The sequence below is a fragment of the Ruegeria sp. AB6 genome (assembly GCF_056542685.1).
This window is the reverse complement of sequence record NZ_JBQGAD010000001.1, coordinates 169137-224494: the sequence shown is the minus strand read 5'-3', so window position 1 is coordinate 224494 and position 55358 is coordinate 169137. Positions and strand designations below refer to the sequence as shown.

At 59.4% G+C, this 55358-nt stretch carries 56 protein-coding genes, 1 tRNA gene and 1 pseudogene (2 of these 58 cut by a window edge); 27 read left to right on the top strand and 31 right to left on the bottom strand.

The window, feature by feature from the left end; genetic code table 11:
* The 3 genes from prfB to ACR0DB_RS01105 all read left to right on the top strand — a co-directional run.
* Positions 1-855: the 3' portion of a peptide chain release factor 2 gene (prfB, locus tag ACR0DB_RS01115; protein WP_170774573.1), read on the top strand. Its footprint begins 270 nt before the window's first position; the window shows 855 of its 1125 coding nt (coding positions 271-1125); its start codon lies off the left edge, out of view; it ends in the stop codon at positions 853-855.
* 186 nt (positions 856-1041) lie between these two features.
* Positions 1042-2436, top strand: a complete 1395-nt coding sequence (locus ACR0DB_RS01110; protein WP_480548314.1) for an amidase — start codon at positions 1042-1044, stop codon at positions 2434-2436.
* Positions 2437-2466: 30 nt separating this feature from the next.
* A complete protein-coding gene (locus ACR0DB_RS01105) occupies positions 2467-3243 on the top strand; it encodes a DUF2189 domain-containing protein (protein ID WP_480548312.1) in 777 nt (258 codons plus the stop codon).
* Here ACR0DB_RS01105 and ACR0DB_RS01100 read toward each other — a convergent pair.
* The 3 genes from ACR0DB_RS01100 to ACR0DB_RS01090 form a co-directional block, all read right to left on the bottom strand.
* The gene (locus tag ACR0DB_RS01100) at positions 3240-3977 is read right to left on the bottom strand and encodes a helix-turn-helix domain-containing protein (protein WP_480548310.1); all 738 of its coding nucleotides are present in this window, start codon (positions 3975-3977) and stop codon (positions 3240-3242) included. The genes ACR0DB_RS01105 and ACR0DB_RS01100 overlap by 4 nt on opposite strands.
* Before the next feature lie 293 nt (positions 3978-4270).
* Positions 4271-4831 carry an acetolactate synthase small subunit gene (gene ilvN, locus ACR0DB_RS01095; RefSeq protein ID WP_170774568.1) on the bottom strand — a complete coding sequence of 187 codons (561 nt, stop codon included), beginning with the start codon at positions 4829-4831 and terminating at the stop codon, positions 4271-4273.
* 67 nt (positions 4832-4898) lie between these two features.
* On the bottom strand, positions 4899-6650 hold the full coding sequence (locus tag ACR0DB_RS01090) for an acetolactate synthase 3 large subunit (RefSeq protein ID WP_480548308.1): 1752 nt from the start codon (positions 6648-6650) through the stop codon (positions 4899-4901).
* 426 nt (positions 6651-7076) lie between these two features.
* Here ACR0DB_RS01090 and ACR0DB_RS01085 point away from each other — a divergent pair, with 426 nt between their 5' ends.
* Positions 7077-7919, top strand: a complete 843-nt coding sequence (locus ACR0DB_RS01085; RefSeq protein WP_480548306.1) for a HalD/BesD family halogenase — start codon at positions 7077-7079, stop codon at positions 7917-7919.
* Positions 7920-8002: 83 nt separating this feature from the next.
* On the opposite strand, the gene ACR0DB_RS01080 is transcribed toward ACR0DB_RS01085, so the two are convergent.
* Together ACR0DB_RS01080 and ACR0DB_RS01075 are read right to left on the bottom strand one after the other, a co-directional pair.
* Positions 8003-8650, bottom strand: a complete 648-nt coding sequence (locus ACR0DB_RS01080; protein ID WP_170774562.1) for a response regulator transcription factor — start codon at positions 8648-8650, stop codon at positions 8003-8005.
* On the bottom strand, positions 8647-10080 hold the full coding sequence (locus ACR0DB_RS01075; protein WP_480548304.1) for a cache domain-containing protein: 1434 nt from the start codon (positions 10078-10080) through the stop codon (positions 8647-8649). Before ACR0DB_RS01075 ends, ACR0DB_RS01080 begins: the two co-directional genes overlap by 4 nt.
* 247 nt (positions 10081-10327) lie before the next feature.
* Between ACR0DB_RS01075 and ACR0DB_RS01070 the strand changes: the two genes are divergently transcribed.
* The 3 genes from ACR0DB_RS01070 to ACR0DB_RS01060 all read left to right on the top strand — a co-directional run bounded on the left by ACR0DB_RS01070 (position 10328) and on the right by ACR0DB_RS01060 (position 14831).
* Positions 10328-11410 carry a TRAP transporter substrate-binding protein gene (locus ACR0DB_RS01070; RefSeq protein WP_170774558.1) on the top strand — a complete coding sequence of 361 codons (1083 nt, stop codon included), beginning with the start codon at positions 10328-10330 and terminating at the stop codon, positions 11408-11410.
* 122 nt (positions 11411-11532) lie between these two features.
* Entirely contained in the window at positions 11533-12459 is a 927-nt protein-coding gene (locus tag ACR0DB_RS01065; protein ID WP_480548302.1) for a TRAP transporter small permease subunit, read from the top strand.
* Between the two features lie 17 nt (positions 12460-12476).
* Positions 12477-14831, top strand: a complete 2355-nt coding sequence (locus ACR0DB_RS01060; protein WP_480548300.1) for a TRAP transporter large permease — start codon at positions 12477-12479, stop codon at positions 14829-14831.
* A 56-nt stretch (positions 14832-14887) separates the two neighbouring features.
* Here ACR0DB_RS01060 and ACR0DB_RS01055 read toward each other — a convergent pair whose 3' ends face one another.
* The 5 genes and pseudogenes from ACR0DB_RS01055 to ACR0DB_RS01035 form a co-directional block, all read right to left on the bottom strand.
* A complete protein-coding gene (locus ACR0DB_RS01055; RefSeq protein ID WP_480548297.1) occupies positions 14888-16246 on the bottom strand; it encodes a dicarboxylate/amino acid:cation symporter in 1359 nt (452 codons plus the stop codon).
* Between the two features lie 243 nt (positions 16247-16489).
* A pseudogene (locus ACR0DB_RS01050) lies at positions 16490-16879 on the bottom strand (VOC family protein).
* A 6-nt stretch (positions 16880-16885) separates the two neighbouring features.
* Entirely contained in the window at positions 16886-17710 is an 825-nt protein-coding gene (locus ACR0DB_RS01045; RefSeq protein WP_170788758.1) for an arginyltransferase, read from the bottom strand.
* A 78-nt stretch (positions 17711-17788) separates the two neighbouring features.
* The gene (locus ACR0DB_RS01040; protein WP_170774546.1) at positions 17789-18220 is read right to left on the bottom strand and encodes an RDD family protein; all 432 of its coding nucleotides are present in this window, start codon (positions 18218-18220) and stop codon (positions 17789-17791) included.
* A 66-nt stretch (positions 18221-18286) separates the two neighbouring features.
* Positions 18287-18709 carry a DUF2852 domain-containing protein gene (locus tag ACR0DB_RS01035; protein WP_170774544.1) on the bottom strand — a complete coding sequence of 141 codons (423 nt, stop codon included), beginning with the start codon at positions 18707-18709 and terminating at the stop codon, positions 18287-18289.
* A 186-nt stretch (positions 18710-18895) separates the two neighbouring features.
* On the opposite strand from ACR0DB_RS01035, the gene ACR0DB_RS01030 reads away from it, so the two are divergent.
* Genes ACR0DB_RS01030 through ACR0DB_RS01015 form a run of 4 tightly spaced genes read left to right on the top strand, consistent with a single transcriptional unit; the run spans position 18896 to position 23722 of the window.
* Positions 18896-21685, top strand: a complete 2790-nt coding sequence (locus ACR0DB_RS01030) for a [protein-PII] uridylyltransferase family protein (protein ID WP_480548295.1) — start codon at positions 18896-18898, stop codon at positions 21683-21685.
* The gene (locus ACR0DB_RS01025; protein WP_480548293.1) at positions 21672-21941 is read left to right on the top strand and encodes a hypothetical protein; all 270 of its coding nucleotides are present in this window, start codon (positions 21672-21674) and stop codon (positions 21939-21941) included. The genes ACR0DB_RS01030 and ACR0DB_RS01025 overlap by 14 nt, the downstream gene beginning before the upstream one ends.
* Before the next feature lie 39 nt (positions 21942-21980).
* On the top strand, positions 21981-23183 hold the full coding sequence (locus tag ACR0DB_RS01020) for an RSP_2647 family RNA methyltransferase (RefSeq protein WP_480548291.1): 1203 nt from the start codon (positions 21981-21983) through the stop codon (positions 23181-23183).
* The gene (locus tag ACR0DB_RS01015; RefSeq protein WP_480548289.1) at positions 23180-23722 is read left to right on the top strand and encodes an RSP_2648 family PIN domain-containing protein; all 543 of its coding nucleotides are present in this window, start codon (positions 23180-23182) and stop codon (positions 23720-23722) included. The genes ACR0DB_RS01020 and ACR0DB_RS01015 overlap by 4 nt, the downstream gene beginning before the upstream one ends.
* 71 nt (positions 23723-23793) lie before the next feature.
* Here ACR0DB_RS01015 and ACR0DB_RS01010 read toward each other — a convergent pair whose 3' ends face one another.
* The gene (locus ACR0DB_RS01010) at positions 23794-24483 is read right to left on the bottom strand and encodes a M48 family metallopeptidase (RefSeq protein WP_480548287.1); all 690 of its coding nucleotides are present in this window, start codon (positions 24481-24483) and stop codon (positions 23794-23796) included.
* Positions 24484-24642: 159 nt separating this feature from the next.
* Here ACR0DB_RS01010 and trhA point away from each other — a divergent pair, with 159 nt between their 5' ends.
* Entirely contained in the window at positions 24643-25326 is a 684-nt protein-coding gene (trhA, locus tag ACR0DB_RS01005) for a PAQR family membrane homeostasis protein TrhA (RefSeq protein ID WP_480548285.1), read from the top strand.
* Here trhA and ACR0DB_RS01000 read toward each other — a convergent pair.
* From ACR0DB_RS01000 to ACR0DB_RS00980, 5 genes are all read right to left on the bottom strand, one after another.
* Positions 25315-26499: a vWA domain-containing protein gene (locus ACR0DB_RS01000; protein ID WP_480548283.1), complete on the bottom strand. Its 1185-nt coding sequence runs from the start codon at positions 26497-26499 to the stop codon at positions 25315-25317. The two genes, trhA and ACR0DB_RS01000, sit on opposite strands and share 12 nt — an antisense overlap.
* A gap of 4 nt (positions 26500-26503) precedes the next feature.
* On the bottom strand, positions 26504-26674 hold the full coding sequence (locus tag ACR0DB_RS00995; RefSeq protein WP_170774529.1) for a hypothetical protein: 171 nt from the start codon (positions 26672-26674) through the stop codon (positions 26504-26506).
* A gap of 3 nt (positions 26675-26677) precedes the next feature.
* On the bottom strand, positions 26678-28042 hold the full coding sequence (locus ACR0DB_RS00990; protein ID WP_480548281.1) for a DUF2927 domain-containing protein: 1365 nt from the start codon (positions 28040-28042) through the stop codon (positions 26678-26680).
* Positions 28039-28488: an N-acetyltransferase family protein gene (locus tag ACR0DB_RS00985; protein WP_480502518.1), complete on the bottom strand. Its 450-nt coding sequence runs from the start codon at positions 28486-28488 to the stop codon at positions 28039-28041. The genes ACR0DB_RS00990 and ACR0DB_RS00985 overlap by 4 nt, the downstream gene beginning before the upstream one ends.
* A gap of 97 nt (positions 28489-28585) precedes the next feature.
* Positions 28586-29431, bottom strand: a complete 846-nt coding sequence (locus ACR0DB_RS00980; RefSeq protein WP_170782567.1) for an AAA family ATPase — start codon at positions 29429-29431, stop codon at positions 28586-28588.
* 372 nt (positions 29432-29803) lie between these two features.
* Here ACR0DB_RS00980 and dksA point away from each other — a divergent pair, with 372 nt between their 5' ends.
* Both dksA and ACR0DB_RS00970 read left to right on the top strand, forming a co-directional pair.
* Positions 29804-30226 carry an RNA polymerase-binding protein DksA gene (dksA, locus tag ACR0DB_RS00975; RefSeq protein WP_170774521.1) on the top strand — a complete coding sequence of 141 codons (423 nt, stop codon included), beginning with the start codon at positions 29804-29806 and terminating at the stop codon, positions 30224-30226.
* Positions 30227-30296: 70 nt separating this feature from the next.
* Positions 30297-31448: an FAD-dependent monooxygenase gene (locus ACR0DB_RS00970; RefSeq protein ID WP_480548279.1), complete on the top strand. Its 1152-nt coding sequence runs from the start codon at positions 30297-30299 to the stop codon at positions 31446-31448.
* Positions 31449-31452: 4 nt separating this feature from the next.
* Here ACR0DB_RS00970 and xth read toward each other — a convergent pair whose 3' ends face one another.
* Together xth and ACR0DB_RS00960 are read right to left on the bottom strand one after the other, a co-directional pair.
* On the bottom strand, positions 31453-32232 hold the full coding sequence (gene xth, locus ACR0DB_RS00965; RefSeq protein ID WP_480548277.1) for an exodeoxyribonuclease III: 780 nt from the start codon (positions 32230-32232) through the stop codon (positions 31453-31455).
* A 284-nt stretch (positions 32233-32516) separates the two neighbouring features.
* Positions 32517-32840, bottom strand: coding sequence for a HesB/IscA family protein (locus ACR0DB_RS00960; RefSeq protein WP_170774515.1), 324 nt, complete (start codon positions 32838-32840; stop codon positions 32517-32519).
* Positions 32841-32916: 76 nt separating this feature from the next.
* Here ACR0DB_RS00960 and ACR0DB_RS00955 point away from each other — a divergent pair, with 76 nt between their 5' ends.
* Positions 32917-34089 (top strand): deoxyguanosinetriphosphate triphosphohydrolase, encoded by a 1173-nt coding sequence (locus tag ACR0DB_RS00955; RefSeq protein WP_480548275.1) that lies wholly within the window; start codon positions 32917-32919, stop codon positions 34087-34089.
* Here ACR0DB_RS00955 and ACR0DB_RS00950 read toward each other — a convergent pair.
* Positions 34071-34622, bottom strand: a complete 552-nt coding sequence (locus ACR0DB_RS00950; protein WP_480548273.1) for a putative pterin-binding protein — start codon at positions 34620-34622, stop codon at positions 34071-34073. The genes ACR0DB_RS00955 and ACR0DB_RS00950 overlap by 19 nt on opposite strands.
* A 133-nt stretch (positions 34623-34755) precedes the next feature.
* Between ACR0DB_RS00950 and argS the strand changes: the two genes are divergently transcribed.
* From argS to ACR0DB_RS00920, 6 genes are all read left to right on the top strand, one after another.
* Positions 34756-36501 (top strand): arginine--tRNA ligase, encoded by a 1746-nt coding sequence (argS, locus tag ACR0DB_RS00945; RefSeq protein ID WP_480548271.1) that lies wholly within the window; start codon positions 34756-34758, stop codon positions 36499-36501.
* A gap of 88 nt (positions 36502-36589) precedes the next feature.
* Positions 36590-37642, top strand: a complete 1053-nt coding sequence (locus ACR0DB_RS00940; protein WP_480548269.1) for an SPOR domain-containing protein — start codon at positions 36590-36592, stop codon at positions 37640-37642.
* Entirely contained in the window at positions 37639-38646 is a 1008-nt protein-coding gene (gene nagZ / locus ACR0DB_RS00935) for a beta-N-acetylhexosaminidase (protein WP_480548267.1), read from the top strand. Before ACR0DB_RS00940 ends, nagZ begins: the two co-directional genes overlap by 4 nt.
* Positions 38636-39430, top strand: a complete 795-nt coding sequence (locus ACR0DB_RS00930) for a segregation and condensation protein A (protein WP_480548265.1) — start codon at positions 38636-38638, stop codon at positions 39428-39430. The genes nagZ and ACR0DB_RS00930 overlap by 11 nt, the downstream gene beginning before the upstream one ends.
* A complete protein-coding gene (scpB, locus tag ACR0DB_RS00925) occupies positions 39423-40073 on the top strand; it encodes an SMC-Scp complex subunit ScpB (RefSeq protein WP_480548263.1) in 651 nt (216 codons plus the stop codon). Before ACR0DB_RS00930 ends, scpB begins: the two co-directional genes overlap by 8 nt.
* 64 nt (positions 40074-40137) lie before the next feature.
* The gene (locus ACR0DB_RS00920; RefSeq protein ID WP_480548261.1) at positions 40138-40362 is read left to right on the top strand and encodes a hypothetical protein; all 225 of its coding nucleotides are present in this window, start codon (positions 40138-40140) and stop codon (positions 40360-40362) included.
* Here ACR0DB_RS00920 and ACR0DB_RS00915 read toward each other — a convergent pair.
* From ACR0DB_RS00915 to ACR0DB_RS00880, 8 genes are all read right to left on the bottom strand, one after another.
* The gene (locus ACR0DB_RS00915) at positions 40359-41438 is read right to left on the bottom strand and encodes a 2'-deoxycytidine 5'-triphosphate deaminase (RefSeq protein ID WP_480548259.1); all 1080 of its coding nucleotides are present in this window, start codon (positions 41436-41438) and stop codon (positions 40359-40361) included. The two genes, ACR0DB_RS00920 and ACR0DB_RS00915, sit on opposite strands and share 4 nt — an antisense overlap.
* Before the next feature lie 61 nt (positions 41439-41499).
* Positions 41500-41576: transfer RNA gene (locus ACR0DB_RS00910), tRNA-Pro, on the bottom strand.
* 60 nt (positions 41577-41636) lie between these two features.
* The gene (locus tag ACR0DB_RS00905) at positions 41637-42209 is read right to left on the bottom strand and encodes a MerR family transcriptional regulator (RefSeq protein ID WP_170782554.1); all 573 of its coding nucleotides are present in this window, start codon (positions 42207-42209) and stop codon (positions 41637-41639) included.
* A gap of 18 nt (positions 42210-42227) precedes the next feature.
* The gene (gene ihfA, locus ACR0DB_RS00900) at positions 42228-42530 is read right to left on the bottom strand and encodes an integration host factor subunit alpha (RefSeq protein WP_120633007.1); all 303 of its coding nucleotides are present in this window, start codon (positions 42528-42530) and stop codon (positions 42228-42230) included.
* A 96-nt stretch (positions 42531-42626) separates the two neighbouring features.
* Positions 42627-43598, bottom strand: coding sequence for a beta-ketoacyl-ACP synthase III (locus tag ACR0DB_RS00895; RefSeq protein WP_480548256.1), 972 nt, complete (start codon positions 43596-43598; stop codon positions 42627-42629).
* A 21-nt stretch (positions 43599-43619) separates the two neighbouring features.
* On the bottom strand, positions 43620-44708 hold the full coding sequence (gene plsX, locus ACR0DB_RS00890) for a phosphate acyltransferase PlsX (protein WP_170774492.1): 1089 nt from the start codon (positions 44706-44708) through the stop codon (positions 43620-43622).
* Between the two features lie 24 nt (positions 44709-44732).
* Positions 44733-44939, bottom strand: a complete 207-nt coding sequence (gene rpmF, locus ACR0DB_RS00885) for a 50S ribosomal protein L32 (RefSeq protein WP_037316137.1) — start codon at positions 44937-44939, stop codon at positions 44733-44735.
* A 206-nt stretch (positions 44940-45145) separates the two neighbouring features.
* On the bottom strand, positions 45146-45682 hold the full coding sequence (locus ACR0DB_RS00880; protein ID WP_170788735.1) for a YceD family protein: 537 nt from the start codon (positions 45680-45682) through the stop codon (positions 45146-45148).
* Positions 45683-45767: 85 nt separating this feature from the next.
* On the opposite strand from ACR0DB_RS00880, the gene ACR0DB_RS00875 reads away from it, so the two are divergent.
* The 3 genes from ACR0DB_RS00875 to ACR0DB_RS00865 all read left to right on the top strand — a co-directional run bounded on the left by ACR0DB_RS00875 (position 45768) and on the right by ACR0DB_RS00865 (position 48959).
* Positions 45768-46244 carry an outer membrane protein assembly factor BamE gene (locus ACR0DB_RS00875; RefSeq protein ID WP_170774488.1) on the top strand — a complete coding sequence of 159 codons (477 nt, stop codon included), beginning with the start codon at positions 45768-45770 and terminating at the stop codon, positions 46242-46244.
* 102 nt (positions 46245-46346) lie between these two features.
* Entirely contained in the window at positions 46347-47081 is a 735-nt protein-coding gene (locus ACR0DB_RS00870) for a GNAT family N-acetyltransferase (RefSeq protein ID WP_170788734.1), read from the top strand.
* A 69-nt stretch (positions 47082-47150) separates the two neighbouring features.
* On the top strand, positions 47151-48959 hold the full coding sequence (locus ACR0DB_RS00865; RefSeq protein WP_480548254.1) for an ABC-F family ATP-binding cassette domain-containing protein: 1809 nt from the start codon (positions 47151-47153) through the stop codon (positions 48957-48959).
* Here the strand turns inward: ACR0DB_RS00865 and ACR0DB_RS00860 are convergent.
* On the bottom strand, positions 48956-49504 hold the full coding sequence (locus tag ACR0DB_RS00860; protein WP_480548252.1) for a sugar O-acetyltransferase: 549 nt from the start codon (positions 49502-49504) through the stop codon (positions 48956-48958). The two genes, ACR0DB_RS00865 and ACR0DB_RS00860, sit on opposite strands and share 4 nt — an antisense overlap.
* Before the next feature lie 9 nt (positions 49505-49513).
* On the bottom strand, positions 49514-50269 hold the full coding sequence (locus ACR0DB_RS00855) for a 3-hydroxyacyl-CoA dehydrogenase (RefSeq protein ID WP_170782550.1): 756 nt from the start codon (positions 50267-50269) through the stop codon (positions 49514-49516).
* A gap of 206 nt (positions 50270-50475) precedes the next feature.
* On the opposite strand from ACR0DB_RS00855, the gene ACR0DB_RS00850 reads away from it, so the two are divergent.
* Positions 50476-51480 (top strand): hypothetical protein, encoded by a 1005-nt coding sequence (locus ACR0DB_RS00850; protein WP_480548250.1) that lies wholly within the window; start codon positions 50476-50478, stop codon positions 51478-51480.
* Between the two features lie 69 nt (positions 51481-51549).
* On the opposite strand, the gene tyrS is transcribed toward ACR0DB_RS00850, so the two are convergent.
* Positions 51550-52794: a tyrosine--tRNA ligase gene (gene tyrS / locus ACR0DB_RS00845; protein ID WP_480548248.1), complete on the bottom strand. Its 1245-nt coding sequence runs from the start codon at positions 52792-52794 to the stop codon at positions 51550-51552.
* Positions 52795-52975: 181 nt separating this feature from the next.
* On the opposite strand from tyrS, the gene ACR0DB_RS00840 reads away from it, so the two are divergent.
* Both ACR0DB_RS00840 and ACR0DB_RS00835 read left to right on the top strand, forming a co-directional pair.
* Positions 52976-54109, top strand: coding sequence for an anhydro-N-acetylmuramic acid kinase (locus ACR0DB_RS00840; protein ID WP_480549080.1), 1134 nt, complete (start codon positions 52976-52978; stop codon positions 54107-54109).
* A gap of 197 nt (positions 54110-54306) precedes the next feature.
* Positions 54307-55281, top strand: a complete 975-nt coding sequence (locus ACR0DB_RS00835) for a leishmanolysin-related zinc metalloendopeptidase (RefSeq protein ID WP_170752718.1) — start codon at positions 54307-54309, stop codon at positions 55279-55281.
* Positions 55282-55346: 65 nt separating this feature from the next.
* Here the strand turns inward: ACR0DB_RS00835 and ACR0DB_RS00830 are convergent, their stop codons facing one another.
* Positions 55347-55358, bottom strand: the 3' portion of a protein-coding gene (locus ACR0DB_RS00830) for a fatty acid desaturase (RefSeq protein WP_480548246.1). Its footprint extends 879 nt past the window's final position; the window shows 12 of its 891 coding nt (coding positions 880-891); the start codon falls outside the window, past its right edge — the gene reads right to left on this strand; its stop codon occupies positions 55347-55349.

Genomic DNA, 55358 nt, shown 5'->3' with positions numbered 1-55358 from the left:
GAAGAGGTCGTTACCGACGCCGAGGGCGCGATCAAGGCGCTGCAGGCCAAGGCCGCCAAGAAAGAACTAGAAGCCCTGCTGGACGGCGAAGCCGACAGCAACGATACCTTCCTTGAGATCAACTCGGGCGCGGGCGGGACGGAAAGCTGCGACTGGGCCTCAATGCTGGCGCGAATGTATGTGCGGTGGGCCGAGAAGAAGGGTTACACCGTCGAGCTGCAATCCGAGACCGCGGGCGAAGAGGCAGGGATCAAATCTGCGGCCTATAAGATTTCGGGTCACAACGCGTATGGCTGGTTGAAGTCGGAAAGCGGCGTACACCGGCTGGTTCGGATTTCGCCTTATGACTCGGCGGCCAAGCGACACACGTCCTTTAGCTCTGTCTGGGTCTATCCGGTGGTCGATGACAATATCGAGATCGAGGTGAACCCGGCGGATATTCGGATTGATACCTATCGGTCATCCGGCGCGGGTGGTCAGCACGTGAACACCACGGACTCGGCGGTGCGGATCACGCACATCCCGACCGGAATCGTTGTGACCAGTTCCGAGAAATCGCAGCACCAGAACCGGGACATCGCCATGAAGGCGCTGAAATCGCGCCTCTACCAGCAAGAGCTGGACCGCCGGAACGCGGATATCAACGCCGCGCATGAGGCCAAGGGCGATGCGGGTTGGGGCAACCAGATCCGGTCTTACGTGTTGCAACCGTATCAAATGGTGAAGGATTTGCGGACCAACCATGAGACCTCGGACACAAAGGGCGTGTTGGATGGGGATCTGGACGGGTTCATGGCGGCGACTTTGGCGCTGGATGTGGCTGGCAAGTCCCGGTCCGAGGCGCAAGGCGAGTAAGTCTGGCAGGGGGCTCTGCCCCCGCCGCGCGTGCGCGCGACTCCCCCGGGATATTTTGGGACAGATGAAGGGGATCCTTGCGCGGCGGTGGACCAGAAAAGATACATTTAAACAGTGGGTTTAAATGGTGCGGCGGGGTCGTTAGGCTGATCGTATCGACGCAATATGACTGCCGATGGGACCGGGATGGAACTGAGCCAAATCACCGCAACTGAACTTTTGGGCGCAATGGCATCGGGGCAGGTCTCGGCTGCGGATGTCATGCGGTTGACGCTGGAGCGGATCGGGGCGGTCAATGGCCGATTGAACGCCATCGTGGCGCTGCGGGATGAGGCCGAATTGATGGCCGAGGCGCGGGCGATGGATGAAGGTCCGCGACGGGGCCCGCTGCATGGGTTGCCGATGGCGGTCAAGGATCTGGTCAATGTGGCCGGGATGGCCTCGACCCAAGGCTCGCCGCTGTTTGCAGGGCATGTACCGGAGGCTGACGATCTGATCGCGGCACGGTTGCGGGCGGCGGGGGCCATTCTGATCGGCAAGACCAATACACCGGAATTCGGTTTGGGGTCGCACACGTTCAACCCGGTCTATGGGGCGACGCGCAACCCATATGATGCTGAGCGTAGCTGCGGAGGTTCCTCTGGCGGAGCCGCAGTGGCATTGGCTTCGGGGATGCTGGCGCTGGCGGATGGGTCAGACATGATGGGCAGCTTGCGCAACCCAGCGGCCTGGAACAATGTTTATGGGTTTCGACCTAGCTGGGGACGCGTTCCGTCTCAACCCGAAGGGGACGGGTATTTGCATCAGTTGTCGACTCTGGGGCCTATGGCGCGCAGCCCTGAGGACTTGGGCGTGTTGCTGGACGTGATCTCAGGGCCGGATGCGGGACAACCTTTAACTGCGGCTTGCACGCCGGTCTCACCGATCAGACCCGCCGATATGCGCGGCCTGCGGATCGGCTGGTTGGCGGACTGGGGCGGTGCCTTTCCGTTTGAAGACGGAATTTTGGATCAATGCGCGCAGGCCCTTGCGGTGTTTTCGGATCTGGGCGCGGAGGTGGAACCACTTGCGCCGCCATTCGAAGCGGAATTGATGTGGGACAGTTGGGTGACGCTACGCGCCTGGAGCGTGGCCGCCGGGTTGAGCCCTTTGACTGAACACCGCTCAAAGCTGAAAGACACTGCGCAGTGGGAGCTGGATCGTGGCTTGGCCTTGACGGCGATGCAGGTGCATCGCGCCAGCGTCATTCGCTCGGACTGTTATCGCAAGGCCGCAGAGGTGTTCGTTGAGTATGACATGTTGGTGCTGCCATCTGCGCAAGTCTGGCCGTTTGAGCTGGACACGCCGTTCCCAACAGAAATCGCAGGGGTGAAGATGGACACCTATCATCGCTGGATGCAAGTCATGGTGCCTGTCAGTCTGATTGGTCTGCCTGCCTTGTCCGTGCCCGTCGGGTTCGGGGCCGAGGGGCTGCCGATGGGGATGCAGCTTTTTGGACCCAAAGGGGCCGATGGGCAGGTTCTGTCCATTGGGGCGGCGTATCATGAGGTCACGCGTTGGCCGCAGAAAAGACCGGCCTGATAGAAGGACGGATGAAGGGAGGAGGATGTGATGGAGAAACCCTTTGGCGTTCCGAAAATGGGGCCGGTCAGCCGTGAGATGCTGCGCGAATCCCTGCGCCGTGCCTGGGCCGATTTTCGCCGGGCGCCGGTTTTTGGGCTGCTGTTTGCTGGGTTCTATGTGCTGGCCGGCTGGGCGATTTCCTGGGTAACAATACAGACTCAGACTTCGTACTGGCTGGTGCTGGCGGCGATCGGGTTTCCGCTGTTGGGCCCCTTCGCGGCGGTGGGGCTGTATGAGGTCTCTCACCGGTTGGAACTGGGGGAGCCTTTGGATTATGGCGCGATCTTTGGTGTCGTGGCGCAGCAGGGGCGGCGTCAGTTGCCGTCGATCTGCGCAATCATCGTGGTCATGTTCCTGTTCTGGTTCTTTCTGGGTCACATGATCTTTGCTTTGTTCATGGGGTTTTCGACCATGACCAACGTATCCACTTCAGTCGAGGTGTATCTGACGGCCAATGGGCTGACCATGTTGGCGGTGGGCACGGCGGTGGGCGCAGTTTTCGCGACCGTGCTTTACATGATCACCGTCTTGTCCATCCCGATGCTGCTGGACCGCGAACTGGATTTCGTTACGGCGATGATTGCAAGCTATAGCTATGTCAGTGCAAACCTGCCGGTCATGTTGGGTTGGGGGGTACTGATCGCCGTTCTGACCTTTGTCGCCATGATCCCCTGGTTTCTTGGCTTGCTGATCGTATTGCCGCTATTGGGGCATGCAAGCTGGCATCTTTACCGTCAGATTACAGAGGCCGAAGGACTTACCTAAAGCGGCTTTTCCAACCTGCGCGCGGTGCGGGCGGCGGGCAATGCCTCGGTCGGTTTGGTGCCCAGATGGCGCAGCTGGAGTTTGCGCATGGTGGTCGCATTTGCATTCGTCTTGGACAGGCAGATTGCGACGCCGCGCCAATACTCTTCTTGCGAGTCCGAATTGCGAGTCATCAGGTAGATGCGGCTGTTCTGGGCGGCGCGGCAGGACATCAGGATATAGATTTGATGACCGGCACAAGCGGCGATCCCCTGAACTTCGCGCGCTTTGGCTGAACTGTCTTTGCCATCCGAGGGGGGCTCGAAGCTGCGAATCAGGGTGCATTGGGGCAGGCGGCGGGCATGCAGCAGCCGGTGCCGGGACGGGAAGGGGTTTTCAAGATCCGTCTCTGACACAGAATAGAATCCGGCGGGCAGCAGCGTCTCGGTCAACGTCGTGGGCCCCGAGCCCAGAAACTCGGTCAGGGCCGAAGCGGCGGGGTGTAGAGGGGCATTGTCCAATGCCTCAAGAGGGTGCAGCAGAATACGGGCGTCGACATCGAAGAACCGGCAAATGCGGTCCAGAACATCGGGGCGGGGAAAGCTCTCTCCGCCCAAATACCGGTTGAATTGAGTCCGGTTGATGCCAAGCTGACGGCAGAGTTCGGAAACAGAGGGGTATTGCTGCGCGAGCTGCCTGAGGTTTGCGCCGAACATCCTGCGCAAGTCAGCAGGGTTGCGGGTGTCGTTGGTCATTTCTGTCCCGGTATTCAAGTGTTTTTGTGAAACCGTACCATGTCTGACCAAACGGTCGCGCATGTTCTGAAATCGTACTTAGGACCCCAACAGGCGCATAGAAACGCCACGTTACGTGTCGAAGCTAACGCGCTAAACCACAAAGGCAATAGGCTTTATTTTTATTTGTATAATCTTTTATTCGATTATTTTCTGTTATGTAATAAATAAACAGACATAACTGCATATTGTCTGCAGTTTTGTGAATGTTTAGCCCCGTCCGATGCTTACATGCAATGGGCGGGGCAATTCATTCAGTCACCACGCAGCAAGGCCGCGACACCGGTACGGGCGATTTCAACCAGGCCCAGCGGGCGCATCAGGTCGGCAAAGGCGTCGATCTTGTCCGGGGCCCCAGTGATTTCGAAAATGAACGAATTCAGGGTGCTGTCTACTACATTGGCGCGGAAGATATCGGCCAGACGCAGAGCTTCGACCCGTTTGTCGCCTTCGCCCACGACCTTGATGATGGCCAGCTCACGCTCGACCGATGAGCCCTCGACCGTCAGATCGTGCACATCCCGGACCGATACGATGCGACCAAGCTGGGCCTTGATCTGCTCGATCACCTGCGGCGTGCCGGTGGTGACGATGGTAATGCGGCTCAGGTGGCCGGTGTGATCGACCTCGGCCACGGTGAGGCTTTCGATGTTATATCCACGGCCAGAGAACAACCCGATCACGCGAGCCAGAACACCCGGTTCGTTTTCGACCAAAACCGCAATCGTGTGCCGTTCCTGCACGTCCGAGAATGTGGGCCTTAGGTTATAGGCCGAATGGCGGGTGGAGCCTTGTTTGATATGTAGGGCAGACATTTAAGTCCCTTTCATCATCCTGCGAAGGTCGGGTACTGAAGCGCCCGACAAAATTCGACGAATTTTGTTAAACCAAAACCGAACCTTTGGAGTCGATCACGCCCTGCGTTTCGGCCTCGCCCAGCAGCATTTCGTTATGGGCCTTGCCCGACGGGATCATGGGGAAGCAGTTTTCGTGCTTTTCAACCAGACAGTCAAAGATGACAGGGCCGTCATAGTTGATCATCTCCATGATCGCGTCATCCAAATCGGCGGGGTTGGAACACAGTATGCCCTTGGCCCCGAAGGCCTCGGCGAGTTTGACGAAGTCGGGCAGGGCTTCGGACCACGAATGCGAGTATCGCTCGCCATGCAGCAATTCCTGCCACTGGCGTACCATGCCCAGACGTTCGTTGTTCAGGATGAACTGTTTCACGGGCAGGCGGTACTGAACGGCGGTGCCCATTTCCTGCATGTTCATCAGCCAAGAGGCTTCACCCGCGACATTGATTACCAGCGCGTCGGGATGCGCCATCTGCACACCGATCGAGGCCGGAGTGCCATAGCCCATGGTGCCCAGACCACCGGATGTCATCCAGCGGTTGGGGTCTTCGAACCCAAGATATTGTGCCGCCCACATCTGGTGCTGGCCGACCTCGGTGGTGATATAGCGGTCGTGGTTTTTGGTCAGCTCTTCAAGACGTTGCAGCGCGTATTGCGGTTTGATCGTCTTTTCGCTGTTGGTATAGGCCAGGCAGTTGACCTTGCGCCAATCCGCGATCAGCGACTGCCATTGTTTAACCGCCGCTGCGTCGGTTTTACGCCCACGTGCTTTCCAGACCTTGAGGATATCTTCCAGCACATGTGCCACGTCCCCGACAATCGGGATATCGACGCGGATCACCTTGTTGATGGACGAGGGATCAATGTCGATATGCGCCTTTTTCGAGTTCGGCGAGAACGCATCAATGCGCCCGGTGATCCGGTCATCGAAACGTGCGCCGATGTTGATCATCAGGTCGCAGTCATGCATCGCCAGATTGGCCTCATAAAGACCATGCATTCCCAGCATGCCCAACCAGTTCTCGCCCGACGCCGGATAGGCCCCCAGTCCCATCAGGGTCGAGGTGATCGGAAAGCCGGTTGCATCCACCAGCTCGCGCAGCAACTGGCTGGCCGCGGGGCCCGAGTTGATCACGCCACCACCCGTGTAGAAGACAGGTTTTTTCGCCGTCTCAATCGCGGCAACCAGTTCGGTGATCTCTTCGAGATCGCCTTTCAAAACTGGCTGGTAATGTGAGGTCGAAGGTTTCGGGCCGGTATAGTCGCCCGAGGCGAACTGCACGTCCTTAGGAATGTCGATCAGCACAGGACCAGGGCGGCCAGAGGTGGCGACGTGGAAAGCCTCGTGCATGGTCTCAGAAAGCGAATCCGTATCCTTCACCAGCCAGTTGTGCTTGGTGCAGGGGCGGGTGATGCCAACGGTGTCAGCCTCTTGAAACGCGTCCGAGCCGATCATGAAGGTCGGGACCTGACCGGTCAGAACCACGATCGGGATCGAATCCAGCAGCGCATCGGTCAGGCCGGTCACCGCGTTTGTGGCACCGGGGCCCGAGGTCACAAGCGCAACGCCGGGCTTGCCGGTCGAGCGCGCGTACCCTTCGGCGGCGTGCACAGCCCCTTGTTCGTGACGCACCAGAATGTGGCGAATGTCGTTTTGCAGAAAAATCTCATCATAGATCGGTAGCACGGCGCCGCCGGGGTATCCGAATACCGTGTCCACGCCCTGATCCTTGAGGGCCTGAACCACCATCTTTGCGCCGGTCATCTCACGTGTCATCTGCTTTGCTCCGTTCGCGACATGTGTCTTGCGTGTTGCCAAAAAAAAGCCCCCGAGATTTTCGGAGGCGCATGGGTTGAATTATGGTTTACCGTCACCGGCCCATGCGCGTGATTCCTACGATTACGACTAGCGCTTTCATCGCCAGAGGCTCCTTTTTTGCGTGCAGGGACATTATGAGCGGCGCGACGGGGCGTCAACAGGCAATCGCACCAATTTTCTATCTCAGGCAGTGAATTTTGCGACATTTTATTGCGCAGATTGCCGCATGCTGGGAATTTTCGGGAAAATCTGGAGGGAAATCCGCGCGACTCTGTGATTTGACCGTGTCGGAAAGTGTCAAAGTGATGTCCGAAACGAGCATGATAGCGGCAACATGCTGGGGCAACGTGGACCCGAGCATATAGGCGATGGAGGCGGGATATCATGCACGATCTTATTGACCTTGGACGGTATCCGATAGATTGCCCCGACTCTCGAGCATATGAGCGGTTGATCAGCGATCTGAGGCGTGAGCTGGATCAGGATGGTTGCGCGGTCTTGCCGGGGTTTGTGCATTCCGACGGAGTCGCGCATTTGCGACAAGAGGCCGATATGGTGGCCGAACACGCCCATCGTTCATTCAGCCGAACCAATGCCTATTTTACCCGTGATGAACCCTCGCTGGATCGAAATCACCCGGTTCGGCAGTTTTTTGACCGCTCAAACGCCTTTGTGCCAGCGGATAATTTCGCAAAAACGGGGCCGTTGCGACGAATTTACGAATGCGCAGACTTCCTGCCGTTTATTCGCGCAGCGTTGGATGAGCCCGACGACTGCTTCTTTCGCTATGACGATCCTTTGGCGGATGTGATCATCAATGTGGTGGAGGAAGGGCAGGGCTTTCCCTGGCACTTCGATACTAACAATTTCACCGTGACTTTGGCCATCCAAAACGGCGAAGGGGGTGGCGCGTTCGAATATGTACCGAACCTGCGCAGCCCAACGGACGAGAATTTTCCAGCCGTCTCAGCCGTGCTTGGCGGGGAAAGGGCGCGGGTCCGGCAATTGGAGTTGCAACCCGGCGATCTTCAGATCTTCAAGGGCCGTTACGCGTTGCATCGGGTCGCAGCGGTGACCGGGACGCAACGTCGCTACGTGGGTATTTTTTCATTCGTTGAGGCCGAGGGGATGTGCGGCAGCGTCGAACGAACCCGGCAGCTTTATGGGCGGGTGCTGCAACATCATCAAGATCGGGAAGGGCTGCGGCAGGACCGTTTGCTCGACTGAAGCGGGCAGCGCTCCCGCCCGTTGTCGATGCGCTTGCGGCCTATCTTCGCCGGTTGGGCCGGGCAGCGCGTGCCGCGCTGCGGTCAGAACCCTGGGCTGGTGCCCTGCAAGACGCCGTGTTCCAGCGCATAGCGGGTAAGACCGGCGGTCGAGGATATCCCCAGCTTGCGTTTGATGTTCTTGCGATGTGTCTCGACCGTGCGGACCGAGATGTCCAGTGTCTGAGCGACCTCTTTGTTGGACTTGCCCTGTGCGAGTTCCAGCAGGATCGTTTGTTCGCGCCCGGTCAGGGCCTCACGCGTGTTGTCGCCCTTGGGCTCAAGAGAGCCGCTGGCACCGGTGCACAGATATTGCTCGCCACGCATGACAGCGTCGATGGCCTGCTTGATTTCATCCGTGGGGACATCTTTGAGGACATAGCCTTTGGCCCCGTGGCTGAGCGCCGTCGAGATATATTCCGGGCTATCATGCATCGACAGGATCAGGATGCGCGTTTCTGGCAGGCGTTCGAGAATGATCTCAGTCGCGCTGAGGCCTCCGAGGCCGGGCATATTGAGGTCCATCAGAATGACATCCGGCTGCAACCCAGCCACCTGATCGACCGCATCCTGCCCGCTACCCAGAGTGCCGACCACCTCGATCTCGTCATAGCTTTCCAATATCGACTGGATCCCCTCGGCAACCATTGGATGGTCATCGACGATCAGAACCCGGATCGTGGTGTCGCTCATGTTCCGGCCTTTCGGTTTGGGGTTGCGTCTTCCTGCGGCGGCAGCAAGTGGCTGAGAGGCAGGCTGACCTCGATCACCGTTCCGCTGCGTGGGCCGCGTGATGACAGAATGCGCAGCGATCCGTCAAGTTGTTCGATCCGTTCCTGCATGTTGCGCAGCCCGATCCCGGCACTGCCATCGCTGGGTGCGCTGCGTAAACCGCGGCCATTGTCGGTGATCCGCATGGTCGCGCCCTTTTTGTGGCCGCGCAGGTCGATGGTGACGCTGGTTGCGCCGGAATGGCGCTCGATATTGGTCAGCGCCTCCTGCGCGATACGGTAGAGTGCGATCTTGCTGTCCTGATCCAGACGGTTGCGAAACACGACGGTCGAGAACTCGGTCTCGATCCCCGTACGCTCGCGGAAATCATCGGTTAGTGCCTTAAGGGCAGGGCCCAAACCCAGATCGTCCAGCACGCCGGGGCGCAGGTCACGGCTGATGCGGCGGACCTCGGTAATCGCGGTGCCCAGATGGTCGATCCCTTTGTCCAGCGGGGCGCGCGCGCCTGCGTCATCGCCGCGCGTCAGGCGGCGGCGGGCATTGTCCAGAGCATAGCGCACACCGACCAGGATCTGGCTGATCCCGTCATGGAGCTCACGGGCCACACGTCCGCGCTCTTCCTCTTGCGCGTCAAACACGCGTTGGGTCAGTTCTTTCAGCTTGGCATCCGCCAGCCTGCGTTCGCGGAAATTCAGTAACATGCCCGAGGCAAACACGATTAGAACGGCGGCCAGAACGATTCCGCCGATATAGGCAAAGGTGCGCTGCACGCGGGCTTCGACCTCGGCGCGGGCATTGGCGACGGTGGCGACGATATCGTCGATGAAGACCCCTGTGCCCACGGCCCATCGCCAATCCTGAAGACCAACCACATAGGCGATCATCTGCGCCTCTTCCCCGGTCGACGGTTTTTGCCACATGAAACTGTGCCAACCAGCCCCCTGCCGGGCGAGGCGGATGAACTCGTCCACAATCGGGGTGCCGTCGCTGTCGGTCAGACCTTCCCAGTTGCGGTTGATGAACTGGGTCTGACGCGGGCTGACCAGATTGTTGCCGTCGTAATCATAGACAAAGAAGAACCCATCCTTGCCGTAGATCATGGCCGACAGAATCTGCGTGACCAGATTCTGAGCCACATTGTCGTCGGTCGAGGCGCGGCCGTAGATATAGGCGAACCCGTTGCGGGCCTGCGTGACGTAGTTGCGCAGCTCTTCTTTCTTGGCTTCGATCAGGCGACGTTCCAGCGCCTGAATTTCACGCTCGGCGGTGGCGCGGGCCTCGTAGGTGACGAAGAATGCAATCGCTGCCACGGCCACCAACAGAGGAATGGCCGCCACAAGCGACAGTTTCTGGCCATAGGTCAGCGAGATCAGATTGCGGATTCCCCTCATGGTCGAATCGTTACGCAAGCAGGCGTCAAAATGCAAAATCTTTGGGTCTGCGATCGTGACGTCGCCCGTTTCGCCGGAAAATGGGCCCCAGATTTACCGGTTTTGTCCCGCACCCACCTCAAAAACCGGCAATCCTACGTAGTAGTAGGTATTCACATTCAAATTCCCGTCATTAGGCTGGCCGCACTGAAAACGACTGCCCCCGCAAAGTTCGGGGGATTGGACTATGTAGGGGAGGAACACTCATATGGATCGTCGTTCATTTCTAAAAACATCTGCACTGGGCGGCTCGGCCGCTGCCGCCACCACGCTGGCAGCTCCGGCTTATGCACAGGGCAAACGCACCCTGACCATGGTGACCTCGTGGGGTCGCGGTCTGGCGGGCGTGTTCGACAGCGCGCAGCGTTGTGCCGACAGCATCAACACTATGTCCGACGGCAGCCTGAATGTCGAAATCAAGGCCGCTGGCGAACTGGTTGGTGCCTTCGAAGTGTTTGACGCGGTGTCGTCCGGTCAGGCCGACATGTATCACGCGGCCGACTATTACTTTGTGGGTCAGCACCCGGGCTACGCGTTCTTCACTGCCGTGCCCTTCGGCATGACCGCGCAGGAACTTGTGAACTGGTACTACCATGATGGCGGCATGGAGCTGCATGACGAGCTGGGTTCGATCTTCGGCCTGAAATCCTTCCTGGCGGGTAACACCGGTGCGCAGGCAGGTGGCTGGTACTCGAAAGAGATCAACGGCCCCGAGGATTTCCAAGGTCTGAAGTTCCGTATGCCGGGTCTGGGCGGTCAGGCGCTGGGCAAACTGGGCGCATCGGTTCAGAACATTCCGGGCTCGGAAGTGTATCAGGCGCTGTCCTCGGGTGCGATTGACGGCACCGAGTGGATTGGCCCCTGGGCGGACGAAAAAGCCGGTTTCCAGGAAATCACCAAGACATACTACACCGCGGGCTTCCACGAGCCGGGCGCAGGTCTGTCGCTGGCAACGAACCGCGATGTGTTCGACGAACTGACACCGGCACAGCAGAAGATCATCGAGATCGCAGCTGGCGAAGCGCACCAGTGGAACCTGGCGCAATTCCTGGCCAACAACGGTGCGGCGCTGCAGCGTCTGCAATCGGGCGGCGTGAAGGTTCTGGAGTTCCCCGACAGCGTCTGGGATGCCTTCGGTCAGGCCAGCCAGGAAGTTCTGGACGAAAACATGGGCGACGAGCTGTTCAAGAAAATCCACGACAGCGCAATGTCGTCGATGGCAGCATCTTCGGCGTGGCAGAACCTGTCCTCGGGTGCCTACACCACGCAGCGCGACCGCGTTCGCGGCTAAGCAACCTACTCACGACCAAATGGTTTCCCCGCCCTGTGCGGGGAAACCTTTCCCGTTGCACGTGCCGGGCTTGGACATGCCCGCGATAAAACCTCGTGCAACTGACGCGACCTGGGGACAACATGCAGGACGATAACGGTATCTCGTTCTTCGGCGCCCTGTGGAATGGGCTGCTATGGCTCATTCAGAACATTGCCGAAGCTTTCTATAATTTCGGATATGCCATCACGCATCCGCAACTCTGGCTGGATTGGTCGGACAAGGCGTCGATCATGCGTTTTGTCTATTACGGCGGTTCGGTCGAGTTCTTCTTTGTGGTCTTTACCTTCTTTTTGGTTCTGACCGCAGTTGGACTGTATTACCGCAACTTCATGTGGGGAATGGTGCGGGTCCTTGAGGGTTTCGCCAACACAACCGGCCGCTTTTTCGCCTGGGCCGGCTTGCTGATGGTGATCCAGCAGATCGTCATCGTGTTCATGCAGCGGGTCTTTACCCGGCCCGATATGTCCTTTGGCCTGGGTATCCCGTTTACGCAAGATATCAGTTGGTTCGCGGAAGAACTTAAACTTTATAACGCCATGGTTGTCTGCCTGTGCTGCACCTACACTTTCGTTCAGGGCGGGCATGTACGCGTTGACCTGATCTACGCCGGGATCAGCCACCGGGCCAAGCGTGTGGTCGATATGTGCGGGGCGGTTCTGTTCATGATGCCGATGGCCGTGTTGACCTGGATGTATGGCTGGTACTTCATGTGGCGGCACCTGATCGTGCCGAAACCCTCGGCCAGTGATACGTTGGACCGCCTGGTCGCCAAGTCCCGCGCGCTGCGCTGGAACGTGGAAACCATCGGTTTTAGCCCCAACGGGTTCAACGCCTACTTCCTGTTCAAGATCCTGCTGGTGGCTTTTGCGGCCATGGTGTTCCTGCACGCCATCGCATTCCTCTACCGCTCGTTCCTGGAATACTCGGAAGGGTCCGAGAGCACCGGAAAATACCTCGACAAGGACAGCCTTGGTGAGGGTGAAGAAGCCTTCGAAGGCACGCATTAAGGACGGAGACCAAGACTATGCTATTCGGACTTGATGGCGTCGAGATAGGCCTCATTATCGTATTCTTCTGCCTTTTCGGAGGCATCCTATCCGGTTTTCCGGTGGCATTTGCTATCGGCGGGGCAGGGATCATTTCCTTCGGGATCATCGCTGCGCTGGACAGTGCGGGGCTGCTGATCCACCAGGCAATTGATACCGGCTCCCAAGCGTACCGGGACCTCGTCAATTCGGGGGTCAAACCAGAAACGGTATCAGTGTTCCGCTTCCCGGACCTACCAAGGATCGCCGAACCGGTCTTTGTGCAGGGCTGGGAAACCGCGCTGGACCGCAATGTGTCATTCATCGTGAACCGTATGAACGAACGCGTGCTGGCCGGTCAGTCGATTGAAACCCTGCTGGCCGTTCTGATGTTCGTCCTGATGGGTATCACGCTGGAACGCTCGAAGATCGCAAACGATCTGCTGACCACGATGGCGCGTGTCTTTGGCCCGCTGCCCGGTGGTCTGGCTGTGTCGATTGTGGTTGTGGGGGCGTTTCTTGCGGCCTCGACCGGGATCGTGGGTGCGACCGTGGTGACGATGGGCCTGCTGGCGCTGCCAACCATGCTGCGCAACAACTACTCGCCGGAACTGGCGACCGGTGTGATCGCGGCCTCGGGAACGCTGGGACAGATCATTCCGCCCTCGATCGTGATCGTTCTGCTGGGGACACTGGCAGGAGACCTGTATTCGACCGCGCAGGAAACCCGCGCGCAGGATGCGGGTTGTACAGACGCGCTGACCTATCTGGGTGAGCCCGCTGTGGTCTCGGTTGGGACATTGTTTCAGGCTGCCTTGCTGCCGGGGATCATGCTGGCGCTGCTGTATGCGCTTTATGCCTTTGGCTATGCGCTGCTGAATCCGGAAAAGGCCCCGGCCGTTGAAATGTCAGGCGGTAGTGGTGAGCCGATCACCCGTGCCGAAGGTCTGACCTGGTTGCTGGGTGCACCGGTTGCGCTGATCGTGGGAATGATGGTTCTGAGCAGTGCTGGTGTTGTCGGAAGCCAGAATATCAGCGTCTCGGCTTTCTCGGATATCGGTGAGGGCGCATCGCTGCGCACAAACGTGTCCGAGGAATGCAAAGCCTCGATGATCGACCTGCATGGGCAGCTGGCCTGGGATCAGGCCGTAGCCGAGCAAGAGGCCATCGACGCCGCAGGTGGGGCCGCCGAGTCGACCCGCCTAAGCGAAGAGGAACTGGCCGCTGCGCAGCAAGCCAAGATCGCTTCGGCTGCGCCGATCGGCACCGGTGTGGCCGTCATGGTCGTGCTGCTGGGTCTGACGCTGGTCATGGGTCGCGGCATCGCGCCATCGAAGCCGACGCAGCCGCTGATCGTAGGGGCCATCGGCCTGTTGCTGATGCTGTTGTTCGATGTGCTGTTCATCGCTCCGACCACGTCCTCGGGTGTGACCTTTGCGCTGCTGGCGGTGCCGTTTGCGCTGGCCATCTATGGCTGCAAAGAGGCCGCCGCGCGCTGTGCGACCAATGATCTGATCCGTGTGGTCTTCCCGCCGCTGGTTCTGATCATCGCGGTTCTGGGCTCGATCCTGGGTGGTGTGACTAACCCGACGCCCGCTGCGGCGCTGGGGGCAGGCGGGGCGATCATGCTGGCCGCTTACCGCAAGCTGCAGGATCAGGGCCGCTCGGCCAAGGTGATCATCTGGGCGACTTTGGCCGTGATCGTGGCCTTGCTGATGGGCGTGAACTTCGATCTGCGCATCAACCAGAGCGATGTCAGCGTCGAGACCTGGATTGCCTTCATCGTGGCCTATGGCGCCTACCTGTTTGCCCTGTTCGGCCTGCTGTTTGGTTGCTGGGTCTTGTTCACCAGCGGGGTTCTGACGCCCGTGGTGCGCGAGACGGCCAAGGTGACCTCGATGGTCTTTACCATCCTGATCGGCTCGCAGTTGCTGAACCTTGTGGTGATCTCGTTCGGGGGGGAACACTATATCCAGCAGTTCCTGCGCAGTTTTGACAACGAGTTTACGGTCTTCCTGATCGTGATGCTGGTGCTGTTCATTCTGGGCTTCGTGCTGGACTTCCTCGAGATCATCTACATCGTGATCCCCATTGTGGGTCCGGTGATCTATGGCGGGTCGTTCGATCCGAAATGGGTGACGATCATGGTGGCGGTGAACCTGCAAACTTCGTTCCTGACGCCACCTTTCGGGTTCGCGCTGTTCTACTTGCGCGGTGTTGCTCCGAAAGAAGTTACGACGGGCCATATCTATCGCGGGATCGTGCCCTTCGTGCTGATCCAGGTGGTGGGAATCGCCATCCTGTGGTTCTTCCCGTCCATCGTGACCATCGTGCCGGATCTGATCCCGAACTGATCAGGCCGACAGAAGAATGACAGACCGGAGGCCCTGTGGCCTCCGGTCTTTTTTGTTCAGGCTTTTGCCTTTGGACGCGTCAGTTCCGCAAAAGCAGCTTCGGCCTCGTGGTCGATATCCAGCGTGGCGGGGGTCTGCGTCCCAGCGTCGGGGTCATTGAAGACCGCCCGGTCCAACTTGCCGACACGCTGCGCAACGATGGTGGTGACAACTGCGTCGCCGGTGATGTTCACCACCGTCCGCATCATGTCGATGATCCGGTCAACGGCGAGGATGATGGCGATCCCGTCCAGTGGCATACCCAGCTGGTTCAGAACCATTGCCAGCATCACAATCCCCACGCCAGGTACGCCCGCCGTTCCGATTGATGCCAGAACGGAGATCGAGATGATGGTCATATAGCCACCCAGCCCCAGATCAATCCCATAGGCATTGGCCAGGAACACGGTTGCCACCCCATGCATGATCGCGGTGCCGTCCATGTTGATCGTCGCGCCCAACGGGATGCCGAACGAGGCAACCGAGCGGTCCACACCAATGCGCTGCGTCACGCATTGCATCGAGGCCGGGATCGTCGCGTTTGAGCTTGAGGTCGAGAAGGCAAATACCTGCGCCGAGCGCATCTTGCGCAGAAACGCGCGCGGGCTGAGACCGGTGCACACATAAAGCAGCACCATCAGCGTCACGCAGAGGTGAAAGACCAGCGTGATGCTGATGGTCGTCAGGTACCCGATGACCGGGGCGAACAGGCTGAACCCTTCGACCGCGAAGGTCTTGGCGATCAGGCAAAAGACACCGATCGGGGCAAAGGCCATCACGATCTCGACGATTTTCATCGCCAGTTCGTTCATGAAGGTGCAACCCTCGACAAAAGTTTTGGCGCGGCTGCCGATCATCAGCACGGCGATACCGACAACGATCACGTAGAAGATGATTTGCAGCATTTCGCCATTGGCCAGCGCCTGAACCGGGTTCTTGGGGATGACGTTTGCCAGTATCTGCCACGCAGTATCCTGCGTTGCGACGGACACATCCGCGCTGGCCATGTGTAGGCTGTCAAATCCCATGCCGGGATTGATGATGTTGGCGAACACCAGCGCCGTCATCACCGCCAGCGCCGTGGTCGCCAGATAGGTGACAAAGGTCAGCCCGCCTACGCGCCCCAACACCTTGAGATCACCAATCCCAACCACGCCGCACAGTAGGGAAAAAACCACCAGCGGTACGACCAGCATTTGCAGCCCGTTCAGGAACATCTGACCGACCATGGTGAGCAGGCCGTTGACCATATGCTCCTGAAGGAACGGGATGTGCCAATAGTTCAGGGCCAGTCCAAGGGCTGAGCCAAGTACAAGGGCCGTCAGGATTTGCGTTGTCAGGTTGGCCGCAAGCAGCCGTCGAATAGCATGAGTCATTGTCCGTCTCCCTTTACCAAAGCCAAACCCGCAGGTCGGGAACCTGTTGCATCACGGGCTATGTCATTGAAGCCCAGCCGTGCGGATCTAAACGGGGTCGAACGGCTGAGGGTCAGGATTACTTGGTGACGTAGGGTAAGGATTCAATCGCTGGGCGTAGGGAAGTCGCCATTTAGATGATTAATAATTCTTCATCTTTTCTGTCTGATCTGCCCTGAGGCAGTCGAAATACCGGACCACGCCCTAGATGAACTCAATCAAATCCCAGCGATTTCCAAACGGGTCACGCCAGACCGCGACGGTTCCATAAGGTTCATGACGCGAGGTTTCCTCGAACGTCACGCCGGCCGCTTTCATGGCGGTGTAGTCGCGTTGAAAATCATCGGTTTGCAGGAAAAAACCAACCCGGCCGCCGGTCTGGTTGCCAATCGCCGCCGCCTGTTCCGGCCCGTCGGCCTGCGCCAGTAAAAGCGAGCCCAGCTCGGATCCCGCAGGGGCGACACGCACCCATCGCTTGCCTCCGCCCAGGTCGATATCCTACAACAACGAAAAGGACAGGGTTTGGGTATAGAATGCAATCGCCTCATCATAGCCGGGCACGACCAGTGTGACCGCGTGCATGCTTTGCCGCATGGGGGATCAGCCTTTGGTAGGGTGACGGTCGGGCAGTTGGATATTGGCGACCTGCTCGGCAATCGGAGCGGTGGACAGCGGATGATGTCCTGCAGCTGCAAGGTCGGAGGGATCACTGACGCGTGTCCATTCGCCCCGAATATAGACCTCCAACCCCGAGAAACGGGCCTTGTAGCCCATCTTGGGGCTGCCCGGCACCCAATAGCCCAGATAGACATAGGGCAATCCAGCTTCCCGTGCGATGTCGATATGGTCGAGGATCATATATGTCCCGAGGGAATTCTGCGGCTGATGTGGGTCGTAAAAGGAATAGACCATGCTCAGCCCGTCATCGAGTACATCGGTCAGGCTGACAGCGATCAGCTCATGCGAGTTTGGGTCAGCGTATTCTACGACGCGCGACCGGATCGGAGTTTCCTCGATCATCGCGGCGAATTCGAACACGTCCATATCGGCCATGCCACCATCGGAATGGCGGGTGTCCAGATAACGGCGGAACAGCTCATACTGCTCATCTGTGGCCCAGGGCGAGTTTGCCTTGCGCTGCAAATAGGCGTTGCGCTTGGCTGCGCGTTTCTGGCTTTTGCGGGGTTTGAAGGCCGACACGTCGATCCGTGCCGACAAACAGGCCGCGCAATCGGCGCAAGAGGGACGGTAGAGCACGTTCTGAGACCGCCGAAACCCTTGTTGTGAAAGGGAATTGTTCAACTGGTCCGCGCCTTCACCTTGCAGGGCGGTGAACAGTTTCCGCTCCATCTTGCCCTCAAGATAAGGGCAAGGCTGTGGGGCCGTCACATAGAATTGTGGCGCAATGGGCAGCGTGTGTCGCATGAACGTTCCGTGTTTCCTGGGTCGGATGATAACAACCGATCCCGGAACCGCCAAGTGATTCACGCAGCCCTGTTTGTCTTATGCGCGCTGGTTGATCATCACTGTTCCAAGGAACGAATCCGTCAGGCCCTGACAGCGTGCGCTGGTCAGCATCATGATGACCGAAACGATCTGCACGACAAAGAATGCCATGCTAACGAAATACCCCGCCGTGTGGGCCACCGCTTTGCCCAGATCCATCCGCGCGCCGAATGCGTCGCGCAGCTCGATCCCCATAAAGCGCATGCCCAGCGTGGCCGACCCGTTGGTGATCGTGACCACGCGGTAAACAAAGCTGATGACGCCGTAGATCAGCGGCAGGAAAAACAGCCCCGCGCCAAGGGTCAGGAAGACCGGCACGATACACAGCAGCGAAATCAGCGCGATATCGAACAGCCAGGCAACAAAGCGTTTAGTCGCCACCGATTGATAGAATTCCGGCTGGCGATCGGGATCGGGTAGATGGGTCATATAGGGATATCCGCGTCGTTGAATAGGATCACCCTGTCCCGAAATCCGGGGCAGGGCAAGGTCGGATCAGGCCGTCGCGCCGGTTTCGGCGTCGTCGCGGTTTTCGCGGGCGCGTTCATCCATGAACTGGTCGAACTCGGCCTTGTCCTTGGCTTCGCGCAAACGGCGCAGGAAGGCTTCAAATTCTTTCTGCTCACGTTCCAGTCGCGCCAGAGTGTCGGACTTGTAGGCGTCGAACGCGCTGTTGCCCGAAGGTTTCATGGCGCTCATGTGGCTGTTCCAGGATTTGCGACGGCTGCAGGATTTGCTGAACATGCGTTTGCTCCAGATCATATAGGCCAAAAGGGCAAGGCCCACGGGCCAGAAGAAGATGAAACCAAGCACCATTGCGGCGATCCAGGCGCCTTTGCCTTTGTCGTCCAGCCAGGCCTCGATACGGTGCAACCATCCCGGATTCGAAGGGACGGCGGGGTCGGATAGTGCGGTCATTTGGGTTCTCCGGGTTGATGTAAATTGTTTTCACATTGAATAGATGGGGACTACTAGTTGCGTTGCAAGGGGGTGATGTAAAAATGTTTTACATTGTGTTGGTGTCAGTGACGCAGAGTGCCAGTTTCCACTTGTACAAGCCCTTGAAATCAGGCCATCTCTGATCATTGTGATGCAGGAGGCCGCATGACCGACGCTCTGACAATTCACCGAATGCCGCGCCCGTTTGATCCGGCTTTGGGCGATGAGGCGCGCGCAACGGTCCCCGATGCTACGCCGCAGCAGGGCGAATTGATTGCTGGCGTTGCAGGCTCAAGCCCGTACCTCAAAGGGTTGATTGATCGGGAAAAAGACTGGCTGGCGCAGGCGTTGCACCATCCCGATCAAGCCTTGGCTGAGGTAATGTCCGCCGCGCGCGCACTGCCACCGGATCAACTGAAGCCCGGTTTACGGCAAGGCAAGCGGCGGATGGCGCTGCTGACCGCGCTGGCCGATGTAGCAAGGGCATGGCCGCTAGAAAAAGTCACCGCTGCGCTGACGGATTTCGGCGCGCTGGCGGCTGATGTGGCCGCCAAGGCCGAGATCGCGGCGTTGATCCGGCGCGGTAAACTGCCCGGTATGGTCGAGGACGACGTTGAAACCGCCGCCGGGATGATCATTCTGGCCATGGGCAAGATGGGCGCGCATGAGCTGAACTACAGCTCGGATATCGACCTGATCGTGCTGTTCGATGAGACCCGGTTTGACCCGGATGATTTCTATGAGGCCCGGCATGGCATGGTGCGGGCCACGCGGAACTTCTGCGCCACGCTCAGCGACAAAACCGCCGATGGCTATGTGTTCCGCACTGATCTGCGCCTGCGCCCTGATCCGGGGGTGACGCCGGTTTGCATGGCGGCCGAGGCCGCCGAGCGGTATTACGAAAGTCTGGGCCGCACTTGGGAGCGTGCCGCCTATATCAAAGCGCGCCCCTGTGCAGGGGACATCGCAGCAGGGCAGCGATTTCTGGATACGTTGCGCCCCTTTGTCTGGCGGCGGCATCTGGATTTTGCCGCTATTCAGGACGCCCACGACATGCGCCTGCGCATCCGCGAGAATAAGGGGACCGGCGGCGCTCTGACCATTCCGGGCCACGACATGAAGCTGGGGCAGGGCGGCATTCGTGAGATCGAATTCTTCACCCAGACCCGACAGCTGATCGCCGGAGGGCGCGACCCCGATCTGCGCGTTCGCGGCACGGTGCCGGGGCTGGCCGCGTTGTCCGAAAAAGGCTGGGTCCCGCAGGAGGTCGCCGACAAGCTGACCGACCATTACCGCGCCCACCGCGAGGTCGAGCATCGCATCCAGATGATCCATGATGCCCAGACCCACAAGGTGCCGCAATCGCCCGACGGGATCGCGCGTGTCGCCTGCCTGATGGGGATCGACAGCACCGAGCTGACCGCCGACCTGACCCGTCGCCTGACCGAAGTGCATGAGCTGACCGAAGGCTTCTTCGCCCCCGGAGCCGCAGCCCCCGCGCCGACCCCCGAGGTCGCGTTTGACGAAGGGGTCATGGCGCGCTGGCCGACCTATCCGGCGCTGCGCTCACAACGGGGTGCGCGTATATTCGAAAGGCTGAAACCGGAACTGCTGTCGCGTCTGGCCAAAACCGCGAAACCGGATGAAGCGCTGCTGGCGCTCGACGGATTCCTGTCGGGCCTGCCTGCGGGGGTGCAACTGTTTTCCCTGTTCGAGGCCAACCCACATCTGATCGATCTACTGGTTGATATCGTAGGGACATCTCACGCGCTGGCGGGGCACCTTTCGCGGAATGCCTCAGTTTTTGACGCGGTGATTGGCGGCAGCTTCTTTGATGACTGGCCGGGGCAGGCGGCCTTACAGGCCGATCTGGAGCAGGCGCTGGCGCAAGAGTCGGATTACGAGACGCAGCTAGATTTCGCCCGACGCTGGTGCAAGGAATGGCATTTCCGCATTGGTGTTCACCACCTGCGCGGGCTGATCGACGGGGCGCAGGCCGGGCAGCACTATGCCGATCTGGCTAGTGCCGTGATTGCCGCGCTTTTGCCGCATGTGGCCGGGCAATTCGCCCGCAAACACGGGCCGGCGCCGGGACGCGGGGCGGCGGTGCTGGGCATGGGCTCGATCGGGGCGGGGCGGATCAATTCGCAATCCGATCTGGATATGATCGTGATCTATGACCCGCTGGATCAGGACATGTCCGACGGCCCGCGCCCGCTGGCCACGCGTACCTATTACGCGCGGTTCACGCAGGCTTTGATTACGGCCTTGTCTGCGCCCATGTCGCAGGGGCGGCTCTATGAGGTCGACATGCGTCTGCGCCCTTCGGGCAATCAGGGGCCGGTGGCAACCAGTTGGGCCAGTTTCACCAACTACCAGCAGAATGAGGCATGGGTCTGGGAACACTTGGCCCTGACCCGCGCCCGCGTTGTGGCTGGAAATGCTGATCTGGCGCAGGATATCGAAACCTTCCGCGCTGAATTCCTGACCCGCCCGCGCGATACTGCGCAAGTGCTGCGCGAGGTAGCCGAGATGCGCAGCCGTCTGGCCGCCGCCAAATCTCCGGCTGGTATCTGGGATGCCAAGAACGGTCCGGGCCGGATGATGGATATCGAACTTATGGCCGAGACGGGCGCGTTGCTGTCCGGTCTGCCGCAGCGCGATGTGCAAACGGGGCTGGACGGTGCGGTCGCTGCCGGGCTGCTGGAGGTCGCGCAGGCGCAAACGCTGAAGGACTGCTATGATCTATGCTGGTCGGTACAATGCGCGGCCCGGCTGCTGTCGGGCAAGGTGATCGAAGCCGACAAGATCGGCGAGGGCGGTGCCGCCTTCCTGTGCCGGGCCACCGGGTTTGAACAGGTCGACCAGCTTCAGGCCGCGTTGCAGGACAGTTACGACACCGCTGCCGGGATCATCGGCCGCGTGATTTCGGAGGATACCCATGGCGCGCAGTGACGACCCCAACGACCACAAGGGCCTGATCCGCGAGGCATATAATATCGAGGGCATCACCTTGCCCGAATGCCGCAGCATCTTTCTGGACTGGGCACTCAGCCTGCCTGCGGATCGGGACCAGACGCAGGCGCTGACCGATCTGCACTCGATCTACGCGGCGAAGGCGGATCACCCGATGACGCAGGTGCTGGCCGAGGGGCTGCAGGCAGCACAAAAACCCAAACGCCGGGGCGGCTGGAAATCCCGCAACCGTTAGGGCTTTTCCCCGCGCGCGGGAGCCACTAAGAGGGGCGGCATGACCCAATCCGCCGACCGCCCCCGTATCCGCCTGAAACCCAAAGCCAACGCGCGCGGCCTGCGCCACGGGTTCCCCTGGGTCTATGCCAATGACATTGTCACCGACCGCCGTACCCGCAAAATCCCGGCGGGCGCCTTGGCCGTGTTAGAGGACGAAAACCGCGCACCCATCGCGTTGGTTGCAGTGAATCCCGAATCCAAGATTATGTGCCGCGTGTTGGACCGCGATCTGGATGCTGATCTGAACGCCGCGTGGTTCGAAACCCGCCTGCGCCGCGCGCTGGACATGCGCGAGCGTCTGTTCGACGCGCCCTATTATCGTCTGATCCATGCCGAGGCAGATGGATTTCCCGGCGTCATCATTGACCGTTTCGGAGACGCCTGCGTCATCCAGCCCAACGCGGCGTGGGCCGAGGCGCATCTGGATGTCCTGACCGATGCACTCGTTGCTGTGACGGGCGTGACAACGGTGCTGAAAAACGCCTCGGGCCGCACGCGCGGGCTTGAGGGGCTGGACGATGTGAACCTCACCCTGCGCGGCACCACCCCCGACGCGCCCCTGCCGGTTCCGATGAACGGGGCGACCTATATGGCCGACCTGACCGGCGGCCAGAAAACCGGGCTGTTCTACGACCAACGCCCCAACCACGCCTTTGCGGCCCGGCTGGTCCAGCCCGGTGCACAGGTGCTGGACGTATTCAGCCACGTGGGCGGGTTCGGTCTGGCGATGCTGGCTGGCGGAGCCGGGCAGGCACTGTCCGTGGATGGCTCAGCCGCCGCGCTGGAATTAGCCGCCCAAGGCGCGCAGGCGTCCGGCTGTGCCGACCGGTTCCAAACCCGGCAGGGCGATGCCTTCGATGTGCTGACCCAATTGGGCGAAGAGGGCGCGCAATTCGACGTAGTGATCTGCGACCCTCCTGCCTTTGCGCCCTCGAAACAGGCACTGGACGCGGGCCTGCGCGCCTATGAACGCATCGCGCGTCTGGCCGCGCCGCTGGTCAAACCGGGCGGCTATCTGGGCCTGTGTTCATGTTCCCACGCCGCCGATCTGGGCCGCTTCCGCGATGCGTCGTCCCGCGGGATTGGCCGGGCAGGGCGTCAGGCGCAACTGATCCACACAGGCTTTGCTGGCCCCGACCACCCACAACTTCCGCAACTGGCGGAAAGTGGATACCTCAAAGCCGTGTTCTACCGGTTGTGAGGGCTGTTCTGGATACCTGCGTCATCTACCCCACGGTGATGCGAGAGATGCTGCTGGGCGTGGCAAAGCTGGGCCATTTCGAACCCATCTGGTCGGCGCGCATCCTCGAAGAATGGGCCCGTGCCGCCCGCAAACTGGGCCCCACGGGCGAGGCACAGGCCCGCGCCGAAATCGCCCTGATACAATCGCACTGGCCCAAGGCGGAACGCGCGGCGCAACCGGGCGTGGAACAGCGCCTCTGGCTACCCGATGCCGCCGATATCCACGTTCTGGCCACCGCCATAACCTCGTCGTCAGATGCGATCATCACCATGAATGCCAAGGACTTCCCCCGAAACATCCTGTCGGATGAGGGCCTGATCCGCCAAGACCCAGACACGCTGCTGCATGGCTTCTGGAAAGCCGACCCGCAAGGCCTCTCGGATACCGCCCACCGAGTCCTCGCACAGGCCAACCGCCTCTCAGGTGACCAATGGACCCTGCGCGCGCTGATGAAAAAAGCTCGCCTCCCGCGTTTGGGCAAAGCCCTCACGACCTAATCCCGATCCGCCCTTCATCTGGCTAAAAATATCCCGGGGAGTGTGAGGGGCTGGCCCCTCACAGCCGAAACCTATCCACCCGCACCCCAACGCTGCTCCAACGCCTCCAGCGCCGCAATCCGCTCATCTGTCTTGGGATGGCTCATCAGCCACGCCGGAGTAACCCCCGCCCGCTGTTCAGTCAGTTCCTCAAGCTTATGAAACAGGGATTTCTGGGGCCCAATCCCGATCCCCGCCTTGGTCAGCAACGCGGCGGCGTATTCGTCCGCCTCATACTCATCGCCCCGCGACAAGCGTGAGGCCAGAAGATGAGTCAACATATTGGCAATCCATGCGCCGATAAACGGAATGAACCGGGCAAACAGCATCATCAACGCCGCCCGCAGCGCGTTCTGACCGGAAAAATCAATCATCCGCCGCCGCGCATGACCCAAGGCCACATGGCCCAGCTCATGCGCGATCACGCTGGCCATCTCCTCGGCCGAGACGTCTCCATTGCGGAACTTGCGATAGAACCCGCGTGTGATGAAAATCCGTCCATCCGGTGCGGCCAGCCCATTCACAGGGTCGATCTCATAGATATAAACCGGCACACGTTCGATCTCGAGCGCGGCGGCCAATCGGTCAGTCATGCGTTTTAGAGCGGGATCCGCCAACTCTGTAGATTTCGCATCCAACTCGCGATGGGTGCGCCAGACGGAAATCCGGTACATGACAACGGCATAGGCAATCGCCAGCAAGATCGGAGTTAATCGCAGCATACCTCAGATATGGGGGGCGATCGGGGCGAGGGCAACAAAAAATCGGGGCTGAAACGATCACGATGCCCTAGCTCGCGTGACATCAATCTAGGGTGAGGTCGCCTGAAACGACTGAGCCTTTGCTTGCCGCGCGAGGGGTTGCGCCATACCCTTGTTATCATGTGGTCTTTTGCAGAAATCCGCCCATCTTACAGCCGCGCCGAGCGTATCAGCGACGGGTTTGTGCATATTCTGGGCGTCAGCGCTGCCAGCATCGCGGTTCCTGCGCTCATTTTCTTGACGGTTCAGTACCGCACCGAGCCCGCCGCGATACTGGGCGTTTCAGTTTATGGGGTCACGCTTATTCTGATGCTGTCGCTTTCGGCAGCTTACAACATGGTGCAATCGGACAGGTGGGGGCATGTATTGCAGCGGTTGGACCATTCCGGAATCTATGTGAAAATTGCTGGAACCTATACGCCATTCATATTGATTTCGGGCGTACAGTCGCCGGGTTTGTTGATTGGTTTGTGGTCTTCGGCAACGCTTGGGTCGGCCCTGAAGATGATTGACCCGCATCGCTTTCGATGGTTTGGGTTGGGGCTCTACGTTTTTATGGGGTGGGCCGTCGTCTGGGCGGGGCAATCTCTGCTAGCGGACCTGTCCCATCCCGTTATCTGGCTGATGGTCGCAGGCGGCATTGTCTACACGACCGGGATTGCCTTTTACCTGTTGGACTGGCTGCCTTTTCACAACACGATCTGGCATGTTTTTGTTCTGACAGGCAGCGTTCTGTTTTTTGCCGCCGTTTCCGCGCATACGGCATGGGCCCCGGCGTTACCGAGCGAACCTTTATCGCGTTAGCTTGCGCATGCCCTGTTCCAGCCCAGCCAAGGTCATCGGCACCATGCGGTCCTCGAAAATCTCGCGGATCATGCTAACGGAATGAGTGTATTCCCAGTATTTCTCGGGCACTGGGTTGATCCACAGGTTTGAATTCCACTGGTCTCGTGCGCGTTGCAGCCAGACCTGACCTGCCTCTTGGTTCCAGTGCTCATTCGCCCCGCCGGGGTAGGCGATTTCATAGGGGCTCATGGAGGCATCGCCTACGAAAATACACTTGTAATCGGGGCCGTAGGTGCGCAGCACCTCATGGGTGGGGGTCTGCTGATCCCAGCGGCGGGCATTGTCGCGCCAGACGCCTTCGTACAGGCAGTTGTGGAAGTAGTAATATTCCAGATGCTTGAACTCGGTCCGCGCGGCCGAGAACAGCTCTTCGACCACCTTGATATGCGGGTCCATTGATCCGCCTACGTCCAGAAACAACAGCACTTTGACCGCGTTGTGACGTTCGGGGCGGGTTTTGACGTCCAGATAGCCGTGTTCGGCGGTGGCGCGAATTGTGCCGTCCAGATCCAGCGCATCCGCCGCGCCTTCGCGCGCCCAGCGGCGCAGGCGTTTCAGGGCGACCTTGATGTTGCGGGTGCCGAGTTCAACAGTGTCGTCTAAGTTTTTGAATTCGCGCTTGTCCCAGACCTTGACCGCGCGCTGGTGGCGGCTTTCCTTCTGGCCGATACGCACGCCCTCGGGGTTATAACCATACGCCCCGAACGGAGAGGTCCCGGCAGTGCCGATCCATTTGTTGCCGCCCTGATGGCGGCTTTCCTGATCCTTGAGACGCTCTTGCAGCGTCTCCATCAGTTTTTCGAACCCGCCCATGGCCTCGATCTCGGCCTTTTCGTCCTCGGACAGGTGCTTTTCGGCCATCTTGGCCAGCCACTCGGCGGGGATGTCTACGGCCTCGATCACCTGATCAAAGCTGATCTCTTCCAAGCCCTTAAAACTGGCAGCAAAGGCCTGATCGAACTTGTCGATATTGCGCTCGTCCTTCACCATCGAAACGCGGGCGAGGTAGTAGAATGCCTCGACATCATAGGTGGCCAGGCCCTTTTTCATGCCTTCCAGAAAGGTCAGATATTCGCGCAGCGAGACGGGAATACGGGCTTTGCGGAGGTTTTCGAAGAAGGGCAGGAACATGGGTCTATGCGATCAGCCGGACGAGAATGAGGGACAGGACCAGACCCACCAACGAAAAAGCGATGCCATAGCCCGCAGCGTATTGCGCCATATCCGCGCCGCTGCCATTGCGTTTGCGTGCCGTCAGTGCCCCGAGGATTGCCCCCAGTATCGCCATTCCCAGAACTACGACCATGCGTTAACCGCCTCTGTTGTTTGACGGTGCTTCTGCTACCTCTTGCATCAGCGACCGGACCACCGTTTCCGAGCCAAAGCCGTAGCGCGCCCACCCCAGACTGTCCAGCCTGACGGAACGTGCCTGCGTGGACCGTCCGGCCTGATTCAGCGCTTCGGATTTCAGCAACAGCAAAGTCGCCAATTGCGAGGCGTTCTCGGCGCGGGTCATCACATCAATGGCTTTGTCCAATTCGGGCAGGAAATCGGGACCGCTGCCTTGCGCCAGCGCATAGGCGCCAAGCTGCGTGGTAATGTAGGCCTGATGCACCTCAGTACTCGGTGACGTGCGCAGAAATTGCAGCGCGATATCATATTCGCGCAAAGCAGCTTGCGGGTTGTCAAATTGCCCCATGCGCCCCATCAGGTAGTGCGGATAGGCGCGGCGGTGGTCGGTCCAGCCCTGTTCCTGTCCGATCTGCGCGGCGCGCTGGGCAGAGCGTAGCCGGGCCTGCACGTTGCGGTTGGGGTTCAGCGATTTTTGCACCGCCCTGATCCATTCACGCGGGGTTTCTGACGGGGGACCTACGGGCTGGACTTCGCCGTTTGGGTTCAGACGGCGTAGAATGCCGGGGATAACGGCTTCGACTTGTTCACGGCTCATGCCGCTGCGCAAGTCAGGCGAGTAGGCGGCGCGCAGCATCAGCATATCGAACCCGGTCAGAACGGTATGTATATTGTCATCGTTAAAGACTGAATCCGGCAGGTGATACAGGTCGTTCAGCGGCCCCAGAGCCTGTGCAATCTCTTCGTGCAGGCAATCGCGCTTTTCCTGCGGGCTGGCATCGTAGGGGATGAAAATCCCCAGTCGCTGCCGGTCTTGCAGCCGGGCCCAACTGCTTTTCTTCTTGCGCCGATCCCGGCTGTATTCCTCGAAACTGGAGGCGTTCGGGACGACGAAACAGGCGGCTTGCGGCAGGATATCCTGAATTTGGTCCTGAGTGACGGCCTCGATGGTGATATTTGCCTGACCTTCGGGGATTTGCTTGATGTCGATCCGGGCTTCGCGGCGCAGACGGTTGAGCAACCGGGTCAAGTCCTGCTGCATCGACGGAGTAACCTGGCCGGTCAGGCGCACCGTCACGGGCCCCTCGAAGCGAGTAAAGACCGGTAGGGGCGTGCCGCTTTCCAGCGCAAAGTGAAGTGATACGAAATCGCGCGCCATATCGGCATTTGCCCGACCGGGCGGGGTAGGGCGCGGGGTTACAAAGGCCTTTGGGGGCGGCAGCCCTTCAACTGTGGGCTTCACCCGGCTGGGTGGTTCTGGGACGGAAACAGCCGTACATCCAGCCAATGCCAAACCGAACACAAGAGCAGCCCAGCGGATCATGCGCGTTGATACCGAATGAAAGGGGTCTGTTTGCCGATCCGATCATACAATTTGCGAGCGGTATGGTTGAATTCTTGCGTCAGCCAATAGACCGATGGCGCGCCTTGTCGGTCAGCCTCGTCATACACGGCTTGAATTAGCGCGCGTCCAACGCCGGTTCCGCGCGCCTCGGGGCGGGCGAACAGATCCTGAAGGTAGCAGACACTTTCCTCTTTCCACGCATGGCGGTGAAACAGGTAGTGCGTCAGGCCGACCAAACCATCGGAGCTTTCGGCAACAAAGCACGAGAAATCATGCGGATCATCCCCTAAAAGCCGCGCGAATGTGCTGTCATAGGTTTTGTCGGGTACGGATGTTTCGTAGAACGCCAGATAATCGCGCCACATCTCAGCCCATTCGGCCCGGTCATCGGGCCGCAAGGCACGGATCGTAAGGGTGTCAGACACTCAGATTGCCCCATCTGCTCGGATGCCCGACAGTCGGGCGATCATGTGCCAATGCTGACAGCCCGCTTGCCGTAAGGCAAGGCTGATCACTGGATGTTCAGCGTTTGCTACGCGCCATAAAGGCCAGACGTTCGAACAGATGCACATCCTGCTCATTTTTCAGCAGCGCGCCATGTAACTTGGGCAGCGCATTCGCCCCGTCGCGTTTCAGATCGTCGGCGGTCAGATCCTCGGCCAGCAACAGCTTGAGCCAGTCCAGCACTTCCGAGGTCGAGGGCTTTTTCTTCAGCCCCTGCGTCTCACGGATTTCATAAAACTGTGTCAGCGCGGTGGTCAGCAGGGCATCCTTGATCCCAGGGTGATGGACCTCGACGATGCGGCGCATCGTGGTCTCATCTGGGAAGCGGATATAGTGAAAGAAACACCGGCGCAGGAAGGCGTCGGGCAGTTCCTTTTCGTTATTCGAGGTGATGATCACAATAGGCCGGTTCTTGGCTTTGATTGTCTCACCAGTCTCGTAGACATGGAACTCCATCTTATCGAGTTCCTGCAGCAGGTCGTTGGGAAATTCGATATCGGCCTTGTCGATCTCATCAATCAGCAGCACGACCTTTTCGTCGGCGTCGAATGCCTGCCACAGCTTGCCCTTGCGGATATAGTTCGACACGTCATGCACGCGCTCATCGCCCAACTGGCTGTCGCGCAGACGGCTGACGGCGTCATATTCATACAGGCCCTGTTGGGCGCGGGTGGTGGACTTTACGTTCCACTCGATCATCTTCAGACCCAGCGCATCAGCTACCTGCTTGGCCAGTTCGGTCTTACCGGTGCCCGGCTCGCCCTTGACCAGCAAAGGCCGTTCCAAAGTGACCGCAGCGTTGACGGCGATGGTCAGATCATCGGTGGCAACATATTCGGCTGTGCCTTGAAAGCGTGCGGTCATTGGGGCCTCATGATAGGTCGCGCAGGTTGTGCCTTTGGGGTTACAGAGGGGCGAAGATTTTTACAACCCACGTCGCTGCGTCGCCCGATGCGGAATTGACCAGCAACTCCAAGGGCTTTGCTTGATTCGTGCGCTAACACACCCTGAGGCAATAAAAAGTTTGCCCAGAAATCGCCCGCACTTTTTCACAGAAAAACAAGGTTTTGTTATTAGTTGTCTCATATTTAGACGCTTTAGGATTACACAACACAGGCGCGTCGTTTGCATAGTGACAATCCCCGCGCCGTCAGATAAACGCTCCGCAGAAGGGAATGCCTCATGTCTGGTGAAGAGAGAGCACTCGGCGTTGCAGGCCACACCGAGGGAGCAAAAATGAAGCAGGAAGTATTTCTGCCCGAAGATTATCGTCCAGCCGAAGACGAACCATTTATGAACGACAAGCAGCTTGAGTATTTTCGTCGTAAGCTGCTGGACTGGAAGACTGAGCTTTTGGCAGGCAGCCGCGACACGATCGAAGGTCTGCAAGACAACACTCGTAACATTCCGGACGTTGCAGACCGCGCGAGCGAGGAAACCGATCGCGCGCTGGAACTGCGCACCCGCGACCGTCAGCGCAAGCTGGTGGCCAAGATCGACTCGGCTCTGCGCCGGATTGATGAGGGCGAGTACGGCTATTGCGAAATGACGGGTGATCCGATCTCGCTGCGGCGTCTGGATGCGCGCCCGATCGCGACCATGACGCTTGAGGCGCAAGAGCGTCACGAACGCCGCGAGAAGGTCCACCGCGACGATTGATCGCTGTGAATTCTGGAAATCTTTGACGCCGGGGCATGTCGCCTCGGCGTTTTTGCGCTAAGCCTTGCGCATGAATATCGACGGTTTGAGTTTTGCCGTAATCGGCGGCGGTATTGGTGGTTTGGCGGCTGCTCTGGCCCTGCGCCAAAAGGGCGCGCAGGTGACGGTGCTGGAACAGGCGCCAGCCCTGACCGAAGTGGGCGCGGGCCTTCAGATCAGCGCCAATGGCATGGCCGTTCTGCGTGCGCTGGGTGTTGAGCACACAGAGCCGCGTGTAGGACAACGCTCAAACGGAACGGTTCTTCGCGACTACCGCCGAGGCCGCGTCATCAGCCGTATTCCGCCCCCGACGGCCGGCCCGACCTACTACTACCATCGCGCCGATCTATTGGACCTGTTGGCGAAGGCCGCGCGAAACGCGGGGGTCGATATCCGTTTGGGTGCTCAAGTGTCGCAGGTGATCAAACATCTTGGCGAAGCCGAAGTGGTTTTACAAAGCGGTGAGCGATTGCGCACCGAATGCGCCATTGCCGCAGACGGAGGACGCAGCATTCTGCGTCCGATCCTGAACGGAGAGGAACAGCCGCAATTCACCCGCCAAATCGCCTGGCGTGCAACGATACCTTGGGCTCAACGCGACCGAGCGCCATGTGCGTCACTGACAATGGGCCCGGGTCGCCATGTGGTCTTGTACCCTCTACGTGACCAGCAAATGATGAATGTGGTAGCAATCGAGGAACGCTCGGACTGGACAGATGAAAGTTGGCGCAGGGAAGGTGATCCTGACGATCTTAGGGCGCGCTTTCAGGATTTCGGCGGCCCAGTTCGGGAGGTGCTGACCGAGGTTGCGCAAACCCACCTTTGGGCCCTTTACCTGCGGCCGGTGGCGCAAAGTTGGCAGAACGGTCGGCTTGCTTTGCTGGGGGACGCTGCCCACCCCACTCTACCTTTCATGGCGCAGGGGGCATGTCTTGCATTGGAGGACGCCTGGATCTTGGCGCGTGCATTTTCTGAGCAATCAGGGGTGACCCAGGCGCTTTCGGTCTACGAGACCACCCGCCGCCCCAGAGCCCGCAACGTCGTGGCCGCGGCTGGTGCCAATGCCCGCAATTTCCACCTGCGCGGACCGATGCGTCTGGGCGCGCAACTGGCCTTGTCCGTTATCGGTGGGAAATTGGCACGCAAATACGACTGGATCTACAATTACGACCCGACAGCATAGGGGATCAAAGATCGAGTTCCACCCAAACCGGAACGTGATCTGAAGGCTTTTCGTGCCCGCGTATCTCGGAATCAATCCGGCAATCGCGCATCAGATCTGCCGCCTGCGGGGTCAGCAGGAAATGGTCGATGCGGATGCCGTCATTCCTGTTCCATGCCCCGGCCTGATAATCCCAAAAGGAATAGTGCCCTGGCCCCTGTGCGCGCGCCCGGAACGCCTCGGTAAAGCCGAGGTTCAGGATTTTACGAAATGCCGCCCGGCTTTCAGGCCGAAACAGAGCATCCTCCCGCCATGCCTCGGGACGTGCGGCGTCTTCGGCCTGAGGAATGATGTTGTAATCCCCGGCCATCAGTGCCGGCTCTTCACCAGCAATCAGCTCCTGCGCGCGCTGATAAAGGCGCTCCATCCAGGCAAGCTTATAGTCATATTTCGGTCCCGGAGCCGGATTGCCGTTTGGCAGATACAAACCGCAAATCCGCAACGAGTGCTTTCCGACAACCGTCGCCTCAATCCACCGCGCTTGTTCGTCGTCATCGTCGCCCGGTAGCCCTCGTGATACATCCTCAAGCGGGAATTTTGAAAGGATTGCCACTCCGTTAAAGCTTTTCTGCCCGTGGGTTTCGACATTGTAGCCACGGTCTTCGAAAAGTTCCCTGGGAAAGTTCTCATCCACCGACTTGATCTCTTGCAGCAACACGATGTCGGGCTGCGCGTCATCCAGCCAACGGGGCAGAGCCTCAATCCGTGCTTTGATACCGTTGATGTTGAATGTGGCGATTTTCATGCGCAATCCTCCAGAGCCATTGGCAACCTATCGCGCAGAATGAACGCAGCGGCAAGATGGCGGAGGGCTGGGGAGCGAGGCTCTGCCTCGCGCTCCGGGATATTTTTAGCCAGATGAAGAAACGGATCGTTAACCAATCCGTGCGATCTCTAATCTGCGGTACAGGCGGGGAGGCCGATGACCGCGCCAGGTGAAGCTCTCCGGCATTGAGGTCGGAGAGCGGATCCCTTCTTCATCTGGCTATAAATATCCTGGGGGTGTAGGGGCAACGCCCCCACCTTTGCTTACATGGAAAATGATGTGCCGCAGCCGCACGATGAGGTCGCGTTCGGGTTTTCGATCACAAACCGTGCACCGATCAGTTCCTGTGTAAAGTCTATGACCGCGTTTTCCAAAAACGGCAACGAGACCGAGTCCACGATGACTTTCTGTCCTTTACCCTCAAGGATCAGATCATCCTCTTTCGGTTCGTCCAGGGCGATTTCGTATTGGAACCCGGAACAGCCGCCGCCTTCTACCGCGACGCGCAGGGCTTGTCCCTGATCCGCAGCGCCGATTTCAGCCAGACGGTCGAAGGCGCGTTCGGTGACTGTTGGGGGCAGATTCATGCCACGCTCCAAAGGTTTATTTCTGTACCACACTACCATATAGAAAACCCAAGGACAGGCGACAAGGACAAGACCTTTGGAAAGAGCGGGTTTTGCCTCGGACCCCAGTCGCGCGCGAGGGCGGTTGGTGCCAGAGGAAGAGAGCAGTTTTCGGTCATGCTTTCAGCGCGATCGTGACAGGATCATTCATGCCAGCGCGTTTCGGCGGCTCAAGCACAAGACGCAGGTTTTTGTGGAGCATGAAGGGGATAGCTATCGCACCCGCCTGACGCACTCCATTGAGGTGGCGCAGGTGGCGCGGACTATTTCCGGTGCTTTGGGCCTCAACCCGGAACTAACCGAGGCCGTCGCTTTGGCTCATGATTTGGGTCATACACCATTTGGTCATACGGGTGAGGATGCGTTGCATGCCATCATGCAGCCCTATGGTGGCTTCGATCACAATGCACAAGCCATTCGTATCGTGACCAAGTTGGAGCGGCACTATGCCGAGTTCGATGGCTGCAACCTGACATGGGAGACGTTGGAAGGGATTGCCAAGCACAACGGCCCAGTTGAGGGCGTGTTGCCTTGGGCGTTGGCAGAGTGCAACGGCGTTTTTGATCTGGAACTGCACACCCATGCCAGCGCCGAGGCGCAAGTGGCCGCATTGTCAGATGATATCGCTTATAACAACCATGATTTGCTGGACGGGCTGCGGGCGGATTTGTTCAGTGATGACGAAATTCAAACCCTGCCGATTGTGGGTGCGTGCTATGCCGAGGTCGATCGTGCGTACCCAGCACTGGACCCGTATCGGCGCAGGCATGAGGCTTTGAGGCGCGTCTTTGGGGTCATGGTCTCGGATGTGATCGACACGTCCGCTGGGTTAATTGCCGAGTCTGGTGCGCAATCGGTGGAAGATATCCGCCATTTGGATCGCCCGGTGATCCAGTTCTCGGGGCAATTGTGGGCGCAGTTGCAGGACATCCGCGCCTTTCTGTTCACCCGGATGTATCGCGCGCCCTCGGTGATGGAAGTGCGGGCCGAAGTTAGCAAGATCGTCGAAGAGTTGTTCCCGATTTATCTCGGGGACCCCCGTCAAATGCCGGCCCGCTGGCACGCTGATATTGAGGCGGCTGACAATGAAACCGCACTTGCCCGGATCGTGTCAGACTATATCGCCGGTATGACGGACCGGTTTGCGATACAGGATCATGTACGGTTGACAGGACGACCCGCGCCGGCGGGTCACTCGATCCCGATATAGGCCAGCGCCCAGACCTGTTGGCTGGCTTGCGAGTCGGCTGCGTCGGCATCGTCGGTTGGCGGGAACACGATCATGGTGGGGCCATATCCTCCGACGCCCATCGGTTCACCGTCGGCATGGGTGGCTAAAATGGGTTTGTACGTCGAAATGCTGTCCCATGGGATTTCCGCCTGATACCCGTCCATTGCCATGGGACGTGCGGTTTTTCCTTCGGCCCCCGCAAGGATCATAACGTCCGACAGCAGCGGGCCACTGAAAGTGTAGTTGCGCTGATGATCGGGCGGGCCATAGGGAATAGTGATTTGAATCTGGGGTAGGCTGTCCAGAAGGGCCGCGTCAAACCCTGCTGCACCCTCATGGGTCACTTCGAGAAACCCAAGCAGCCCGCCATCATTCTCGCCCCGCGCCGGCAGGTTGGTTTCGCTGACAGCGCCACCCAATGTCACCAGCACATGTCCTTGCGGTGCGGGCATCTCGGCCAGAACGGGCAGGGTGGTGGACAGAAGCAGACTGAGGGATAGGGCGAGGCGCATCAATGGTCTCCGAATTTCGCGTTTCGGTCTGACTGTAGCGGGGATCGCGCCCAAACCAAGGTCAAACTTTAGGCATCCATTGACCTTACCGCGCTGCGTGATAAACCGCCGGGCAAGCAAAAGGACATCCGAAATGAACCTGTTTTCCGAGATCCGCGCCCTTGTACTGGACGCGCTGGCGCAGATGCAGTCCGAAGGCGCGCTGCCCGAAGGGCTGAGCTTTGACAACGTGGCGGTTGAGCCTCCGCGCGACGCGGCACATGGCGATATGGCGACCAACGCGGCGATGGTATTGGCAAAACCAGCCAAGATGAAGCCGCGCGACATTGCCGATGTGCTGGCCGGAAAGCTGGCCGCTGATGAACGGATCACCAGCTCCGAGGTGGCAGGGCCGGGGTTTTTGAACCTGCGGCTGGCGCCGTCGGTCTGGCAGGGTGTGCTGACCGCCGTGCTGGAACAGGGCAACGATTATGGTCGCTCGACCATGGGACACGGGCAGAAGGTGAACGTCGAATATGTCTCGGCCAATCCCACCGGTCCGCTGCATGTAGGCCATACGCGGGGCGCGGTCTTCGGTGACGCCTTGGCAAGCCTGCTGGCTTATTCTGGCCATGAAGTTACGCGTGAGTATTACATCAACGATGGCGGCGCGCAGGTGGATGTACTAGCGCGTTCGGCCTATGAGCGGTATCGCGAGGCCAATGGCCTCAGCCCCGAGATTGCCGAGGGGCTCTATCCCGGTGACTATCTGATCCCGATCGGCGAGGCGCTGAAAGAGAAATACGGCGATACCCTGATCGACAAGCCTGAAAGCGAATGGCTGGAAGACCTGCGCAACTTTGCCACCGATGCGATGATGGACCTGATCCGCGCTGATCTGAAGGCGCTGGGCGTCGAGATGGACGTGTTCTTTTCTGAGAAGTCCCTCTACGGTACAGGCCGGATCGAGGCTGCTCTGCAGTCGTTGACCGACAAGGGCCTGATCTATGAAGGTGTGCTGGAGCCGCCCAAGGGTAAAAAGCCCGAAGATTGGGAGCCGCGCGAGCAGACTCTGTTCAAATCGACCGAACATGGCGATGACGTGGACCGCCCAGTCAAGAAATCGGACGGCGCGTGGACCTATTTCGCGCCCGATATCGCCTATCACTATGACAAGGTCAGCCGTGGCTTTGACGCTCTGATCGACGTGTTTGGTGCCGACCACGGCGGCTATGTCAAACGGATGAAGGCGGCTGTGTCGGCGCTGTCCGATGGCAAGGTGCCGCTGGATATCAAACTGACCCAGTTGGTAAAACTTTGGAAGAATGGCGAGCCGTTCAAGATGTCCAAGCGGGCAGGGAACTTCGTTACTCTACGCGATGTGGTGGATCAGGTCGGCCCGGATGTGACCCGCTTTGTGATGTTGACCCGCAAGAACGACGCGCCGCTGGATTTCGATTTTGACAAGGTGCTGGAGCAAAGCCGCGAGAACCCTGTGTTCTACGTGCAATACGCCCATGCCCGCGTCATGAGCGTTTTGCGCCGCGCGGCTGAGGCCGGGATCGCCGCAGATGATGCGACCCTCAAAGGAGCCGATCTGAGTAAGAACGATCACGTATCCGAGCTGACAGTCGCCAAAAAGCTGGCTGAATGGCCGCGACTGGTGGAAATCGCTGCCCGCACCAACGAGCCTCACCGCGTTGCGTTCTACCTCTATGAACTGGCCGGAGACTTCCACGCGCTGTGGAACAAGGGCAATGATGAAACCCAACTGCGGTTCATCCAGGATGGCGATGTTGCCACAAGCCAGTCAAAAATCGCTTTGGCCCGTGCCGTTTCTGTTGTGATTTCAGCGGGCTTGGGTATTCTTGGCGTTACCCCGGCGCAGGAGATGCGGTAACAAACACCGCCCGAACCGCCGGTACGAGGTAGGCAAGAAATGACCCGCGCGCCTTATTTTCCGGCGCGAAACGGGCGGTGAGGCGGACATGGCAAATAACGTTTACTCGGGGCAGATGAGTCCCGAGCAGATGCATTACACGAATCAACCCTCGGTTCAGGGCGGTTACGATTATTCCGACGACATGCACGGGTATGAAGAGACGCCGCAAGCTGCGGGACTGGGTCGGATCGTGAATTTTCTGGGGGCGGCCGCGTCCTTGGCTTTGGTCGCCGGTATCGCCGTTTGGGGCTATAAGTTGGTCATGCGCGATGTCAGCGGTGTTCCGGTTGTCCGCGCGATCGAAGGGCCGATGCGTATCCAGCCCGAAAACCCAGGCGGGACACCTGCAGATCATCAGGGCTTGGCGGTGAACGCAGTGGCCGCCGTCGGCACCGCTGCGCCGCCTGCAGATCGTTTGATTTTGGCGCCGCGGCCAGTTTCGCTAACGGATGAAGACACGCCGGTTGAACCGCTGAAGCCCACACCGGCCGTGCACTTGGTGGAAGAAGAAATCTCTGATCAAGAGGCGGCGCAACTGCGCCAAGGTGCCGTGGATGCGGTGGTTGCTGAACTGGCGGACAAGCCAATTGAACAGCCACAGGACGGTGTGCAACTGGCGTCGCTTGCGCTTGACGACGAACCGGCGATTGACCCTGCGGACTACGCAGCGCAACTGCCGGACCCCGCAATTGCAGCGCTGCCCGGTGTGCGCCGGTCGCTGCGGCCCATCACACGCCCGGCACGCAGGATCAGCAACCCGATCACACCTAGCAGCAGCACCGAAGATGCCATCAATGCGGCAGTCAAAGCCGCTGTTGGCTTGGATGTCGACGCTGATACCCTTTCAAAGGGCACCCGTATGGCCCAGCTTGGGGCCTATGAAAGCACCCAGGTTGCACAATCGGAATGGGATCGCCTGAACGGTCGGTTTGGTGAGTATATGGATGGAAAACAGCGGGTTATCCAAAAAACCACAAGCGGTGGACGTACCTTCTATCGGCTGCGGGTTTTGGGGTTTGATGATCTAAGCGACTCACGTCAGTTCTGTGCCGCGCTTCAGTCGCAGGGGGCGGACTGTATCCCGGTCGCGGCACGGTGACATTCGGCGCTGCGATCTCGGACGCGGAAGGGCTGCGGCTTACATCCGACGAGAAAAGACTGTTCCGCGAGATGAACCCGTTCGGGTTCATCCTCTTTGCCCGAAATATCGACACTTCCGATCAAGTGCGCGCCTTGTGTGACGATTTTCGTGAGGCGGTGGGCCGCAACTGCCCGATAACGATTGATCAGGAAGGCGGACGCGTTCAGCGCCTGCGCGCGCCTTTGGCACGCGAATGGACCCCGCCGCTGGATCATGCGGCTCGGGCCGGGGAAAAGGCCGAACGGGCGATGTATCTGCGCTATCGCTTGATCGCGCTGGAATTGTTCGAGCTCGGGATCGACAGCAACTGTGCCCCGATGGTTGATTTGGCGCGTGACGACACCCATGCGTTCCTCAAGAACCGCTGCTATGGCTCTGATCCTAAACAGGTTGCGAAACTTGGCCGCGCGGTTGCCAAAGGGCATCTGGACGGCGGTGTTCTTCCGGTCATCAAACACATGCCCGGGCATGGCTTGTCCACGCTGGACAGCCACCATGACCTGCCGCATGTGGATCTGACTCAAGAAGCACTGGAAGGGGCCGATTTCGCCCCGTTCCGCGCGCTGAACGACCTGCCGATGGGGATGACCGCACATCTGGTCTATGACCGGATCGACCCGCAACCGGCGACGATTTCACCTACGATGATCGGCCTGATCCGCGACAAGATCGGTTTCGATGGGCTGATTATGACCGACGATATCTCGATGAAAGCCCTGTCCGGCGCGCCCGAAGAAATCGCTGGGCAAGCGCTGGCTGCGGGCTGCGACGTGGTTCTGCATTGCAACGGTACCTTTGAAGCCCGCGCCAAGGTGCTGGACACCGTCGGAGAGATGACCCCACTAGCGCAAAAACGCGCCGAAAAAGCGCTGTCGATGCGGCAAAAGCCTGTGGAACTTGACATCGAAGCCGCCGAGGCGGAACTATCTGCCCTAATGGGCGGGCAGGTATATGAACGATAACCTTTTTAGCGAAGATCCGGTCTCGGTCGCGGATCGGCTTGCCGCCGAGGCGCTGATTGTTGACGTCGACGGGTTCGAAGGCCCGTTGGACGTGCTGCTGACCCTGTCGCGGACGCAGAAAGTTGACCTGCGCAGAATCTCGGTTCTGGCGCTGGCGCAGCAATATCTGACCTTCGTTGAAAAAGCCCGTGCGCTGCGGATCGAACTGGCGGCGGATTATCTGGTCATGGCCGCCTGGCTCGCCTTTCTGAAATCCCGCCTGCTGCTGCCGCCCGATCCTGATGACGAAGGACCGTCTGGTGAGGAATTGGCCGCGCATCTGGCGTTCCAACTTGAACGCCTTCAGGCCATGCGCGACGCGGCTGCACGTCTGATGGCGCGGGATCAGTTGGGGCGTGATTTCTTCAAACGCGGGCAGGGTGAGGATGTCACTCGCATCCGCACCGTGACCTATTCAGCCACGTTGTTGGATCTGATGCAGGGTTATGCGCGAATCCGCACCCGCGATGAATTCCGACCCTTTGTCATGGACCGCGATGCTGTCTTTACCATGGAACAGGCGTTGGAACGGATGCGCCCCTTGATCGGGTTTGCGGGCGCTTGGACAGATATGGAGACCTATCTGCCCGACGGTTGGGATGCCGATCCGGTGCGGCGGCGCTCGGCCACGGCGGCGACGTTTGCGGCCTCGCTGGAGCTGGTGAAAGAAGGACATATGGAGATCAAGCAAAGCGAAACCTTTGCACCGATCCATCTGCGCAAGAGGACCGAAACACGTGACTGACACCTCTGAGGAAACCGGCACCCTGTTCGAAGCGCCCCCCCTGGCCGAACAGGAACGTATGGTCGAAGCCGTGCTGTTCGCGAGTGCTGAACCCGTTTCGATCAGCGATCTTGAAGCCCGGATGCCCCACGGCAGCGACGCGGCACAAGCGGTTGATCTGCTGCGCAAACGCTATGAGGGGCGCGGCGTGCGCGTTGTGCGTGTAGGGGAGGCCTGGGCCATCCGCACCGCCCCCGATCTGGGCTTTTTGATGCAAAAGGAAACGGTTGAGACACGAAAACTCAGCCGTGCCGCCATCGAAACTTTGGCCATCGTGGCCTATCACCAGCCCTGCACGCGGGCCGAGATCGAGGAAATCCGTGGCGTCTCCGTCTCGCGCGGGACCATCGACCAGTTGCTGGAAATGGAGTGGATTCGTTTGGGCCGCCGCCGCATGACACCGGGCCGTCCAGTGACATTTGTCGTGACGCCGCAGTTTCTGGATCATTTCGGGCTGGAAAACGCTCGCGACCTTCCGGGGCTGCAAGAATTGCGCGCCGCGGGTTTGTTGGAAAACAGGCCACCTCCGGGCACGATCCCCTTGGGGGAGGGCCGCGACGAGGAAGAAGACGAAGATCAGGTGGAACTGTTCGAGGAAGAGTGATCAAACGGCCCTTTTGTTGCCAGACAGATCACCTATTTTGAGGTTCAGGAAACGGAGTTGAGCAATGAATGCCAATCGAATGATCGATATGATCGTGCGTCAGGTGATGCGCCGTCTGGTCAATAAAGGCGTGGACAAGGGCTTTGATATGGCCAGCCGTATGGGCGGCAAATCGGATCAGGGCGGTGATACAGGCCAACAGAAACAAAGCAGCGGTCCACGCCCGTCTCAAAACATGAGGCAAACGCAGAAGATGACCCGGCAGATGCGTCGCTTTATGAAGTTCTAGCCAACCGGCTTGAAGTGTTTGGACAGCTTCAACCCTTGTCCCTGATAGTTCGAGGCAATGCCCGCGCCATAGAGTTGCGTGGGCATTTCGGCCATTTTCTCATAGACCAAACGCCCGACGACCTGTCCGTGTTCGAGCACAAACGGGGCCTCGTGGCAGCGCACTTCCAGCACCCCGCGTGACCCTGCGCCCCCGGCGGCCGCGTGACCGAAACCGGGATCGAAGAAGCCGGCGTAGTGCACCCGGAATTCACCGACCATGGCCAGATAGGGGGCCATTTCAGCGGCATACATGGGCGGGATATGTACTGCCTCGCGGCTGACCAGAATATAAAACGCGCCGGGGTCAAGAATGATGCGACCATCCGTGGTGCGTACCTCTTCCCAGTATTCTTGCGGGTCGTATTCGCCGATCCGGTCCAGATCGATCACACCCGTATGTGGCTTGGCGCGATACCCAACCAGATCGGTATCGGGCAGTTGCAGATCGACCGAAAAGCCCAATCCGTCCTGAATCACTGCCGCTCCATCCACCAATGGCGACTCGGCGTGCAGCGCGTTTAGTTCCGCATCGCTTAGCACCGCTTGGCCCTGACGGAACCGGATTTGGTTCAGACGCATTCCGGGCCGCACCAGGACCGAGAATGATCGCGGGCAAATCTCGGCGTATAACGGCCCGGTATAACCCGCGGGCACCCGGTCGAACTCGGTGCCGCCATCGGTGATGGTGCGGGTCAGCAAGTCCAGCCGCCCGGTCGAGCTTTTGGCATTGGCCACGGCGGTCACGCTGTCGGGCAGGGCGAGTGATTCCATCAGTGGCACCAGATAGACGCAACCCTTTTCCAGAACCGCACCGTCGCTAATGTCGATGCGGTGCATCTCGAACTCGGCCAGACGGTCGGCGACCGAGCGCCCTTCGCCTGCCAGAAATGAGGCGCGCACGCGGTAAGCCACTGTTCCCAAACGCAAGTCAAGGCTGGCCGGTTGTACCTGCGGGTCGATTATGGCGGGATCGGCGGTGATCTCACCGCGTGCAATCATGCCTTCGATCTGCTGGTTTGGGCATACGCCTGTCATTCCGATCCCCCCTGATGCCAGAGCGGGATCTGGCCTGTCTGCCATAAACGTCGTTGTGATTTGGTCGGGCTAGCAGGACTCGAACCTGCGACCTTCCGTCCCCCAGACGGACGCGCTACCAGGCTGCGCCATAGCCCGACGTTGGAGTGTTCATAACGGTTTTCCCGGCAGGGGCAAGAGGAAAACATTGCCTTTTTCTTATCCCGCCGATCGATTCTCAATTCGGTTCAGAAGGGCGCGCAGGTCACGGGCAACAGGCGCGATCTGACGCAAAAGCTGATCGTCAAATTCAGTCCGATTCCACGCTTGGGTGGCGATGCCACCCAGCAACGGGGCCTCATCCAGCTTGTCCAAAACAGGCTGCGGCGGCACGGGCGCTGCGGGCACCGGTGCCTCGGGCAAATCAAGTGAGATCTGTTCTTGGGGTGCGGGCGCGGGCTTTGCTGCAAAGGGAACGACCACGTTGTCTTCGGTTGCGGCAGGCTTGGCCTCATCCTCCAAACCCTGAGACAATGAGGCGACGTAGGCCACGCCTTGTTCGCGTAAAATGCGTTGCACGCCTTTGATGGTGATCCCATCCTCGTGCAGCAGCTTTTTGATACCACCCAGCAAGCGCATGTCATTGGGGCGGTAATAGCGCCGCCCACCGGCGCGTTTGACCGGTTTGACCTGCGTGAAGCGGCTTTCCCAAAATCGCAGGACATGGGCCTGAACGCCCAGCCAGTCCGCTACTTCACTGATCGTGCGAAAGGCGTCTGGGGACTTGCTCATGGCGCTGCCGTCCTGATCCTATTTGCGGTTCCCTGCGGCGACGCGATCCTTCATCAGATGCGACGGGCGGAAGGTCAGTACGCGGCGCGGCTGAATAGGAACCTCTTCCCCGGTTTTGGGGTTGCGGCCGATACGGGCAGTTTTGTCCCGAACGCTGAATGTTCCGAAAGACGAAATCTTGACTTGCTCGCCTCGCACTAGCGCGTCGGACATATGATCCAGAACGCTTTCGACCAGCTGTGCGCTTTCATTGCGTGAAAGGCCAACCTCGCGAAAAACGGCCTCGCTCAGATCCATTCGGGTCAGTGTTTTGTCGCCCATGCCAATCCCCCTGTTGATGGTAGAGCATAGGGTCAGGGCAAATTCACTGTCAATATCAATGAATTGCAGGTCTGTGTGTAAGCCGTTTTGCGCCTGTTACCACCGAAGGAGGACTGATCCCCAGGCCAATCCACCCCCGATTGCCTCAGTAACAAGCAAATCACCCGGTTTGAACTGGCCGCGTTGCTTGGCCACGGACATGGCCAAGGGAATCGATGCCGCAGAGGTGTTGCCGTGATCCTGTAGGGTGACTACGACGTGATCCATGGGAACGCCCAATTTCTTGGCGGTGCCCTGAATGATGCGGATATTGGCTTGATGGGGGACAATCCAATCCACATCCTCGTGACCCAAACCCACTTTTTCCAAGCAAGTCTCGGCAGTTGAGGTCAAACGTTCAACCGCCTGGCGGAACAGCTGATTGCCCTTCATCCGCAGATAGCCCGTTGTTTGCGTCGACACGCCGCCGTCTACATACAACAAGTCTTTATAGCGACCGTCGGAATTCAGATCAGTAGCGAGAATACCGCGATCTTCGGCCGTGCCGTCACCTTCTTGTCGTTCAAGAATCAGCGCGCCCGCACCATCGCCAAAAAGCACGCAGGTGGACCGGTCCGTCCAATCCATGATTCGCGAGAAGGTCTCGGCCCCGATCACCAGCACCCGTTTGGCCTGATCCGAAAGGATCAAAGCGTTGGCATTGGTCATGGCGTAAACGAATCCCGCACAGACGGCCTGAACGTCAAAGGCAAAGCCTTTGGTCATACCCAACCGCGATTGCACCATGGTGGCCGCTGAAGGGAAGGTCAGGTCCGCTGTCGATGTGGCCAGAACGATGGCGTCGATGTCGTCGGCCGTCAGTCCAGCATCGGCAAGCGCTGCTTCGGCCGCCTTTGTGGCCATGTCGGATGTGGTCTCGCCCTCGGCTGCGAAATGGCGGCGTTCGATGCCGGACCGCGTCTTGATCCACTCATCGGACGTATCAAGCGACTTTTCGAACTCGGAATTCGGCACAATTCGCTCTGGCAAATAATGTCCGACACCTACAACAACTGAACGGCCTGCCATGTTGGGGTACTGCCTTTTTTGTTATTCGCCCGCCTTGGACGGAGCTTGGGCGGCATCTTGTGCAAGCTCGACTGTCGATGCAACCCGTGCCGCCAATTTTTCAGAGAACCCGGACTGTGCCAGGGTAAAGGCCAGTTTCACGGCGGCCGAAACTCCGGTGGCATCTGCGCCGCCATGAGATTTCACCACAGTCCCATTGAGGCCCAGGAAAACCCCGCCATTTACACGGCGTGGGTCGATACGTTTCTTCAACCGGTTCAGTGAGGTGATGGCCAGAACCGACGCCAGCCGAGACAGGGGCGAGTATTTGAACGCCTCACGCAGAAGGTCCCCGATCAGGCTGGCCGTGCCTTCGCCGGTCTTGATCGCGACATTGCCGGTAAACCCATCGGTTACAATGACATCTGCCTTGTCACCGGGGATATCACTGCCTTCGACAAAGCCCACGAAATCAAAGCTCGCCTGATCCGCAAAGTCCGTGATCATGGCATGCGCTTCTTTCAATTCAGCGCGGCCCTTGTGCTCTTCGGTGCCTACGTTCAGCAGGCCGATCCGGGGGCGTTCCAGCGCCATGCCGTTGCGCGCGTACGAGGCGCCCATCAGCGCGTATTGCAGCAGATCCTTCGCGTCGGCGCGTACATCTGCGCCCACATCCAACATCACGTTGAACCCCTGCGGGTTGCGCGATGGCCACAGAATCGCGATGGCCGGGCGGTTTACACCCGGCAATTTACGCAGCCGCATCATCGACAGCGCCATCAACGCGCCAGTATTGCCGCACGACACCGCACCATGGGCTTCGCCCTGGCGCACCGATTCCAGTGTCGACCACATTGAGGTCTGCTTGCCGTGGCGAACAACCTGGCTGGGCTTGTCCTCCATCGTGACCACGTCGGTGCAATCACGAAAAACGACGCGCCCGTTCAGGACGCGTCGTTTCGCAACAAGTTTGCGCAACTCAGCCTCAGGCCCGTGCAGGATGAACGCGATGTCGGGGTTCTTATCTGCCGATTTGGCGATCCCCGCCACAACTGCGGCGGGACCCGAATCTCCGCCCATAGCGTCAACCGAGATGGTGATCCGTCCGGTTTGCGTGGGCTGTTCCGTCATGCCTTGGCCTGCGCTTTGAAAGGCTTAGGCCGCGTCTTCGTCCAGGTCGATTTCGTCGGCCTGAGCGACGACTTCACGGTCATCATAGTGGCCGCAGGACGCACATACGTGGTGCGGGCGCTTCAGCTCGCCGCAGTTTGCGCATTCGTTCGGGTTTGCAGCAACCAGAGCGTCGTGTGCGCGGCGGTTGTTGCGACGCGACTTGGAAACTTTGTTCTGTTGGACGGCCATGGTCTCAACCTTTGTCTACTGAGGGTCCGCAGATTCGCTGCCGACCGGGTTTCATTCTTCGTTTTTTACGTGGTTTGACGCGCGTTTAGGGGACGAGCCCCGCAATGTCCAACCCAAATTCCGATGAGCGCGCAAAAATACTGCGATTCTCGACATGTTCAAGCGATTTTTCTGAGGGCGTGCTATGACAGGAAATCAGACCCGTGTCACTCGTCTTTTTTTAGTGCATCGCGCAGGCTGGCAAGTCCGGCAAAGGGTTTTGCATCTTCATCTGTCATCGCCTGTTTGCCCGGCTCTGTATAGTCGGCCTGTTCCAGTTCCGCACCATCTTTGCGCGGGTATTGGGGCAGGGACAGCGACAGCGCCTCGATCATTACAATGGCTGGGTCGATCTCGGACCCCAAGGGCTCCGACTCGTCGCCTTCTGGGATTTCGAACTCTTCCTCATCGGGGTCGGTCCAATCGGCCAGAAATACCCGCGTGACGGGCACGTCGATCCGGGTCGTCACCGGCTCTAGCGTGACGACGCAGGGCTGGATCACTGTTGCGCCCAGCTTACCTGCGAGTGCCCAGTCGCGTTTTCCTTGCGCGCGGACGTCTCCGACAAAGCTGAGCTTTCGCAGACCCAGCAGGCCCAGGTCATCGCGGATCGCCTCAAGCGCTTTGGTGTCGGGGCGCAGATCGAACGAGGTTGGCGCGTTTTGCGGCAGGTCGGCCACCCGCAGAGATGTCTGGTTGCTCATTCGTTACCCTTTCCTGTGTTGAACCGGGGCTGCGGTTTGATGTAAGCGGATAGGGTCCGCAAGGGACCAAGGCAAGAGGGTGTGCATGTTAAAGGTTGTGAACAGGTTGAAACCGGCGTCCAGAACGCTAGTGCTTGCAGCCTGTGTGGCAGGTATCAGCGCGTGCTCACCTGTGTTCGAGAATCACGGGTACATCCCGCCCCCCGAAGACCTGGCCGAGATTCAGGTGGGCGTGGACACACGCGAAAGCGTCCTCGACTCGGTCGGTGCGCCGTCCTCGTCCGGCGTAGTGCGGGATTCTGGGTTCTACTATGTGCGGTCTCGGGTGCGTCACTATGGTCCGAAACGACCCGAAGTGGTCGAGCGTGAGCTTGTCGCCATCAGCTTTGATCAGGGTGGTGTGGTGCGGAACATCGAACGGTTCGGCCTTGAAGACGGGATCGTCGTCCCTCTGGAGCGGCGGGTAACCGAATCGAGCATTCAGAACCGCGGATTCCTGCGCCAGCTGTTCGGCAATATCGGCAACTTCAACCCGGCCAATATTCCGGGCGCGACCAACTAATCAGCCTTCGCCTCTTGTCCGCGTCACAGGATGGTCACACATAATGTGATAGGCACCGAGACGGGATGAAACGAGTCGGTGATCGCCGAATAGAGGACGACCATGGCTTTACTGCTTGGCAAAGGCCGGTATCGCGCCCGGTTGGCATTGACTGGGGCGGACATCGTGGCGGCACAGAAGTTGCGCACTCTGGCCTTTGGAACGGATCAGACGGATCGGGATGATTTTGATCGCCTCTGTGCGCATGTTCTTGTCGAAGATATGCGTTCCAGTGGCGAACTCGTCTGCTGTTTCCGCATGTTGACGATGGAGCGTGGGGACGAAATCGGCCTCAGCTATTCAGCGCAATTTTACGATCTGTCCGCTTTGGAGGAATTTCAGGGGCGCATGGTCGAGATGGGGCGGTTCTGCATTCATCCCGACTGGACCGATCCTGACATACTGCGCGTCGCATGGGGCGCGATGACGGCTTATGTCGATCAGAACAACGTTGAGATGCTGTTTGGCTGTTCGTCCTTTGCCGGGACAGAAACGGCCGAGTATCTGGATGCTTTTGCAATGCTAAAACACCGTCATCTGGCGCCCAAGCGCTGGTTGCCACGGGTCAAGGCACCGGATGTCTTTCGTTTTGCCGCACGGTTGCGGCGTCGGCCCGACGTCAAAAAAGCGATGTTGCGGATGCCGCCCTTGCTGCGCACCTATCTGTTGATGGGCGGCTGGGTCAGTGATCATGCAGTGGTCGATCGGCATATGAACACGCTGCACGTGTTTACCGGGCTCGAGATCGGGGCGATTCCGCCAGCCCGGAAACGTCTGTTGCGGGTGGTGGCTGGGTAGATTCCGTATTTTTGACGAGAACAAGGGCTGGGCGTTGACGCGCCGACCCTGCCGGTTTAGCTGGCGGGCATGGCGAGAATTCCTTTGTTGCAGATGTCCGGCATTTCCCTGACCTTCGGGGGCGATCCGGTGTTTTCCGAGCTTGATCTGGTGGTTCAACCCGGCGACCGCGTGGCGCTGGTGGGGCGCAACGGGTCCGGCAAATCGACCCTGATGAAAGTGATGGCCGGACTGGTTGAGGCCGATCAGGGCGACATCGTGGTGCCTCCGGGCAAGTCGGTCGGTTATATGGAGCAAGACCCGGGCATGGAGGGCTTTGCCACACTGGGCGACTATGCCTCCAGCGGGCTAGAGCCGGGCGAACTGTATAAAGTCGAGCGCGCAGGCGAGGGGCTGAAGTTCGATCCGGCGCGCCTGGTCGAAACGGCCTCGGGCGGGGAGCGTCGCCGCGCGGCATTGGCAAAACTGATGGCCGAAGCGCCAGACCTGATGCTGCTGGACGAACCGACCAACCATCTGGACATCGAAGCGATTGCCTGGCTGGAACGTGAGCTGGGCTCGACCCGCGCGGCTTATGTCCTGATCTCACACGACCGCGCTTTTCTGCGCGCTTTGACCCGTGCGACCCTTTGGATCGACCGGGGTGCGGTGCGGCGGCAGGAACAGGGGTTTGATGCGTTCGAGGCATGGCGCGACAAGATCTGGGAAGAAGAGGATCAGCAGCGCCACAAGCTGAACCGCCTGATCAAATCCGAGGCGAAATGGGCCGTTGAAGGCATCAGCGCCCGCCGCAAACGCAATCAGGGCCGAGTGCGCGCCTTGCAGGCGTTGCGGGCTGAGAAGGCAGCGCAGATCAAACGTCAGGGCTCGGCGGCGATGACGTTGGAGGCAGGGCCTAAATCGGGGCGCAAGGTGATCGAAGCCAAAGGGTTGGCCAAGGCTTTTGATTCAATACCCATCGTGCGGAATTTTGATCTGCTGGTGCAGCGCGGTGATCGTGTGGCCTTTGTTGGCCCCAACGGTGTGGGCAAGACGACGCTACTGAAAATGCTGCTAGGTCAGGAAACCCCGGATGAGGGCGCAGTCACGCTGGGCACCAATCTTGAAGTCGCCGTCTTCGACCAGACGCGCGCCCAGCTGGACCCCGAGATGAGCCTGTGGGACAGCCTGACCGGCGATCCCGAAATGCGGGTTTCGGGCAAGGCCGATCAAGTCATGGTCGGCGGGCAGCCGAAACATGTGGTCGGCTACCTAAAGGAATTCCTGTTCGACGAACGGCAGGCGCGGGCGGCGGTTAAATCCCTCTCGGGTGGTGAAAAAGCGCGGTTGTTGCTTGCGAAACTGATGGCCAAAACCTCGAACTTGCTGGTGCTGGACGAACCGACCAACGATCTGGACGTGGAAACGCTGGACCTGCTGCAAGAGCTGTTGGACGATTATGACGGCACCGTCCTGTTGGTCAGCCACGACCGCGATTTTCTGGACCGTGTCGCCACAACGACCATCGCGATGGAGGGCAACGGACGCGCCACTGTCTATGCGGGTGGTTGGTCGGATTACATAGCTCAGCGCGGCGATCTCCTCCCTATGAAGGAAGAGAAATTAAAACTTTCCAAGCCGAAGGTCAAGCAAGAGGTGCAGCCGAAGGCGGGTCTGTCCTTCTCGGAAAAACATCGCCTTGAAAAACTGCCTGCCGAGATGGAACGGCTTGAGGCCGAGATCGGCAAGCTGGAAGAGCTGATGTCCGACCCCGAGCTGTTCACCCGCGAGCCGGTTAAGTTCCAGAAAGCGACCGAGGCTTTGGTCGAGCGGCAGGAAAAACTCGCCGCTGCCGAAGAGGAATGGCTGATGCTAGAGGAAAAAGCTGAGGGCGCTTAGGCTGGCAGCACGCGGGCTGGGTTTCCAACCACGGTCTGCCCGGCGACGACATCCTTTGTGACTACGCTGCCCGCGCCGATGGTGGCATTGTCGCCGATGGTGATACCGGGCAACAGGATTGCTCCGCCACCGACCCAGACATGTTTGCCGATTGTGACAGGCAAACCAACCTCCAGCCCCTGCGCGCGATCTGCCGTATCTTTGGCATGCTGGGCGCAATAAATCTGCACATGGGGCCCGAACATCGTATCGTCGCCGATCCGGACCGGGGCCGTATCCAGAACGACGCAACCGGCGTTGAAATAAACTCTGTCACCCAGATGAATGTTCATCCCATAGGCACAGTGAAACGGTGCTTCTAGCAAACAGTCCGCGCCTACATGACCGAAAAGGGCGCGCAGTTCCGGCCCCATGTCTGTGCGCCGGTCCGGTGGGCTGGTATTATGGGTATGAACGGCGCGTCTGGCTTGATCGCGCAAGGCGTTCAGTTCCGGGTCCAGACAACAATACCACTGCCCGGCCTCCATTTTCTCGCGCTCGTTCATGGCGCAGGTTTACCGCATTCTGAGCGCACCGTCGATGCGGATGACCTCTCCGTTCAGATAGCCCATTTCCACGATGAACCCGGCCAGCCTCCCATATTCGTGCGGGTCGCCAAGGCGGGCAGGGTTAGGCACATCGGCGGCCAGCTGCTGTTGCACCTCTTCCGGTAGTCCGGCCAGCATGGGCGTCATGAATATGCCCGGTGCAATCGCCATCACGCGGATACCGGTCGAGGCCAGGTCGCGCGCCATGGGCAGGGTCATTCCCACGATCCCTCCTTTTGAGGCCGCATAGGCCGTCTGCCCCTTTTGCCCGTCGAACGCCGCGATAGAGGCCGTGTTGATGATCACGCCGCGTGCACCGTCCGGTTCAGGGTCATTCTTGGCCATCTCAGCCGCCGCAAGGCGCGAGACGTTGAACGAGCCGACCAGATTGATGTCGATTGTGCGCTGAAACGCGTCCAGAGGGTGCGGGCCGTCGCGTCCAACGGTCTTGATGCCCAAGGCGATGCCTGCGCAATTCACAGCTGCCGTGACACGCCCCATCTTACTTGTCGCAAATGCAACGGCCTCGGTCACCGATGCCTCGTTGGTCACATCGGTCTGGACAAAGTGACCACCGATTTCGTTGGCGACATTTGGGCCCCGGTCGGCATCGCGGTCCAGAATCGTGACCTGCGCGCCCTGATCAGCGAAGTGGCGCGCGGTTGCCTCGCCCAGACCCGACGCTCCGCCGGTGATGAGTGCGGCTGTGTTGGACAGGTGCATTGCGGGCTCCTTTACAATATATGAACACCTGTTCAATAACCTGTCGCACCCCTGTCTGTCCAGTGATCGGTTGCAGGGAAGGGGCTGTGCCACGAGCAAGTATGAAGGCGTCTTCATGTTTGGCTCATGTGGGGATCACGTCCAATCGCCACTTCGTGACCGAAGAAACTTTGCAATTCGCGTGTTTGGTGAATGGAGGTGCTGTGATGCGTAATGTTTTGAAAGGTGCGGCCGGAGGGCTTTTAGTTGTCCCCTTGGCGAGTGTGATGTTTGTGGGTGAAGCCTCGGCCGCGCCTGAAGTGTGCAATTGGAAAACCGCGCGCGATGTGACCAAAAGCGGTGATTACGCGGCCTTGTGCGACTGTGCGCAGGTGACGCCCAGCTTTTTGGAGCGGTTGCAAAAACAGAGTGATTTTCTGACCACTTTGCAGGTAACGGGCGAACAATGTCCGGGGCTTGCAGGTTTGCTAACAGATTTGCCGACTGCCTCGATCGGATCCAACGCTCCGCTTGGGGAAGATCGTGACAACGAGCAGTCGGCCGATGCAGGGCCGGGTGTCGGCGGTCCGGGCGGTGGCGGAAACTCTGGCGATGGGCCGGGTGACGGCGGCGGCGGCGATGGGCCCGGTGACGGGCCTGGTGACGGCGGAGATGGGCCGGGTGATGGCGGTGGCGGCGACGGACCAGGTGATGGTGGCGGTGGCCCCGGCAATGGTGGTGGACCCGGCAATGGCGGCGGTGGTAACGGCGGAAATAATGGCGGTGGCAACGGCGGCGGAAACGGCAACGATGGGAACAATGGCGGCCCCGGAAACGGGAACGGCAATGGTGGCAACCCCGGTAACGGCGGCGGCAATAATGGCGGCTCCGGTCCTGGTACCGGTAATGGCGGCGGCAATAACGGTCAGGGCGGAGGCTCAGGCAACGGTGGCGGCGGAAACGGCAACGGCGGCAATAATAGCGGTGGCAATAATAGCGGTGGCAATAATAGCGGTGGCAACGGCGGCGGCGATGGCAACGGTGGGAACAATGGCGGCCCCGGAAACGGGAACGGCAATGGTGGCAACCCCGGTAACGGTGGCGGCAACACTGGCGGGTCCGGCCCAGGCACAGGTAATGGCGGCGGCAACAATGGTCAGGGCGGTGGCTCGGGCAACGGTGGCGGCGGAAACGGTAACGGCGGTAACAATGGCAACCGTGGGAACCGCTAAGACAGGCCATACCTGAAACGACGACGGCCACCCATTTGGGTGGCCGTTTTTCTTAGGATAGAACTGAGCTTAGCCCAGTTGCACCAGCGCGTGGCGCTTTTTACCCGCACTCAGTTTGATCGGAGACGACAGCGCACCGGCGTCGATCATCAACCCTGCATCAGTCAGCAGCGCGTCATCCAGTTTGGCTCCGTTTTCGGCGATCAGGCGCTTGGCCTCTTTGCCGGTTTTGGCCAGGCCTGATTTCACGATCAACTGCACGATCGAAGTAGGCAGATCATCTGCGCGCAGCGTCAGCGTTGGAAGATCATCGCCCACGCCGCCTTTTTCAAACACTTCGCGGGCGGTCGCCGCGGCGGTTGCGGCGGCCTCGGCCCCGTGCAGCAGAGTAGTGACTTCGTTGGCGAGGCGGATTTTGGCCTCGTTGATCTCAGATCCTTGCAACGCGGCCAGACGGTCGCATTCATCCATCGGAAGTTCGGTGAAGATCTTCAGGAACCGGCCAACATCCGCGTCGGTGGTGTTGCGCCAGAACTGCCAGAACTCATAGGCTGACAGCATGTCGCCATTCAGCCAAACCGCACCGCCCTGCGACTTGCCCATCTTGCGGCCGTCGCTGGTGGTCAGCAGCGGTGTGGTCAGGCCGTATATCTCGTGATCCAATACGCGGCGGGTCAGGTCGATACCGTTGACGATGTTGCCCCATTGGTCCGAACCGCCCATCTGCAGAACGCAGCTATAGCGGCGGTTCAGCTCAAGGAAGTCATAGGCCTGCAGGATCATGTAGTTGAATTCGAGAAAGCTCAGCGATTGTTCGCGGTCCAGCCGCGATTTTACGGACTCGAACGAAAGCATCCGGTTGACCGAGAAGTGCCGCCCGATATCGCGCAGGAAATCGAGGTAGTTCAGACTGTCCAGCCATTCCGCATTGTTCAGCATCAGCGCGCCGGTCTCGCTGTCATCATAGGACAGGTACTTGGCGAACACCTTCTGCATTCCTGCGATATTTGCGTCGATCTGTTCGGGGCCCAGCAGGGGGCGTTCATCCGACCGGAACGAGGGGTCACCCACCTTGGTCGTACCGCCACCCATCAGCGTGATCGGCTTGTGGCCGGTCTTTTGCAGCCAGCGTAGCACCATGATGTTCATCAGGTGGCCCACATGCAGCGACTGCGCCGTTGCGTCATAGCCGATATAAGCTGTTTGCACCCCGCTGATCAGCGCCTCGTCAAGGCCCTGATAATCGGTGCAGTCGGCGAGAAAGCCGCGCTCGATCATCGTGGCGATGAAATCCGATTTGGGGTGGTAGGTCATATCCGTGCCCTTTGGGTTTATGTTGCGGGGCAGTGTATAGGCGGTGGGGGTGGCAAGGAAAAGGCACCTTTTGCACGAAAAGCGCGGGCCGGGCCCGATGTGGCTTGCACTGTCTTCGCGTTACCGTGCAGGCTGAGGCCAAAGCGCCGGATCAACGGGCGTGACGAACACGAGGGCAAACATGGGTCGGGCGATCAGCAAAACAGGCGCAGTCAGGGCATTGGGCGCCATGTCGGGCACGTCTCTGGACGGTGTTGATACGGCTGTGGTCGAAACCGATGGTGTGCGCATTCTGGGCTTTGGTCCCAGCGGATACCGGGCCTATTCAGATGCCGAGCGCGCCGTTTTACGGGCCGCGCTGGGCCAGTGGCACGGGCCCGACGTCGATGCCGCTGCCGAGCTGGTGACGGTTGCCCATGCCGAGGCGCTGTCCGAGTTCGACGAGATCGACCTGATCGGCTTTCACGGTCAGACCCTGGCGCATGAGCCGCGCGGGCGTGGGACGTTGCAAGTGGGCGACGGCGACGGTCTGACCCAGGCGCTGGGTGTTCCGGTCGTGTGGGATTTCCGCAGTGACGACGTGGCGATGGGGGGAGAGGGTGCTCCGCTGGCGCCGTTCTTCCATTTTGCCTGCGCCAAGTGGATCGGCGCGACCGAACCTCTGTGCTTCCTGAACTTGGGCGGAGTGGGGAACCTGACCTATGTGGACCCCAGCTTTGACGGCCCCGAGGCTCCCGGTGCGTTGCTGGCCTTTGACACCGGCCCGGCCAATGCGCCCGTGGATGACCTGATGCAGGCGCGGCTGGGCCTGCCGATGGACCGGGACGGCGCGCTGGCCCGCCAAGGGTCGGTCGAGGCAGGCGCGCTGGAGCTGTTCCTGTCCGAGCCGTTCTTTCGCAAGATGCCCCCCAAATCGCTGGACCGGAACGACTTTGCCGAGATGATCCGTCTGGTGCAGGAACTATCGGACGCCGACGCCGTGGCGACCCTGACCGGCATGTGCGCCGCAGGCGTGATGCAGGGGATGGAGCATTGCCCCAAACCCCCCGCGCGCGTGCTGGTCACGGGTGGAGGCCGCCGCAACCCGGTGCTGATGGACATGCTGCGCGCGGGCCTCGATTGCGCAGTCGAGCCGGTCGAGGCCGTGGGTCTGGACGGGGACATGCTGGAAGCCCAAGCCTTCGCCTACCTCGCCGTCCGTGTGGCGCGGGGCCTGCCGACCTCATGCCCCGGAACCACAGGCGTCAGCGCGCTTGTGGGAGGAGGCGTAGTGAGTAGTGTCGAGCGTATTGAGGACTCGATTAAGCGTTTTTAGGTCACTCTATGTGTCACACCAATAACTATCATCTAGTGTGCTTTATGCAAACAAAGCCTAGATTTATTGGTCTATTGTTGTGAAATGAGTGCGCTAAATTCGCGTCAAGTCACATTTTAGTCATTTTCTTTTGTTTGGATTAGATCCTCGAAAATAAACTGGGTGGCGGTATTCGACTAGGCTCGAGGGAGAAGGGTATGCCATCTGAAAACAGTGGAAATTTCCTTGACTACGTGAAGTCATCAGGCGCGGGAGCTTCGCGTCTGCATGAATCCGAAAATAACAAACAATCCATCGGAACTTTGAGCGGTGATCTGCTGATGATCGATGAGTCAGCGGCCGCCAGGGGCAGCAAAGGGCCGCCAGCAGGCATAGGCGGCGGGGGTGAAACCGAAACAGAGGTTGTCACGGACACGTACATCACCGGTCAAGGCGACGGAATCGACGACAGCCTTCAATACAATATTGAAGTCCGGTTTGTAGGTGACTGGCCTGAAGATCTGAAGTCAGTGTTCATTGCGTCCGCAGACTATTTGGCTTCGCTTGTTGATGGCGATATCGAAGACGCTGTCGATGGAGAAGGGAACCTCTACGACGACCTCGTCATCATGGCGGATTTGGATGCAATAGACGGAGAAGGCGGCGTGCTGGGGCAGGCGGGTCCGACCGCAATACGCTCTGATACTGGTTTGCCAGCTTTGGGAGAAATGACGTTCGACGAAGCGGACGCTCTGGCGTATCATGATGCCGGGCAATTCGATGATATTGTTCTGCATGAAATGATGCATGTCATGGGTCTTGGTACGCTTTGGGACTACTACGGTCTGGTATCGACTGTGGTGGACGACAATGGCACCAGACGGCCGACTGATGACATAGTGACCAGCGTTTATACCGGTGATGCAGCGAACTCAGCTTATGTCGGCTACTTCACTGAAGACGATTTCTTGTTTGTAGAGACTGACGGTGGGTCGGGCACAGCAGGAGGACACTGGGACGAAGAAGAGTATCAGGATGAGCTGATGACCGGGTATATCGGGTATGTGGCAGATGATGGCTCGTATGATGCCACCAACTATTTGTCAGATTGGTCAGTCGCGTCCCTAGAGGATCTTGGTTATGTCCTTGCGGAAGGTGCGGCTGGCATCGAAAACGAAATCGCACTGGCCTAATATTCTGGTCACAAGCTGTTTGATGACGTCTGGTTGCTAGCCATCCAGAGCAACCGCCGGTGTTGTTAGCTCCTTAC

What these genes read in the sequence shown, in the direction of transcription:
- ACR0DB_RS01110 (WP_480548314.1), top strand. Translation starts at nt 1,042, where the DNA reads ATGGAACTGAGCCAAATCACCGCAACTGAACTTTTGGGCGCAATGGCA.
- ACR0DB_RS01105 (WP_480548312.1), top strand. Translation starts at nt 2,467, where the DNA reads ATGGAGAAACCCTTTGGCGTTCCGAAAATGGGGCCGGTCAGCCGTGAG.
- ACR0DB_RS01100 (WP_480548310.1), bottom strand. Translation starts at nt 3,977, where the DNA reads ATGACCAACGACACCCGCAACCCTGCTGACTTGCGCAGGATGTTCGGC.
- ilvN (WP_170774568.1), bottom strand. Translation starts at nt 4,831, where the DNA reads ATGTCTGCCCTACATATCAAACAAGGCTCCACCCGCCATTCGGCCTAT.
- ACR0DB_RS01090 (WP_480548308.1), bottom strand. Translation starts at nt 6,650, where the DNA reads ATGACACGTGAGATGACCGGCGCAAAGATGGTGGTTCAGGCCCTCAAG.
- ACR0DB_RS01085 (WP_480548306.1), top strand. Translation starts at nt 7,077, where the DNA reads ATGCACGATCTTATTGACCTTGGACGGTATCCGATAGATTGCCCCGAC.
- ACR0DB_RS01080 (WP_170774562.1), bottom strand. Translation starts at nt 8,650, where the DNA reads ATGAGCGACACCACGATCCGGGTTCTGATCGTCGATGACCATCCAATG.
- ACR0DB_RS01075 (WP_480548304.1), bottom strand. Translation starts at nt 10,080, where the DNA reads ATGAGGGGAATCCGCAATCTGATCTCGCTGACCTATGGCCAGAAACTG.
- ACR0DB_RS01070 (WP_170774558.1), top strand. Translation starts at nt 10,328, where the DNA reads ATGGATCGTCGTTCATTTCTAAAAACATCTGCACTGGGCGGCTCGGCC.
- ACR0DB_RS01065 (WP_480548302.1), top strand. Translation starts at nt 11,533, where the DNA reads ATGCAGGACGATAACGGTATCTCGTTCTTCGGCGCCCTGTGGAATGGG.
- ACR0DB_RS01060 (WP_480548300.1), top strand. Translation starts at nt 12,477, where the DNA reads ATGCTATTCGGACTTGATGGCGTCGAGATAGGCCTCATTATCGTATTC.
- ACR0DB_RS01055 (WP_480548297.1), bottom strand. Translation starts at nt 16,246, where the DNA reads ATGACTCATGCTATTCGACGGCTGCTTGCGGCCAACCTGACAACGCAA.
- ACR0DB_RS01045 (WP_170788758.1), bottom strand. Translation starts at nt 17,710, where the DNA reads ATGCGACACACGCTGCCCATTGCGCCACAATTCTATGTGACGGCCCCA.
- ACR0DB_RS01040 (WP_170774546.1), bottom strand. Translation starts at nt 18,220, where the DNA reads ATGACCCATCTACCCGATCCCGATCGCCAGCCGGAATTCTATCAATCG.
- ACR0DB_RS01035 (WP_170774544.1), bottom strand. Translation starts at nt 18,709, where the DNA reads ATGACCGCACTATCCGACCCCGCCGTCCCTTCGAATCCGGGATGGTTG.
- ACR0DB_RS01030 (WP_480548295.1), top strand. Translation starts at nt 18,896, where the DNA reads ATGACCGACGCTCTGACAATTCACCGAATGCCGCGCCCGTTTGATCCG.
- ACR0DB_RS01025 (WP_480548293.1), top strand. Translation starts at nt 21,672, where the DNA reads ATGGCGCGCAGTGACGACCCCAACGACCACAAGGGCCTGATCCGCGAG.
- ACR0DB_RS01020 (WP_480548291.1), top strand. Translation starts at nt 21,981, where the DNA reads ATGACCCAATCCGCCGACCGCCCCCGTATCCGCCTGAAACCCAAAGCC.
- ACR0DB_RS01010 (WP_480548287.1), bottom strand. Translation starts at nt 24,483, where the DNA reads ATGCTGCGATTAACTCCGATCTTGCTGGCGATTGCCTATGCCGTTGTC.
- trhA (WP_480548285.1), top strand. Translation starts at nt 24,643, where the DNA reads ATGTGGTCTTTTGCAGAAATCCGCCCATCTTACAGCCGCGCCGAGCGT.
- ACR0DB_RS01000 (WP_480548283.1), bottom strand. Translation starts at nt 26,499, where the DNA reads ATGTTCCTGCCCTTCTTCGAAAACCTCCGCAAAGCCCGTATTCCCGTC.
- ACR0DB_RS00995 (WP_170774529.1), bottom strand. Translation starts at nt 26,674, where the DNA reads ATGGTCGTAGTTCTGGGAATGGCGATACTGGGGGCAATCCTCGGGGCA.
- ACR0DB_RS00990 (WP_480548281.1), bottom strand. Translation starts at nt 28,042, where the DNA reads ATGATCCGCTGGGCTGCTCTTGTGTTCGGTTTGGCATTGGCTGGATGT.
- ACR0DB_RS00980 (WP_170782567.1), bottom strand. Translation starts at nt 29,431, where the DNA reads ATGACCGCACGCTTTCAAGGCACAGCCGAATATGTTGCCACCGATGAT.
- dksA (WP_170774521.1), top strand. Translation starts at nt 29,804, where the DNA reads ATGAAGCAGGAAGTATTTCTGCCCGAAGATTATCGTCCAGCCGAAGAC.
- ACR0DB_RS00970 (WP_480548279.1), top strand. Translation starts at nt 30,297, where the DNA reads ATGAATATCGACGGTTTGAGTTTTGCCGTAATCGGCGGCGGTATTGGT.
- xth (WP_480548277.1), bottom strand. Translation starts at nt 32,232, where the DNA reads ATGAAAATCGCCACATTCAACATCAACGGTATCAAAGCACGGATTGAG.
- ACR0DB_RS00960 (WP_170774515.1), bottom strand. Translation starts at nt 32,840, where the DNA reads ATGAATCTGCCCCCAACAGTCACCGAACGCGCCTTCGACCGTCTGGCT.
- ACR0DB_RS00950 (WP_480548273.1), bottom strand. Translation starts at nt 34,622, where the DNA reads ATGCGCCTCGCCCTATCCCTCAGTCTGCTTCTGTCCACCACCCTGCCC.
- argS (WP_480548271.1), top strand. Translation starts at nt 34,756, where the DNA reads ATGAACCTGTTTTCCGAGATCCGCGCCCTTGTACTGGACGCGCTGGCG.
- ACR0DB_RS00940 (WP_480548269.1), top strand. Translation starts at nt 36,590, where the DNA reads ATGGCAAATAACGTTTACTCGGGGCAGATGAGTCCCGAGCAGATGCAT.
- ACR0DB_RS00930 (WP_480548265.1), top strand. Translation starts at nt 38,636, where the DNA reads ATGAACGATAACCTTTTTAGCGAAGATCCGGTCTCGGTCGCGGATCGG.
- ACR0DB_RS00920 (WP_480548261.1), top strand. Translation starts at nt 40,138, where the DNA reads ATGAATGCCAATCGAATGATCGATATGATCGTGCGTCAGGTGATGCGC.
- ACR0DB_RS00915 (WP_480548259.1), bottom strand. Translation starts at nt 41,438, where the DNA reads ATGACAGGCGTATGCCCAAACCAGCAGATCGAAGGCATGATTGCACGC.
- ACR0DB_RS00905 (WP_170782554.1), bottom strand. Translation starts at nt 42,209, where the DNA reads ATGAGCAAGTCCCCAGACGCCTTTCGCACGATCAGTGAAGTAGCGGAC.
- ihfA (WP_120633007.1), bottom strand. Translation starts at nt 42,530, where the DNA reads ATGGGCGACAAAACACTGACCCGAATGGATCTGAGCGAGGCCGTTTTT.
- ACR0DB_RS00895 (WP_480548256.1), bottom strand. Translation starts at nt 43,598, where the DNA reads ATGGCAGGCCGTTCAGTTGTTGTAGGTGTCGGACATTATTTGCCAGAG.
- plsX (WP_170774492.1), bottom strand. Translation starts at nt 44,708, where the DNA reads ATGACGGAACAGCCCACGCAAACCGGACGGATCACCATCTCGGTTGAC.
- rpmF (WP_037316137.1), bottom strand. Translation starts at nt 44,939, where the DNA reads ATGGCCGTCCAACAGAACAAAGTTTCCAAGTCGCGTCGCAACAACCGC.
- ACR0DB_RS00880 (WP_170788735.1), bottom strand. Translation starts at nt 45,682, where the DNA reads ATGAGCAACCAGACATCTCTGCGGGTGGCCGACCTGCCGCAAAACGCG.
- ACR0DB_RS00875 (WP_170774488.1), top strand. Translation starts at nt 45,768, where the DNA reads ATGTTAAAGGTTGTGAACAGGTTGAAACCGGCGTCCAGAACGCTAGTG.
- ACR0DB_RS00870 (WP_170788734.1), top strand. Translation starts at nt 46,347, where the DNA reads ATGGCTTTACTGCTTGGCAAAGGCCGGTATCGCGCCCGGTTGGCATTG.
- ACR0DB_RS00865 (WP_480548254.1), top strand. Translation starts at nt 47,151, where the DNA reads ATGGCGAGAATTCCTTTGTTGCAGATGTCCGGCATTTCCCTGACCTTC.
- ACR0DB_RS00860 (WP_480548252.1), bottom strand. Translation starts at nt 49,504, where the DNA reads ATGAACGAGCGCGAGAAAATGGAGGCCGGGCAGTGGTATTGTTGTCTG.
- ACR0DB_RS00855 (WP_170782550.1), bottom strand. Translation starts at nt 50,269, where the DNA reads ATGCACCTGTCCAACACAGCCGCACTCATCACCGGCGGAGCGTCGGGT.
- ACR0DB_RS00850 (WP_480548250.1), top strand. Translation starts at nt 50,476, where the DNA reads ATGCGTAATGTTTTGAAAGGTGCGGCCGGAGGGCTTTTAGTTGTCCCC.
- tyrS (WP_480548248.1), bottom strand. Translation starts at nt 52,794, where the DNA reads ATGACCTACCACCCCAAATCGGATTTCATCGCCACGATGATCGAGCGC.
- ACR0DB_RS00840 (WP_480549080.1), top strand. Translation starts at nt 52,976, where the DNA reads ATGGGTCGGGCGATCAGCAAAACAGGCGCAGTCAGGGCATTGGGCGCC.
- ACR0DB_RS00835 (WP_170752718.1), top strand. Translation starts at nt 54,307, where the DNA reads ATGCCATCTGAAAACAGTGGAAATTTCCTTGACTACGTGAAGTCATCA.